The sequence below is a fragment of the Pseudoduganella violacea genome, assembly GCF_014191875.1.
GTDB classification, from domain to species: domain Bacteria; phylum Pseudomonadota; class Gammaproteobacteria; order Burkholderiales; family Burkholderiaceae_D; genus Rugamonas; species Rugamonas violacea_A.
Genome location: NZ_JACHXD010000011.1, coordinates 168,996 through 225,320, shown reverse-complemented (window position 1 = coordinate 225,320; position 56,325 = coordinate 168,996). Strand labels below are relative to the sequence as shown.

54 protein-coding genes and 2 tRNA genes (2 of these 56 running past the window's edge) are annotated in these 56,325 nt (G+C 63.4%); 20 read left to right on the top strand and 36 right to left on the bottom strand.

Translation table 11 applies throughout. The features are described from left to right. The 9 genes from FHS03_RS19670 to FHS03_RS19630 all read right to left on the bottom strand — a co-directional run. Positions 1-4,379 carry the 5' portion of a PilC/PilY family type IV pilus protein gene (locus FHS03_RS19670; RefSeq protein WP_183442630.1) on the bottom strand. 217 nt of this gene lie to the left of the window's left edge, so the window shows 4,379 of its 4,596 coding nt (coding positions 1-4,379); it begins with the start codon at positions 4,377-4,379; its stop codon lies off the left edge, out of view. Between the two features lie 36 nt (positions 4,380-4,415). Further along, positions 4,416-5,003, bottom strand: a complete 588-nt coding sequence (locus FHS03_RS19665) for a hypothetical protein (RefSeq protein WP_183442629.1) — start codon at positions 5,001-5,003, stop codon at positions 4,416-4,418. Beyond that, on the bottom strand, positions 5,000-6,169 hold the full coding sequence (locus tag FHS03_RS19660; RefSeq protein ID WP_183442628.1) for a PilW family protein: 1,170 nt from the start codon (positions 6,167-6,169) through the stop codon (positions 5,000-5,002). The genes FHS03_RS19665 and FHS03_RS19660 overlap by 4 nt, the downstream gene beginning before the upstream one ends. A 1-nt stretch (position 6,170) precedes the next feature. Beyond that, the gene (locus tag FHS03_RS19655) at positions 6,171-6,593 is read right to left on the bottom strand and encodes a type IV pilus modification PilV family protein (RefSeq protein WP_183442627.1); all 423 of its coding nucleotides are present in this window, start codon (positions 6,591-6,593) and stop codon (positions 6,171-6,173) included. Further along, positions 6,590-7,240 carry a GspH/FimT family pseudopilin gene (locus tag FHS03_RS19650; RefSeq protein WP_183442626.1) on the bottom strand — a complete coding sequence of 217 codons (651 nt, stop codon included), beginning with the start codon at positions 7,238-7,240 and terminating at the stop codon, positions 6,590-6,592. The genes FHS03_RS19655 and FHS03_RS19650 overlap by 4 nt, the downstream gene beginning before the upstream one ends. Then, positions 7,228-7,650, bottom strand: coding sequence for a type IV pilin protein (locus tag FHS03_RS19645; RefSeq protein ID WP_183442625.1), 423 nt, complete (start codon positions 7,648-7,650; stop codon positions 7,228-7,230). Before FHS03_RS19645 ends, FHS03_RS19650 begins: the two co-directional genes overlap by 13 nt. A gap of 123 nt (positions 7,651-7,773) precedes the next feature. Then, on the bottom strand, positions 7,774-9,147 hold the full coding sequence (locus tag FHS03_RS19640; RefSeq protein WP_183442624.1) for a sensor histidine kinase: 1,374 nt from the start codon (positions 9,145-9,147) through the stop codon (positions 7,774-7,776). Then, positions 9,140-9,826 carry a response regulator transcription factor gene (locus FHS03_RS19635; protein WP_183442623.1) on the bottom strand — a complete coding sequence of 229 codons (687 nt, stop codon included), beginning with the start codon at positions 9,824-9,826 and terminating at the stop codon, positions 9,140-9,142. Before FHS03_RS19635 ends, FHS03_RS19640 begins: the two co-directional genes overlap by 8 nt. A gap of 151 nt (positions 9,827-9,977) precedes the next feature. Then, the gene (locus FHS03_RS19630) at positions 9,978-10,394 is read right to left on the bottom strand and encodes a GNAT family N-acetyltransferase (protein WP_183442622.1); all 417 of its coding nucleotides are present in this window, start codon (positions 10,392-10,394) and stop codon (positions 9,978-9,980) included. A 161-nt stretch (positions 10,395-10,555) separates the two neighbouring features. Between FHS03_RS19630 and FHS03_RS19625 the strand changes: the two genes are divergently transcribed. Beyond that, on the top strand, positions 10,556-12,622 hold the full coding sequence (locus FHS03_RS19625; RefSeq protein ID WP_183442621.1) for a methyl-accepting chemotaxis protein: 2,067 nt from the start codon (positions 10,556-10,558) through the stop codon (positions 12,620-12,622). 222 nt (positions 12,623-12,844) lie between these two features. Next, a complete protein-coding gene (locus tag FHS03_RS19620; protein ID WP_176347779.1) occupies positions 12,845-13,654 on the top strand; it encodes a Crp/Fnr family transcriptional regulator in 810 nt (269 codons plus the stop codon). Here the strand turns inward: FHS03_RS19620 and FHS03_RS19615 are convergent. The 12 genes from FHS03_RS19615 to FHS03_RS19560 form a co-directional block, all read right to left on the bottom strand. Next, positions 13,551-15,107 carry a sensor histidine kinase gene (locus FHS03_RS19615; protein ID WP_183442620.1) on the bottom strand — a complete coding sequence of 519 codons (1,557 nt, stop codon included), beginning with the start codon at positions 15,105-15,107 and terminating at the stop codon, positions 13,551-13,553. The genes FHS03_RS19620 and FHS03_RS19615 overlap by 104 nt on opposite strands. Before the next feature lie 126 nt (positions 15,108-15,233). Next, positions 15,234-15,866: a response regulator gene (locus tag FHS03_RS19610; protein WP_050407406.1), complete on the bottom strand. Its 633-nt coding sequence runs from the start codon at positions 15,864-15,866 to the stop codon at positions 15,234-15,236. Positions 15,867-16,045: 179 nt separating this feature from the next. After that, on the bottom strand, positions 16,046-16,474 hold the full coding sequence (locus tag FHS03_RS19605) for a MerR family transcriptional regulator (protein ID WP_183442619.1): 429 nt from the start codon (positions 16,472-16,474) through the stop codon (positions 16,046-16,048). Positions 16,475-16,487: 13 nt separating this feature from the next. Continuing rightward, positions 16,488-16,835 (bottom strand): integration host factor subunit alpha, encoded by a 348-nt coding sequence (locus FHS03_RS19600; protein ID WP_050412324.1) that lies wholly within the window; start codon positions 16,833-16,835, stop codon positions 16,488-16,490. A 168-nt stretch (positions 16,836-17,003) separates the two neighbouring features. Next, positions 17,004-19,430: a phenylalanine--tRNA ligase subunit beta gene (pheT, locus tag FHS03_RS19595; protein ID WP_183442618.1), complete on the bottom strand. Its 2,427-nt coding sequence runs from the start codon at positions 19,428-19,430 to the stop codon at positions 17,004-17,006. 53 nt (positions 19,431-19,483) lie between these two features. After that, the gene (gene pheS, locus FHS03_RS19590; protein WP_183442617.1) at positions 19,484-20,500 is read right to left on the bottom strand and encodes a phenylalanine--tRNA ligase subunit alpha; all 1,017 of its coding nucleotides are present in this window, start codon (positions 20,498-20,500) and stop codon (positions 19,484-19,486) included. 105 nt (positions 20,501-20,605) lie between these two features. Next, a complete protein-coding gene (gene rplT, locus FHS03_RS19585; RefSeq protein WP_050407402.1) occupies positions 20,606-20,965 on the bottom strand; it encodes a 50S ribosomal protein L20 in 360 nt (119 codons plus the stop codon). A gap of 25 nt (positions 20,966-20,990) precedes the next feature. Then, complete coding sequence (gene rpmI, locus FHS03_RS19580) at positions 20,991-21,188, bottom strand: 50S ribosomal protein L35 (RefSeq protein WP_050407401.1); 198 nt, start codon at positions 21,186-21,188, stop codon at positions 20,991-20,993. Positions 21,189-21,383: 195 nt separating this feature from the next. Continuing rightward, positions 21,384-21,929, bottom strand: coding sequence for a translation initiation factor IF-3 (infC, locus tag FHS03_RS19575; RefSeq protein WP_255758316.1), 546 nt, complete (start codon positions 21,927-21,929; stop codon positions 21,384-21,386). Between the two features lie 26 nt (positions 21,930-21,955). Further along, entirely contained in the window at positions 21,956-23,863 is a 1,908-nt protein-coding gene (thrS, locus tag FHS03_RS19570) for a threonine--tRNA ligase (protein WP_183442646.1), read from the bottom strand. A 205-nt stretch (positions 23,864-24,068) separates the two neighbouring features. Further along, positions 24,069-24,145: transfer RNA gene (locus FHS03_RS19565), tRNA-Val, on the bottom strand. 33 nt (positions 24,146-24,178) lie between these two features. Further along, positions 24,179-24,255 (bottom strand) — tRNA-Val (locus tag FHS03_RS19560). Between the two features lie 103 nt (positions 24,256-24,358). Between FHS03_RS19560 and FHS03_RS19555 the strand changes: the two genes are divergently transcribed. After that, complete coding sequence (locus FHS03_RS19555) at positions 24,359-25,285, top strand: cation diffusion facilitator family transporter (protein ID WP_183442616.1); 927 nt, start codon at positions 24,359-24,361, stop codon at positions 25,283-25,285. 72 nt (positions 25,286-25,357) lie between these two features. Continuing rightward, entirely contained in the window at positions 25,358-26,533 is a 1,176-nt protein-coding gene (locus FHS03_RS19550; RefSeq protein ID WP_183442615.1) for a YwqG family protein, read from the top strand. A gap of 67 nt (positions 26,534-26,600) precedes the next feature. On the opposite strand, the gene FHS03_RS19545 is transcribed toward FHS03_RS19550, so the two are convergent. From FHS03_RS19545 to FHS03_RS19535, 3 genes are all read right to left on the bottom strand, one after another. Beyond that, positions 26,601-28,847: a RelA/SpoT family protein gene (locus tag FHS03_RS19545; protein ID WP_176347770.1), complete on the bottom strand. Its 2,247-nt coding sequence runs from the start codon at positions 28,845-28,847 to the stop codon at positions 26,601-26,603. Positions 28,848-28,924: 77 nt separating this feature from the next. Continuing rightward, the gene (locus FHS03_RS19540; RefSeq protein ID WP_183442614.1) at positions 28,925-29,275 is read right to left on the bottom strand and encodes a RidA family protein; all 351 of its coding nucleotides are present in this window, start codon (positions 29,273-29,275) and stop codon (positions 28,925-28,927) included. Between the two features lie 10 nt (positions 29,276-29,285). Then, complete coding sequence (locus tag FHS03_RS19535) at positions 29,286-30,167, bottom strand: alpha/beta fold hydrolase (RefSeq protein WP_183442613.1); 882 nt, start codon at positions 30,165-30,167, stop codon at positions 29,286-29,288. 135 nt (positions 30,168-30,302) lie between these two features. Here FHS03_RS19535 and FHS03_RS19530 point away from each other — a divergent pair, with 135 nt between their 5' ends. Continuing rightward, a complete protein-coding gene (locus FHS03_RS19530) occupies positions 30,303-31,097 on the top strand; it encodes a 3-hydroxybutyrate dehydrogenase (protein ID WP_183442612.1) in 795 nt (264 codons plus the stop codon). A 3-nt stretch (positions 31,098-31,100) separates the two neighbouring features. Here FHS03_RS19530 and FHS03_RS19525 read toward each other — a convergent pair whose 3' ends face one another. Beyond that, on the bottom strand, positions 31,101-31,628 hold the full coding sequence (locus tag FHS03_RS19525; protein WP_183442611.1) for a gamma carbonic anhydrase family protein: 528 nt from the start codon (positions 31,626-31,628) through the stop codon (positions 31,101-31,103). Between the two features lie 166 nt (positions 31,629-31,794). Here FHS03_RS19525 and FHS03_RS19520 point away from each other — a divergent pair, with 166 nt between their 5' ends. From FHS03_RS19520 to FHS03_RS19510, 3 genes are all read left to right on the top strand, one after another. Then, on the top strand, positions 31,795-33,102 hold the full coding sequence (locus FHS03_RS19520) for a dicarboxylate/amino acid:cation symporter (RefSeq protein ID WP_183442610.1): 1,308 nt from the start codon (positions 31,795-31,797) through the stop codon (positions 33,100-33,102). A gap of 126 nt (positions 33,103-33,228) precedes the next feature. Then, the gene (locus tag FHS03_RS19515) at positions 33,229-33,429 is read left to right on the top strand and encodes a type II toxin-antitoxin system VapB family antitoxin (protein ID WP_183442609.1); all 201 of its coding nucleotides are present in this window, start codon (positions 33,229-33,231) and stop codon (positions 33,427-33,429) included. Next, positions 33,426-33,800 (top strand): type II toxin-antitoxin system VapC family toxin, encoded by a 375-nt coding sequence (locus FHS03_RS19510; RefSeq protein WP_183442608.1) that lies wholly within the window; start codon positions 33,426-33,428, stop codon positions 33,798-33,800. Before FHS03_RS19515 ends, FHS03_RS19510 begins: the two co-directional genes overlap by 4 nt. Before the next feature lie 99 nt (positions 33,801-33,899). On the opposite strand, the gene FHS03_RS19505 is transcribed toward FHS03_RS19510, so the two are convergent. The 3 genes from FHS03_RS19505 to FHS03_RS19495 all read right to left on the bottom strand — a co-directional run bounded on the left by FHS03_RS19505 (position 33,900) and on the right by FHS03_RS19495 (position 35,579). Continuing rightward, complete coding sequence (locus tag FHS03_RS19505) at positions 33,900-34,088, bottom strand: hypothetical protein (protein WP_183442607.1); 189 nt, start codon at positions 34,086-34,088, stop codon at positions 33,900-33,902. Positions 34,089-34,219: 131 nt separating this feature from the next. Continuing rightward, entirely contained in the window at positions 34,220-34,870 is a 651-nt protein-coding gene (locus FHS03_RS19500; protein WP_183442606.1) for a CoA transferase subunit B, read from the bottom strand. Between the two features lie 10 nt (positions 34,871-34,880). Then, positions 34,881-35,579: a CoA transferase subunit A gene (locus tag FHS03_RS19495; RefSeq protein ID WP_183442605.1), complete on the bottom strand. Its 699-nt coding sequence runs from the start codon at positions 35,577-35,579 to the stop codon at positions 34,881-34,883. Positions 35,580-35,689: 110 nt separating this feature from the next. On the opposite strand from FHS03_RS19495, the gene FHS03_RS19490 reads away from it, so the two are divergent. Beyond that, a complete protein-coding gene (locus FHS03_RS19490; RefSeq protein ID WP_183442604.1) occupies positions 35,690-36,241 on the top strand; it encodes a LuxR C-terminal-related transcriptional regulator in 552 nt (183 codons plus the stop codon). 18 nt (positions 36,242-36,259) lie between these two features. Here the strand turns inward: FHS03_RS19490 and FHS03_RS19485 are convergent, their stop codons facing one another. Beyond that, complete coding sequence (locus FHS03_RS19485; protein WP_183442603.1) at positions 36,260-37,036, bottom strand: SDR family oxidoreductase; 777 nt, start codon at positions 37,034-37,036, stop codon at positions 36,260-36,262. A gap of 230 nt (positions 37,037-37,266) precedes the next feature. Here FHS03_RS19485 and FHS03_RS19480 point away from each other — a divergent pair, with 230 nt between their 5' ends. From FHS03_RS19480 to FHS03_RS19430, 11 genes are all read left to right on the top strand, one after another. Beyond that, the gene (locus FHS03_RS19480) at positions 37,267-38,895 is read left to right on the top strand and encodes an electron transfer flavoprotein-ubiquinone oxidoreductase (RefSeq protein ID WP_371871742.1); all 1,629 of its coding nucleotides are present in this window, start codon (positions 37,267-37,269) and stop codon (positions 38,893-38,895) included. Between the two features lie 200 nt (positions 38,896-39,095). After that, a complete protein-coding gene (locus tag FHS03_RS19475; protein ID WP_183442601.1) occupies positions 39,096-39,794 on the top strand; it encodes a WbqC family protein in 699 nt (232 codons plus the stop codon). Between the two features lie 2 nt (positions 39,795-39,796). Next, the gene (locus tag FHS03_RS19470; RefSeq protein ID WP_183442600.1) at positions 39,797-40,759 is read left to right on the top strand and encodes a glycoside hydrolase family protein; all 963 of its coding nucleotides are present in this window, start codon (positions 39,797-39,799) and stop codon (positions 40,757-40,759) included. A 3-nt stretch (positions 40,760-40,762) separates the two neighbouring features. Beyond that, complete coding sequence (locus FHS03_RS19465; RefSeq protein WP_183442599.1) at positions 40,763-41,725, top strand: glycoside hydrolase family protein; 963 nt, start codon at positions 40,763-40,765, stop codon at positions 41,723-41,725. After that, a complete protein-coding gene (locus FHS03_RS19460) occupies positions 41,722-42,192 on the top strand; it encodes a GNAT family N-acetyltransferase (RefSeq protein WP_183442598.1) in 471 nt (156 codons plus the stop codon). Before FHS03_RS19465 ends, FHS03_RS19460 begins: the two co-directional genes overlap by 4 nt. Continuing rightward, positions 42,182-42,925, top strand: a complete 744-nt coding sequence (locus tag FHS03_RS19455; protein WP_050407383.1) for a class I SAM-dependent methyltransferase — start codon at positions 42,182-42,184, stop codon at positions 42,923-42,925. The genes FHS03_RS19460 and FHS03_RS19455 overlap by 11 nt, the downstream gene beginning before the upstream one ends. A 54-nt stretch (positions 42,926-42,979) precedes the next feature. Continuing rightward, positions 42,980-46,003: a tetratricopeptide repeat protein gene (locus FHS03_RS19450; protein WP_183442597.1), complete on the top strand. Its 3,024-nt coding sequence runs from the start codon at positions 42,980-42,982 to the stop codon at positions 46,001-46,003. Positions 46,004-46,069: 66 nt separating this feature from the next. Next, positions 46,070-47,191, top strand: a complete 1,122-nt coding sequence (locus FHS03_RS19445; protein ID WP_183442596.1) for a DegT/DnrJ/EryC1/StrS family aminotransferase — start codon at positions 46,070-46,072, stop codon at positions 47,189-47,191. Between the two features lie 15 nt (positions 47,192-47,206). After that, on the top strand, positions 47,207-48,292 hold the full coding sequence (locus FHS03_RS19440; protein WP_183442595.1) for a class I SAM-dependent methyltransferase: 1,086 nt from the start codon (positions 47,207-47,209) through the stop codon (positions 48,290-48,292). 133 nt (positions 48,293-48,425) lie between these two features. After that, positions 48,426-49,283 (top strand): flagellin N-terminal helical domain-containing protein, encoded by an 858-nt coding sequence (locus tag FHS03_RS19435; protein WP_183442594.1) that lies wholly within the window; start codon positions 48,426-48,428, stop codon positions 49,281-49,283. Positions 49,284-49,381: 98 nt separating this feature from the next. Then, the gene (locus tag FHS03_RS19430) at positions 49,382-50,341 is read left to right on the top strand and encodes a hypothetical protein (RefSeq protein ID WP_183442593.1); all 960 of its coding nucleotides are present in this window, start codon (positions 49,382-49,384) and stop codon (positions 50,339-50,341) included. 85 nt (positions 50,342-50,426) lie between these two features. Here FHS03_RS19430 and FHS03_RS19425 read toward each other — a convergent pair whose 3' ends face one another. The 7 genes in view from FHS03_RS19425 to FHS03_RS19395 are tightly spaced (at most 10 nt apart) and all read right to left on the bottom strand, a layout consistent with a single transcriptional unit that may run on beyond the window. Next, entirely contained in the window at positions 50,427-52,514 is a 2,088-nt protein-coding gene (locus tag FHS03_RS19425) for a flagellar biosynthesis protein FlhA (protein ID WP_183442592.1), read from the bottom strand. Then, positions 52,511-53,647: a flagellar type III secretion system protein FlhB gene (flhB, locus tag FHS03_RS19420; protein ID WP_183442591.1), complete on the bottom strand. Its 1,137-nt coding sequence runs from the start codon at positions 53,645-53,647 to the stop codon at positions 52,511-52,513. The genes FHS03_RS19425 and flhB overlap by 4 nt, the downstream gene beginning before the upstream one ends. Further along, positions 53,640-54,425 carry a flagellar biosynthetic protein FliR gene (locus FHS03_RS19415; RefSeq protein WP_183442590.1) on the bottom strand — a complete coding sequence of 262 codons (786 nt, stop codon included), beginning with the start codon at positions 54,423-54,425 and terminating at the stop codon, positions 53,640-53,642. The genes flhB and FHS03_RS19415 overlap by 8 nt, the downstream gene beginning before the upstream one ends. A 10-nt stretch (positions 54,426-54,435) precedes the next feature. Further along, the gene (gene fliQ, locus FHS03_RS19410) at positions 54,436-54,708 is read right to left on the bottom strand and encodes a flagellar biosynthesis protein FliQ (protein ID WP_050407374.1); all 273 of its coding nucleotides are present in this window, start codon (positions 54,706-54,708) and stop codon (positions 54,436-54,438) included. A 6-nt stretch (positions 54,709-54,714) separates the two neighbouring features. Then, positions 54,715-55,494: a flagellar type III secretion system pore protein FliP gene (gene fliP, locus FHS03_RS19405; protein ID WP_183442589.1), complete on the bottom strand. Its 780-nt coding sequence runs from the start codon at positions 55,492-55,494 to the stop codon at positions 54,715-54,717. Continuing rightward, positions 55,491-55,862, bottom strand: coding sequence for a FliM/FliN family flagellar motor switch protein (locus FHS03_RS19400; protein WP_221208192.1), 372 nt, complete (start codon positions 55,860-55,862; stop codon positions 55,491-55,493). Before FHS03_RS19400 ends, fliP begins: the two co-directional genes overlap by 4 nt. A 5-nt stretch (positions 55,863-55,867) precedes the next feature. Then, on the bottom strand, positions 55,868-56,325 hold the 3' portion of the coding sequence (locus tag FHS03_RS19395; RefSeq protein ID WP_371871740.1) for a FliM/FliN family flagellar motor switch protein. The gene runs 373 nt beyond the window's last position; 458 of the gene's 831 nt are visible here — the last part of the coding sequence; the start codon falls outside the window, past its right edge; its stop codon occupies positions 55,868-55,870.

Here is a 56,325-nt window from a genome sequence, read left to right as displayed (position 1 = left end):
ACCTGGTAGGCGTTGCTGGTGCCGCCCACCGAGCACGATGAGCTGGAGGTGGGGATATTCGTCACCACATTGCCCGCCCCGCTGACGATCTTGGGGTCGAGGTTCATGCGCTCGCCGGCGTTCAGCTTCCAGTCGAAGAACCAGCCGCTCTTGGTGTTCAGGTCCACCGCGTTCTTGGTGATGTCGTACACCGAGGTGCCGGCCGAGCCGCCGCTGCGCCGGCTCAGGGTCTGCTCCACCATGCCGCTGCCGCGCACATTGATGGTGCTGGTATCGGCATCCACATCCTTGAGCAGATACAGGCTTTGCACATCGGTATTGGTGGTGTCCGGCACGTCGAGCAGGCGCCCGGTGCCGAACAGCACCACGCGCTGCGCCTTCGACGTCTCGATGCCGGACGAATCCTTGACCTTGACTTCGCACAGCGTCACATCGGGCCGCGTGGTGATCGGCTGGGTGATGCCGGTTGATCCCATCTTGCGCACGCCGATGCCGGTGGTCAGGGTCTTGGTCAGGTCGAAGCGCCATAACTGGCCCTGGTTGTCGCCGCCGTAGATATAGGTGGTGACCGGATCGCCCGCCGGATCGTTGGTGATGGCCGTGATGCGCGCCAGGCCGGATGGCGTGGCCACATTGCCCGAGCCGGTAGACTGCTTGGCGAGAATTTCACCCGTCTTCACATCGACGATATAAAGAATGCCTTCGCCGCTGCCGCTATTGATGCCATCCACACCCGGGATATTATTGTAGCCCGCGGTCAGGTAGACCACCCAGCGGTTGTTCCACATGCCGAACTGCGGGTTGCCGAAGGTCAGGCCGATATCCGGATCGTTGCGCGAGCAGATGCTGGCATCGGCGCACAGCTCCCACAGCACTTTCGGCGCCTGGCCATACTTCGCGCCTTTGGGCGCGCCGGCATTGGTCACGTCGAGCGCATAGAAGCCGCGCCCGCCCGCGTTCAGGCCCGCCACCATGATGGTGTGCCAGGCGCCGTCGAAGTAGACATCGCCCAGCTCCGGCGCGCCGTCGGTGGTGAACTGGTGGTTGGTGCCGTAGGTGGTGCTGGCCAGCGCATACAGCTTCTTCATCGTGATGCGCGGCATATAGGCCCACAGCTCGCGGCCATCGGCGGCGTCGAAGGCGTGCAGCATGCCGTCGTTGGCGGCGGTGAACACGGTGGCGGCGCGGTCGGCATAACCGTTCTTGAAACTGTCGTAGTCGTTGACGGTGTAGCTCTTGCGCGGCTCGCGCATATAGGCGGGCTTGGACGAGGCGATATCGCCGAGAACAATGGGAATCGTGGTGCCGCCAACCACCGTGGTGCTATAGGCGCGGAAGACTTCATCGTCGGAATACTGCTGGGCGCCGCGCAGCCAGGCCACCAGATTGCGGCCGTCGTCGACGATGGCGCGCTTGGTGGCGTCGAGCAGGGTGCACTGGCTGAGCGCGGCGCATTTATTGTCGAACCAGCTGCGCTCCGTGGCGTCCAGATTATCGTAGGTGAATTCCTCGGGCGTGGAGCTGGAGCCGTCGTATTTGTAGATCTTGCGCGAATTATCCAGCACCTGGGTGCCCAGGATATTGGTGCTCACCCACACCGTATTGGCCGACACCTCGCCCGTGCTGACGTCGATCTTGCGCTTGGCCAGTTCGCCATACCATTTCACGGTGGTGAAGGTGTCGGAGAAGATGTCGCTGTCCTCCTGCGAGATATTCGGCGTCGATGTCGCCGCAGCCGCCGCGGCGCCGGTGCTTATCTGCATCTTGGCCAGGGCCGCCTGCAAGCCTTCCACCACCTCTTTCGGCTCGTTGGCGCTGAAGTACTTTCCGTGGCCGTTGATGGCGGTGTGCCACAGGTCATCCACCCGTTCCTGCACGGTGTTGGCCGTGCTGGAAGTCTGCGGATCGGGCCACACATAGGCGCCGCCGCCGTTCCATGGACAGCCGCTGCTGGCGGCCGTGATCAGATTGTAGAAATCGCCACCCGCCTTGGCCGCCGTGTCGTAGTTCGGCTCATAGGTCATGATGCCGTCCATGCCCAGGCCCAGCGTATAGGTGTTCATATGCAGGTGGGTGTTTTCGTTCGGTCCGGCCGGCACCTGCCCTTCCTTGCTCATGTCTTCCAGCGAAGGCCGCAGCGATACGGTTGTGGTGCTGGAGCCGCCGTTATACCAGTACAGCGCGACGTCGGCCAGCGAGGGCTGGGTTTGCGCCCGCCCATCGACGCAGCCCTGCTGCGACAGACAGAAGCGCCCGGTCGATTCCACATTATCGTTATTCGCCACGCTGGCGGCGCTGCCGCCGTTCCAGTAGCCGTCCGTGGTCAGGATGGTGAAGTTCTGTTGGCAAGGGAACTGCACCACTTCCTGTCCCGACGCGTAGTTGTAAGGCGCCTGGTTGGCGAACATCTTGCCCACGCTGTCCAACGCGGGCCGGCTGGGGGTTGAGCCGCTGGTGCTGGTGTTGTACAGATTCGAATACCAGGTGCTGCGCGCCGTGCCGGTGAAGTCAGCCGGTTTCTGGTCGATGGCGCCCGCCGCGCCGGCCGAGGAGAGGCGCACATAGCCCACGCGGTAATTGCTGTTGACGGCCGAGAAAGCGATGCCGACCGAGGTCTTCATCATTTGCAGGCGGGTCTTGTAATACGAGTACCAGTTCGCGAAGTTGGTCATCTCTTCGTTATAGGTGCAGACGCCGGCGCTGGCCGTGCAGTCGCTGCGCGCGCTGCCCTTCGGATAGGTGGAGCCGGAAACGATGTTCACCCGCACGAAGGTGCTGGGCGCGGCCGATCCGGCCGACAGCGCCACCACCGTGGTGGGAATATTGTCGGTGCTGGCCACAGTGGGCGTGAAGCTGAAGGCCATCGTGCCCTTATTGCTTTGCGTGCCAGCCGTCAGATTGGAGCCGCTGCTGGTGGAGCCATTGACCACGATGCAGACCGTGCTTGCGCTGGCCGCCTGGCAGGTCGGCGTGATCGTATTGCCGCCGGTGTAGGCGCGGTAGGTGCCGCTGGTGCCGATGGCCGAGACGATGCGGCTGACCGCCGTGGCGGCGTTGGCGTTGCGACCGATGGTGATATTGCTGGCAATCGTGGTGCCGCCCAGCGACAGGCTATTCAGCACCGAGGCCGGATTCACGTCGGCCGTCACGCCGGAAATGGCCATCAGCGCGGTGGATGGGAAGGTCACGCTGCTGACGTTGGCGGTGATGCCCCAGCCGGCACGCGTATTGTCGTTGATGGTCTGGCAGGTGGTCAGCGATTTGCTGCCGGTGCAGGTGACGGGAATCACCGCCACCACATTGTCGGCCGCCAGGGTGATGCCAAAGGTCGAGCAGGCCGGCACGGTGGGCTGGCCCAGCGGCGTGCGCACGCAGGCATAGTAGGCGTTGCTGACGCTGGTGCGCGCCACGATGCTGGCCGCCAGCGCGCTGGCGACAGTCTGCTGCTTCAAGGCGGTATCGGTGCCGGTCGATGCCGTCACGCTGCTATTGGTCACGGTGCGGTTGGTGCCGTTTTCGTTCACCACCACCGAGGTGATGTTCAGCGAGGAGGTGGTTTTCGATACGCCGATGGCGACGGTGCCGTAGGAGGCGATGGCGCCGGTGGCCTGCGAGTAGCGCGGGTAGATGAAGGCGCCCACGCGCTTGGCCTGGCAACTGGTCAGCGCCGTGCTATTGCACCAGCGGACCTTGACCGGCACCGGATACCCCGTCGGCGCCGCGGCGCCGGCCGATGTCGATTTGCAGTTCGTCATCGTATCGTCGGTACAGAATTCGGCCACGCCCACCGTGTAGTAATAAGGGCCGACGCTGATGGCGCTGGCGTTGCGGTAGGTGTTGTCGGGATAGTTGTAGGTGGCGGTATTGCGCTTGCAGTCGCTGGTGTTGGATGGATCGCACCATTGCAGGTCGGGATAGCCGGTCACCAGATTGATCGCAGTATCCGAATTGCCGTATAAATCGGTGTTCAGCACATTGAAGCCGTCGCTGACCACATTGGTCCAGTTGCTGGTATTGCCGGCCGTCTGTTCCTGGTAAAACGTGCCGTCCCATTTGATGGGCGGCTGGTAGCGCAGCGCCGGATTGTAGTACTGGCGGTTGAAATCGGAACTCATGAAAGGCGGATGCCCCACCGTGCAGGCCGTGGTGCCGCTGGAAAGCTGGGCGCGCGAGCGGCACAAGCTGTCGTTGACGTAGTCCGGCGTATAGGACTGCTCCATCGATCCCGAGTTATCGAACAGCAGCATCAGGTTCGGCTTGACGGTGCCGGTGCCGCTGATGTTCAGCAGCGGCACTTGCGCGATATTCGTCGGCGCGGCGCCGGCAGGGGAAGCGGCGGCGCACAGCGCGGCAAAGGCAAGGGCGGTGGAGATTTTCATGGTCGTTCCATTCATGTGTTGCTATCGCTGGCCGCTTCACGGCCCCATCATCACTACGGCCTGGTTCACCACATTGCCGCCGCGCGGACCGAAGATGCGCGAGGTGATCACGTAATGCAGCTCCGGCTTGCCCTGGTAGGCCGGCGCGTCCGAGGACAGGCTGTCGCCCACCATGGTGGCCGCCTTGACCTTGGCCTTGGCCGCCGTCACCGTGCAGCTGTTGGGCGGCACCGTGGAGTTGTAGGCGCCCGCGAAAGTGCACATGCGATGGATCACATACTCGATGCGGTTTTCCTTGGCCGGATCGTCGATGGTCACGGAGCCGTTCCAGAACGCGGGCGTGCTGACGGTGTGGATGGGATTCAGCGTCGACACATAGCCGGATGCTGCGACGTCGGCGTTCAGCTGCGACTTGGCGACGGTGCTGAGCCAGGCGAAGGCCGTGTGGATGCCCAGGTCGGCCGATTTGCTCAGCGCCGAGTCGTAAGCCAGATTGGCCGTGGTGATGGTGGTCGATGTGCTGGAGCGCAGCAGGTAGATGCTGCTGACCAGCATCACGGCCAGCATGATCAGCATGATCGGCATGGCGATGCCGCGCTGCGCGGCGCGCTTGGTGTTCATCATGGCCTCCAGCCAGCGTTGCGGATCGGGACGATGGTTTCGAAGACGCGGTAGCGATAGCATTTCCAGCTGAGCGGATCGCCGGCCAGCGCCAGCGTCACCGTGACTTCCTGCGCCGCCACCGTGGCGGGCGATTTGGTGCTGAAGATTTTCGGCGTTTCCGTGGTGGCGCTGCATTCGCCGGTGGTCGCATTGGCTTTTTCCGGCATTTTGCTGCGCGCCACCACCGCCACGCGGATGGCCGCGATGCGCTGGAAGTCGCCCGCGCTGCCGCTGATGCCATCGCCATCGGCATCCATCATGTCGTTGCTCCAGACACCGACCTGCATGCCGTTGGTGGGAGTAAACAGGTCGCCAACCCGCGTATCGAGTCCGTACTGTGCCTTGATCGCCACCACATGGTCGATCACGGCGCTGGGCGCGGCGGACGTTCCGGCCAGGTCGGTGGCGCGCAACAGCAGCATGCCGTTCTGCACCGACCAGGTGTGAAAGGAGAGCCGCGCCGCCTGGCCCAGGTTGAAGACGCGCGCCTGGCCAGCCTTGTATGTGGTGGGCAGGCCGGCACCGCCGTTGAAGCGGTTGCCGCCGCCCGCGGTAAAGGTGAAGGTCGAGGCGGCGGGCGCCGCCGAAAGCTGGGCGATGGCGCACTGGCCGCCCGCCGGTTCCGGCGTCACCACGATCACGTCGTTCTGATTGAAGCCGAAAGGCGCGGTGTCGGAAACGCCCATGGTATTGCCGGCGTTGTAGTCCTGGCGCAGCTTGACCGAACCGACACCGCTCATCGAACTGCCCGAGTACAGCGTGATCTGGTCCGAGTTCAGGCCATTGCTTTGGATGACGACGGGCGCCAGCGGCGTGATCGGCACGCCGTTGCGCGCACTCTGCGCCAAGACAAAGCCGCTGGCGTCGCTCAGGCGCGTATCGCAGCCGGCGATCAGGGCGTCGTTCAAGCCCCAACCGGCTTGCGAGGCGTCGTTATTGATGGAGAACAGGGCCAACATGCCGTTCTGCATGGTGTCCGAACCGCCGACGGCGGCGGACTTGTTCTGCTCTCCCTGGATGAAGAGCCGGGTGGCGAACATCACGGCCAGCATGCCGATCACCACGCTGACCATCAGCTCGATCATGGAGAAGCCGCCGACGCGGCGCAATGTGGTGGGCGGGCGCATATCAGTTCGTCACATAGGAGGTGATGCGGTGTTCGTTTTCCACGCCGCCGGCCTTGCGCGTCCAGGCAATGCGCAGGTCGACGCGGGTGCGGCGCAGTTCCGGCGTCACCGCCACCGTCACCTTGGCGTTGGGGATGGCGGTGGTGGTTTCGCTCAGCCAGGGTTTCAGCTCGTCCTTGGGCTGGCCGCCGTCGGCCAGCGCGTAGTTGCCGAGATTGGCCTGGTCGTTGCTCATGGTGCCGAGCAGTTTGTCGGCGGCCATGGTGGCCTCGGCGCGCATGCCCGCGTCGGACAGGGCGGAATACGAGCGCGCCTGCAGGCCGACCGCGCCCAAGAGGCCGATCGCCAGGATCACGACCGAAACCAGCACTTCAAGCAGGGCCACGCCTTGCTGGCGGCGCGTTGGGTGGATTGGCGTTTTCATGGCGGACAGGCGCGCGAGTCGTGCGCGTTCACATTGGGATCGCATTTGCCGGGCATCCCGGCCAGCGAAATGGCGAGGGCCGAGGTGGGAATCACGCTGGCGTATTTGCTGGATGGGGTCAGGCGCAGCTGGGTCACGCGGTCGTCCACCGCCGTATCGACCCAGCCCAGGGGCGTGTAATAGATCGAGGTCGCGCCTTCCGGCTGCAGGGTGGGCGCCAGCACATCGTTGTCGGGCAGCGTCTCGGCACTGCGCAGCACGGACTTGAAGCCGTTCGCGCCTTTCGGATCGTTGGCGGCGGGCGCAGCCACGGTGGACCACACGCCGCTGTTCGGGTTGCAGGGCGTGCCCGGCACCGGATAACACACGTCCACCTGCCAATCGAGCTGGCCGTTGGCCGCGTTGGGACTGAACACGATGCGGCTCTCGGCATTGCGCGAAATGGCTTCGCGGCGCGCCAGCGACAGGCCGTCCAGATAGAACTCGGAAGATGCGGCGGCCTTGTTGGTCATCATCCACTCGCTCATGCTGGGAATGCCGACCGCCAGCAGGAACAGCACGATGCCCACCACCACCATGGTTTCGATGATGGTGAAGCCGCCCTGGGCGCGACGCGGCGGCCAAGGCCTGGACTTTAATTGGAACATTTGCCGCCCTTCTTGTCGACCCAGCAGCTGGCATTGGTGCCCCAGTCCGGCGTGGCGGTGGTGGCGTGGGTGCCGTTCTGGTCGACGGTATAGACGAAACCATTCATCTTGTTGCGGCCCGTGGCGGTCACGGTATAGGCCGACGCCGTGCCGACGGTCAGGGCGTAGGTGAAGTTGTCGCTATCCTTGGGGAAGCTGGCCAGGGCATCCATGCCGGCATAGGTGCGGCGATTGGCCCAATGCTGCTCGGCGGCGGTCTGCACGCCGCCAAGGCCGGTGAACACTTCGCTCAGGCGGCCGCGCGTGATGTAGTTGGTGTAGGCTGGCACCGCCACCGACATCAGGATGGCGACGATCGCCACGGTGATCATCACTTCGATCAGGGTGAAGCCGTTTCTGCCCTTGTTCATCTTCCCCTCCTTCGCGCATGGGATGCCATTCGATGAGGCCAGTCTAGTCCCCAAAGCTGTCATTTCCCTGAGGAAATGCTGACAAACCCCTGACAGTGCAACAGAAAGGAAAAATAGGCCGGCCTAAGGCGGGAAGCGCACGCTGATCAAGACGCCCTGCCCGCCCGGCGCGCTGTCGATGGCGACGCTGGCGCCGTGGGCGGTGGCGATGTCGCGCACGATCGCCAGACCCAGGCCGCTGCCGGCCGTTTTCTCGTCCAGCCGCACGAAGCGGTTGAACACCGCCTCACGCTTGGCCGGCGGGATGCCGGGACCGCTGTCTTCCACCGCGAGCACGCCGCCCTCGCCTTCGCGGCGGCAGCTCACCGTGACACGGCCATGCGCCGGCGTGTAGCGGATGGCGTTGTCGATCAGGTTGTCGATCAGGTCGCGCAGCAGGAAGCGGTCGCCCATCACATTCGTGGCGTGCAGGTCGAAGCCCAGGTCGATGTCCTTGCGCGCGGCCTGCTCGACGAAAGGCTGGATCGATTCTTCCACCAGGCGGTCCAGGGCCAGCGCTTCGAGCCGGGTCTTTTCAAAGTGGCTCGGTTCGGCGCGCGCCAGCGCCAGCAGCTGGTTGGTCTGGCGTATCATGCGCTCGGTCGAGGACAGCATCAGGCGCAGCGACTGCGCCACGCCGGGATCGGCCGCCGGGCCGCCTTCGCGCTGGCCCAGCCATTCGAGCTGCGCCTGCAGGCCCGCCAGCGGCGTCCGCAATTGATGCGCCACATTGGCCAGGAAATGCTGCTGCGCCTGCGCGCCCTCGCTGACCCGCTCCAGCAGGCCGTTAAAGGCCGTGACCACCGGCTCCAGTTCATACGGCACATTGGTCGGCGGGATCGCTTCCAGCTCGGCGCCGCCGCGCGCATTCAGTTCGCTGCGCAGCCGGTTCAGGGGCCGCAGGCCGGTGCTGACCGAGAACCAGATCAGGCCCACGGCGCTCAGCGTCAGCAGCGCTTCCAGCAGCATCAGGGCGCGGAAGATGGCTTGCCGCGCCTGCACGCGTTCGCGCAGGGTCTTGGCAACGGCGATGGTGACGCGGCGGCCCTCCACGCTGGCCTGGTGGACGGCGATGCGCACCGGCGCGCCGCGCATATTGCCGTCCTGGGCCTGGGTCTGGGTCGTAGTCAATTCACGCTGCGGCTCGAAGGCGGTCAGCAACAGGTCCGGATCGCCGGCCAGCAAGCCGCCGCCCTGCTGGCGCACGGCGAAATAGACGGCGTCGCTGGCGCCGCTGCGCAAGGCTTTTTCCGCTTGCGGCGGCAAGTCAAGCTGCAAGGCGCCGCCCGTGAACGATAGGCGCGCCGCCAAGGCGCGCGCCGCGTCGGACAAGCCGTCATCGAAGGCGCGCTGGGCCGGCACCCAGGCTAGCGCATAGGTCAGCGCGCCGCCGGCTAGATTGATCAGCAGGATGGGCGCGATCAGCCATTTCAGCAGGCGCAGGCGGATACTAGGCATGGCCGTCCGCCGCTGCCGACGCCTCCAGCATATAACCGAAGCCGCGGATGGTGCGGATGCTGATGCCCGCGTCGGCCGTCTTCTGCCGCACGCGCGAGATATACACCTCGACCGCATTGGTCGTCACGTCCTCGCCCCAGGGCAGGATGGCGTCGATGATCTGCTGTTTGGAGACGACGCGCGCGCTGTGCAGAAATAGATACTCCAGCACCGCCCATTCGCGCACCGACAGGTCGATCACGCGCTCGCCGACGCGGGCGCGCTTGGCCTGCGTATCCAGCGTCAGGCTGCCCAGCCCCAGCACGGCCGGCTGCGGGACGTTGCGGCGCGCCAGCGCCTTCAGACGCGCCACCAGTTCCGGCGTGGCGAAAGGCTTGACCAGATAGTCGTCGGCGCCCAGCTCCAGGCCGCGCACGCGGTCCTCGATGGCGTCGCGCGCCGTCAGCAGCAGCACGGGGACGGCGCCGGCGCGCGCGCGCAGGCGGCGCAGCACTTCCAGGCCATCGAGGCCGGGCAAGCCGATATCCAGCACCACCACCTCGGCCGCGTCGGGCCGCAGCAGCGCCGCATCGGCCTCGCTGCCGCTGCGCAGCAGCTCCACCGCCATGCCGTGGCCGCGCAGCACGCGCGCCAAGCCATCGGCCAGCACGGCATCGTCTTCCACCAGCAGTACGCGCATGGCTGCCTACAATTTGTCCACGGGTGAGCGGGCGCCACCCATGATTGCATTATGCGACAGGCCGAATCGCTTTCACAGCTCCCTGTTGCCTGCACGCATCTCAAACTGTGGCGGAAAAGATGCCGCAGCCAGGCTGCTGGAGGACGGCGCCTTAAGCCGGTTCCGGCCGCCAGCACATGCCGATGGAAGCGGGCGCGGTCGGTACGAAGCCGTATTGGGCGTACAGCTCCTGCGCCTTGCCGTCGGCGATCAGGCTGACATAGCCGCTTTCCGGCACTTCGCGCCACAGCCAGGCGGCGATCTCGCGCATGATGCCCTTGCCCAGCCCGCGGCCCTGGTGCGCGCCCAGCACCGCGATGTCGACCACCTGGAAGGCGGTACCGCCGTCGCCGATCACGCGGCCCATGCCGACCACTTCATCGCCGCACAGCACCTGCACCGCGAACAGGGTATTGGGCAGGCCGCGGCTGGCCGCTGCGGCGCTCTTGGCGCTCAGGCCGGAACCGGTGCGCAGGGCGCGGTAGGTGTCGATCGAGGGCGTTTCCAGCAGATAGGTGTAGGAGCTCATGGCGGACTCGGCTTGAAGGGTCGGCCGATTATAGCTTGATGAACAATCTTCATGTTTTCTTCATCGAAATTGCAGTTTTCCATCAGAAAAATTCATCGGCCTGTCATATTTCATCTATAAAATTTCCATTAAGTAACTTTCATTACCAATAAGGAAATTCCATGATGACCGTCCTGCGGCCCGCCATCGCCCTGATGCAGCGTTTGCGCCTTTTGCCCAAATTCCTGCTGGTATCCCTGGTCTTCCTGCTGCCGTTGCTGCTGGTGTCGACCCTGCTCATGCACGAGCTGAACAAGTCGGTGGCGGCCACCGGGCTAGAGCAGCGCGGCGCGGCCTATGTGCTGCAGATGCAGGATGCGGGCCGCCTGCTGCAGCAGCGCCGCAGCGCCGAGCATCTGCGCCTGTCCGTGCGCCAGCCGGCCGATGACAAGGCGCTGCGCGATCAGATCACGGCCCGCCTGGACCAGCTCGACAGCTTCCAGCGCCAACAGGCCGGCCTGGCCGACCTGCCGGAGTGGCAGGCGGCGCGCAAGAGCTGGGCCGCGCTGCAGGACAAGCAGGCCAGCCTGGACGCCAAGGCCAGCTTTGCCCAGCACACGGCCCTGCTGGGCCAGCTGAGCAAGCTGGCGGCGCTGGTGGCCGACCGCTCCCTGCTCAGCGTCGATCCCGATGTGCAAAGCAAGACCCTGATCGCCACCTTCCTCAAGACCGTGCCCGATATGGCCGACAGCCTGTCCCTGCTTGCCGGACGCGGCGGCGCCTACATCGATACCGGCCTGTTCGAAGGCAATGAAGACCAGATGCTTAACGCCACGGCCATGATCGCGCGCCACGAGCTGGAACGCCTGCCGGCCCAGTTCACTTCCCTGCTGGCGGCCCAGCCCGCGCTAAAAGCGCCGCTGGACAGCCAGCTCGCCGCCATTCCCGCCGCGCTGGCCTTCCTCGAACGCATGAAGAACGAAGTCACCAACTCCTACAACCAGACCACGGGCAAGGAATTTAGCGCCGCCGGCCACGGCGCCGCCGATGCGCTCTACCGTCTTGGCGCGGCTGCGGCCCAGGCGCTCGATGGCCAATTGCAGGAGCGCATGGCGCGCGACGCGCTGCGCCGCAACCTGATGCTGCTGTCGGTGCTGGCCGCCCTGCTGCTGGCCGCCTATCTGTGCGCCGGCTTTTACGCTTCGTTCTCGCGCGATATCGGCATGCTCAACCGCGCCGTCCATGCCGCCGCCGATGGCGACCTGAGCGTGCGTACCGCCTCCCCGGCGCGCGACGAGATCGGCGGCCTGGCGAATGCCTTCGGCGCCATGACCGGGTCGCTGGAAACGCTGCTGCGCGAGATCCGCAGCGGCGCGGCGCGCATCGGCGCGGCGGCCGACCAGCTGGCCGGCGGCAACAGCACCCTGTCCGGCCACACGGCCAGCCAGGCCGAGGCGCTGTCGCAGACGGTGGCCTCGATGGGCGAGCTGGCCGCCGCCGTGCAGCGCAACGCCAGCCATGCCGAAGACAGCCTGGAACTGGTGCAATCGGCCGCCGCCATTGCCGGGCGCGGCGGCGAGAACGTGGCGGCCGTGGTCGACACCATGGCCTCGATCAGCGGCAGCTCGAAACGCATCGCCGACATCATCGGCGTGATCGACGGCATCGCCTTCCAGACCAATATCCTGGCGCTGAACGCCGCCGTGGAAGCGGCGCGCGCCGGCGAACAGGGACGCGGCTTCGCCGTCGTGGCTTCCGAAGTGCGCAACCTGGCCCAGCGCTCGGCCGCCGCCGCGCTGGAAATCAAGGCGCTGATCGTCGATTCGGTGAACAAGGTGGAGACCGGCAGCGGCCTGGTGAACACGGCCGGGGCCACCATGGAACAAGTGGTGCAATCAGTGCACGGCACGGCCGCCATCATCGGCCAGATCAGCGCCGCCGAAGCTGGCCAAAGCCGCGAGATCGCCCGCCTCAACCAAGCCCTGGCCCGCATCGACGATATGACGCGCCAGAATGCCGAGTTGGTGCAGGACGCGGCTGTAGGAGCGGACCGCGTGCACCAGGAAACCGAGCGCCTGAACGCCGCGTTGAGCTGTTTCCGTTTGCAAGAAGAATTGCCACAAAGCAGCACAACAAAACGCCAGGCCAAAGCCCCGAACGCCCTGCAAACCGTGGCCCCGCCTCATTTGTGGAGCGCCAACAAGCCGCGCTTGGCGTCGCGCGGCGAGCGCCGCCAGCGCCATGCCTGAGTGTGGCTTAAGTTTCAGCTAAGTTGCAGTAGGACTACGCTGACAAAGCGCCATGTTGACAGCCTACACAGAGGCGGAAAACCGTCTTATGTTCGTCAGGCACACAAGAAATTAAAGTAACACCAACGCGATCGGCCAAGTGGAAGCGAGAACAGAAGCCCACCCGGTGACGGCAACCGGCGCCGATTGCGACTTGTGTACTTTAAGCTTGTGAGGAATAAAATGAACAACACTCAACTTGGCGCTTCCGTAAAAACCCCGACCTCCCGTCCCCTCCCTATGGGCGAACGCGAGTTCAAAGTTGCGTCCCGGCCTGTTGTCAGCTATAGCGGCGCCCAGCAAAACGAACTGCTGGCGGCCCTGCCTCGTGAAGTTCTGGAAGCCCTGTTTGAGCACCTGGAACTGGTACAGCTGCCGTTTGGCAAGGAATTGTTCGAGTATGGCAGCAAACTGGAAAACGTGTATTTTCCAACGACGGCAATCGTGTCGCTGCTGTACGTGATGGAAGACGGCGCGACCACGGAGATTGCCGTGGTCGGCCATGAAGGCGTGGTGGGCGTGTCGATGTTCGAAGGCGAACGCGCCATGTGCGGCGGCGTGGTGCAAAGCGCCGGCTATGGCTACCGCCTGAAAGCCCAGCACCTGCGCGAAGCGTTCAACCAGGGCGGCGCCCTGCCCCAGCTGCTGATGCGCTACAACACCGCCCTGTTCGCCCAGATGGCGCAGAACGCCGTCGGCGGCCGCCATAGCTCGATCGAGCAGAAGCTATGCCGCTGGTTGCTCGACCGCCTGGACCGCTCGGCCAGCAATGAGCTCAAAGTGACCCAGGAAATGATTTCCATCATGCTCGGCGTGCGCCGCGAAAGCATCACGGCCGCCGCCGGCAAGCTGCAAGAGGAAGGCATGATCACCTACCGCCGCGGCAATATCACTGTACTTGATCGTGCGGGTCTGGAGCGCTATGCGGGTGAGTGCTATAAGGTGGCGAAGACGGAGTATGATCGTCTGCTCGTCGATGTAGCCCGCTGCTGATGCCACCCAGCTTGGCGGCCGCCAAGGCCGCCGCCGCCGGAGACTGGCTTGCAGTCTCCGTCTTGGGGCGCAGCGGAATATGCACCTCGATGCACGTACCCTTATCGCCCCGTCCACGCCGGATATTCAAAGTCCCCCCCAGCAGCAAAGCCCGCTCGCGCATGCCGAGCAAGCCATGCGACATCGGTTTCACCAGGGTGTTGGAGGCGATCCCCACGCCATCGTCGATGATGCGCAAGACCAGCATGCCTTCGCCATTGCGTTTGAGCGTCACCGACACCGTCTCGGCGCGCGCGTATTTGCGGATATTGGTCAGCGATTCCTGCACGATGCGGAACAGCGCGATCGACAGGCTGGTCTCGCCGGCCTTGGCGATGCCGTCGATTTCGGGGCCGATTTCGGTATCGCAGGGAATGCCGGCCAGGCGCGCGAATTCCTCGCAATAGCTGTCGATGGCGGCGCACAGGCCCAGGTTGTCGAGCAGGCTGGGGCGCAGGTTTTCAATGATGCGGCGCTTCAATTCCACCGTTTCGAGCAGGGTGGCGCGCGCGCGCTTGAGCTTGGAAGCCAGTTCGGGATCGGTCTTTTGCAATTGCATGGTGACGGCCGTGATGTCCATGCTGATCGAGGTCAGGTTGGCGCCCATCTCGTCATGCAGCTCGCGCGACAGGCGCACCTTCTCTTCCTCACTGATGCTGATCAGGTGGCGCGACAGCACGGACAACTGCTCGGTACGTTGGGCCACCATCGATTCCAGGTTTTCGTTCGACGCTTGCAGCGCATGCTCGACCGCCGCGCGGTGGCCGAAGCTGCGCCGCACCAGCTGGTAGAACATGATCAACACCACGATGGCGACGGCATTGATGCCGGTGCCCAGCAGCACGGCTTTCTCGTATTCCTGGTAAAAGCTGGCGCTGCGCTGCGCCATCGTCTCGTTCTGTTCCTGCACCATGATGACCACCTGCAGGCGGATCTCGTCCATGCTGCTGCGGCTGTCGCTGACGCGGGCGATATTGACGATCTCGTTAAGGCCGCCATGGCGGTAGACGTCCAGGCCCTGGCTCAGGATGCCGAGCTTGCGGCGCACCAGATTCTTGAGCTGGGCCAGGTTTTTGAGCTGGTTGGGATTGTCCTGGAGCAGTTGCTCCAGTTCGCGGAATTCGGTTTCGCTATCTTTAAGGGCGCCGCGCATCGGACCCAGATAGTTTTCATTACCGGAGATGAAGTAGGCGCGCGTGCTGCTTTCCGCGTCGAGCACCAGCACGTTCAGGTATTGCAGCCGCTCGGCCACGCGCGAACTCTGCGCCAGCTGGGCATTGGCGCCCTTCAGCGAACGCAGATTCTGAAACAGGCTGAGGCCGTTGACGATCAGGATCAGTGCGCAGGTGATGCACAGAACCGTCTTGTACAGCGGTAGTCGGTGTTTGGGCGCCGATTGATCGGTGAAATACATCCTGACAAGCATCCTTCGCTAGGTTTGCATCGGCGGAAAGCCGGGCTGTCCATTATAGACTGGCCCCCAAAATACTTCCCGCCGGAAATCCTACCGTGCGCACCCCTTGCACTCAGGAACTATTTTTCAATCCAGCAGATTATTCTTCATGGCGTAGTAGGTCAGGTCGCTATTCGATTGCAAGCCCATTTTTTCCATGATGCGGGTGCGGTAAGTGCTGACCGTCTTGATGCTCAGCGAGAGCGCCACGCCGATATCGGACACGGTGGCGCCGCGCGCCAGACGCAGGAAGACCTGGAATTCGCGGTCCGACAGCTCGGTATGCAGGGCCGTATTCGGATCGCGGTCGAAGCTTTGCGCCAGCAGCTCGCCCACTTGCGAGCTGACGTAACGGCGGCCCTGGTGCACGGTGCGCACGGCGGTGATCAGTTCCTCGGCCTCGCATTCCTTGTTCAGGTAGCCATTGGCGCCCATCTTGAACAGGTTCAGCGCGTATTGCTGCGCCGGATAGCCCGACAGGATCAGCACCGGCAGATCGGGCTGGCCCTGGCGGATGGTGCGCAGGGTATCGATGCCGCTCTGGTCGGGCATGGCGATATCCAGCAGCAGTACATCGCAAATCTCGCGGCGGGCGATGTCGAGCGCTTCGCGCCCCGTGCTGCCTTCCGCGACCACATTGAACTCGTCCGAGGACGAGAAAATCTGCTTGAAGCCCGCTCTTACTATCTGATGATCGTCACAAATGGCAACGCGTATCATTGTTTTCCCTCGTCTTGTACTTGCATGGGAAAGAAGCCCTGGAGCGAACGCCGCTCCGGATCAGCGTCTGCACTTTCACTAACAAAACTACAATATTGATATTGTATCACTAAAAAACCAAGCCACGCCGGACGAAAAAAAGGCGCTATGTGCGCGCCTTTGTGCCCCTCGCCCCTGCCTTACTTCAGCAAATCCAGGATCGCCAGCAGTTCGCTGCGTATCATGTCGCGGTCCAGCGGTGGCGGCGCGGGCGGCTGCGCACCGGCATCGGGGCCGGGACCGGGACCGGGACCGGAACCTTCATCATACTCTTCCTGCGCGGGATCGTATGCCCGGGTGTCGAGTTTATTGCGGGCGCCGCTGATTGTGAAGCCCTGCTCATACAATAATTCGCGGATGCGCCGGATCAGCAGCACCTCATGGTGCTGGTAATAGCGGCGGTTGCCGCGCCGCTTGACCGGCTTGAGCTGGGTGAATTCCTGTTCCCAGTAGCGCAGCACATGCGGCTTCACGCCGCACAGCTCGCTCACCTCGCCGATGGTGAAGTAGCGCTTGGCGGGAATCGGCGGCAGCACCACCAGTTCCGACTTGCCGAGGCGATCGTTCATGCGGCGTCCTTAATCAGGCGGCCCGCGCCAGCGCGGCGCTGTCTTCCACCATGCTCTTCAGCTTTTGGCTGGCATGGAAGGTGACGACGCGGCGCGCCGTGATAGGGATCTCTTCCCCGGTTTTCGGATTGCGGCCCGGACGCTGCGGCTTGTCGCGCAGCTGGAAATTGCCGAAACCGGACAGTTTCACCGCTTCGCCGCGCTCGAGCGCATTGCGGATCTCGTCGAAGAAGGTTTCGACCATATCCTTGGCCTCGCGCTTGTTCAGGCCGACCTGCTCGAACAGCAGTTCGGCCAGCTCCGCCTTGGTCAGCGTCGGCAAATCTCTTTCAGCTTCCTGGCGTACCTTGGCTACCTGCATCGCGCGGTGCAGGTCGGCATCCAATGCGGATTGGAGTACGGCGGAATCAACGTCGTTGTTATTAATTTTCCTGCCCTGCCTTCTCAAAGAACATGAGTCCGGCATAGCCGGACTCCCTGGTGTTAACTGAATAAAAACCCTTGTTACTGCAAGGAAGCGCGAAACCGCTTAGGCGCGCAGTTTGGCGCCGTGTTTTTGCACGGCAGCCTCGGCCAGCGCGGCCATCAGGGCATCGACCACTTCGTCCTGCAGGGTGTTTTGAGTATCTTGCAAGCTAAAGCGGAAAGCAAGCGATTTTTCGTCCGCTTCCAGCCCTTTGCCGCGATATTCATCAAACAAAACAATGGCTTGCACGATGCGGCCTGCCGCGTGCGCCTGCGCCGCGCCATGGAAAGCGTCGAGCAGATCCTGGGCCGCCACATCCTGCTTGACCAGCACGGCGAGGTCGCGGCTGGCGCCCGGGAACTTCGAAATCTCGGCGTATTGTGGCACAGCACGTTGCTGCAGTGCAACTGCATCGACTTCGAACAGCACCGGCGCTTTCGGCAGATCGTATTTCTGCAGCCAGCGCGGATGCAGCTCGCCGAGGAAACCGATGACCTTGCCGTCCAGCTCGACCGACGCGGCGCGGCCCGGGTGCAGGGCCGGATGGGCCAGCTTGGCGAAACGCAGGGTGGCCGGTGCGAACAGGGCTTCCAGGTCGGCCTTGACGTCGAAGTAATCGATGTCGCGGGTGGTCTGGCCCCACTGCTCGTCCTCGCAAGGACCGTAGGCCATGGCGGCCACGCGCTGCGGCTGGTGGTAGCCGGCCACGGTCAGCGGGCCGTCGGCCACGGACGCGTCGCGCTGGTAGATCGCGCCCACTTCGAACAGGCGCACGCGGCTGGCCTTGCGGTTCAGGTTGTAGCGCACATTGGCGACCAGGCTGCCGATCAGCGAAGTACGCATCACGCTGAGCTGGCTGGCGATCGGGTTCTGCAGCTTGATCGGATTGTCGTTGCCGCTGAAATCCAGTTCCCAGTCCGCTTCGACGAAGCTCATATTCACCACTTCCTGGTAGCCCAGGCCGGCCAGTTGGTGGCGCACGGCGAAGATGGAACGGGTGTCTTCCGGCGCGATCAGCATTTCGCTGGCGGCCACCGGCGGCAGCGTCGGGATGTTCTCGAAGCCGTAGACGCGCGCCACTTCCTCGATCAAGTCTTCCTCGATCTCGATGTCGAAGCGGTAGCTCGGCGCGGTCACCGAGAACACGCCGTCGGCCAGCGTGAACTCCAGGTTCAGGCGCTGGAAGATATCGGCCACCACTTCGTCCGTCAGCGGCACGCCGATCACCTTTTGTGCGCGCGCGGTGCGCATGCTCACGGGCGCGCGCTGCGGCATATTCACTTTCTGGTCATCGATCGGGCCGACCTTGGTCTGCGACGTGCCGCAGATTTCCACGATCAACGAAGTGATGCGCTCGATATGCTCGGCGATGGTTTCGGCATCCACGCCGCGCTCGAAACGGTGGGCGGCATCGGTGCTGAAGTTGTATTTGCGGGCGCGGCCCTGGATGGCGTTGGGCCACCAGAACGCGGCTTCCAGATAGATGTTCTCGGTCTCCAGCGAGACGGCGGTGGCGTCACCGCCCATGATGCCGGCCAGCGATTCGAGTTCCTTCTCGTCGGCGATCACGCCCACCCACTCGTCGACTTCGATGGTGTTGCCGTTCAGGAGTTTCAGGCTCTCGCCCCTCTTACCCCAGCGCACATCGAGGCTGCCGTGGATCTTGTCCATATCGAAGACGTGGGATGGACGGCCCACTTCCAGCATCACGTAGTTCGAGATGTCGACCAGGGCCGACACCGGACGCTGGCCGCTGCGCTCCAGGCGCTGCTTCATCCACTCCGGCGTGCTGGCCTTGGCGTTCAGGCCGCGGATCACGCGGCCGGCGAAACGGCCGCACAGCTCGGGAGCGCTGATCTTCACCGGCAGCTTTTCTTCCATATTCACGGCCACCGGACGGTATTGTGCCAGCGCCAGCGGCGAGCCGGTCAGGGCCGCCACTTCGCGCGCCACGCCCAGCACGGAGAGGCAGTCCGCCTTGTTCGGGGTCAGCTTGACGGTGAACTTCAGATCGTTCAGGGCGAAGTAGTCGCGGAAGTTCTGGCCCACCGGCGCGTCGTCCGGCAGCTCCAGCAGGCCGCCATGGTCTTCCGACAACTTCAGTTCGCGCGCGGAGCACAGCATGCCCTGCGACTCGACGCCGCGCAGCTGGCCCACCTTGATTTCAAACGGCTTGCCGTCGGCGCCAGGCGGCAGCACGGCGCCGGCCATAGCGCACACCACTTTCAGGCCAGGACGCACGTTCGGCGCGCCGCAGACGATGTTGAGCAAAGTGCCGGTGCCCACGTCCACCTGGCAGACGTTCAGGCGGTCGGCGTTCGGGTGCTTGGCCATTTCGCGCACATGGCCTACCACCACGTTGGAAAATGGCGGCGCCACGGGTTCCACTTCTTCCACTTCGAGACCGGACATGGTCAGCAGGTGCGCCAGTTCATCCGAAGTCATCTTCGGATCGACCATGGTACGGAGCCAGTTTTCGGAGAATTGCATAATCAGCCTTCGTATTCTTTTAGTTTCGGTTCACAACGCCGGGTCGGCGGCGCTCAGTTGAACTGCTTCAGGAAGCGCAGGTCGCCTTCGTAGAACAGGCGCAGATCGTTGACGCCATAGCGCAGCATCGTCAGGCGCTCAAGGCCGGAGCCGAACGCGAAGCCGATGTATTTTTCCGGATCGAGGCCGAAGTTGCGCACCACGTTCGGGTGCACCTGGCCGGAGCCCGACACTTCCAGCCAGCGCCCTTTGAGCGGGCCGCTGCCGAAGGCGATGTCGATCTCGGCCGACGGTTCAGTGAACGGGAAGTAGGAAGGACGGAAGCGCACCTGCAGATCGTCGGTTTCGAAGAAGGCTTTGACGAAGTTCAGGTAGACGCCTTTCAGGTCGGCGAAGCTGATGTTCTCGGCGATCCACAGGCCTTCGACCTGGTGGAACATGGGCGAGTGGGTGGCATCGCTGTCGACGCGGTAGGTGCGGCCCGGCGCGATCACCTTGATCGGTGGCTGATGGCTGCGCGCATAGCGCACCTGCATCGGGCTGGTGTGGGTACGCAGCAGCAGCGGCTTGCCGGTGCTGTCGTTGCCTTCGACGTAGAAGGTGTCCTGCATGGAACGGGCCGGATGGTTTTCCGGGCTGTTCAAGGCGGTGAAATTAGTCCAGTCGGTTTCGATCTCGGGGCCGGCTGCCACATCGAAGCCGATCGAGCGGAAGATCGCTTCCACGCGCTCCCAGGTGCGCATCACGGGATGGATGCCGCCCGGCGCGCAGCCGCGGCCCGGCAGGGTCACGTCGATCGCTTCGGCATTCAGGCGCAGCTGCAACTGGGCTTCGGCCAGGGCATCACGGCGCGCGGTCAGCGCGGCTTCGATCTGCACCTTGGCGGCATTGATCAGGGCGCCCTGTGCCTTCTTGGCGTCCGGGTCGAGTTTGCCCAGACCCTTCATCATTTCAGTGATCTGGCCGGTCTTGCCCAGATATTTGGCTTTGGCGTTTTCCAGGGCGGCAGCGTCTGCGGCGGCGATAAAGTCAGCCTGGGCCGCGACGACGAGTTGTTCGAGGGAGTTCATCCGACTGTTTTTCCTGTGGTGGAAATTAAAAACGGGGCATAGGTTCGCACCATGCCCCGCTTCTTTTTATGAGTGCCGCCCGGAAGCGGCGCTCATCACTGGCAATTAAGCAGCGATCTTGGCTTTGACGACGTTGACAATCGCAGCAAACGCTGGCTTGTCCATCACAGCCATATCGGCCAGGACTTTACGGTCCAGTTCAATCGCGGCTTTTTTCAGGCCGTTCATGAATACGCTGTAGGTCAGACCGTGTTCGCGGGAAGCCGCGTTGATACGGGTGATCCACAGGGCGCGGAAGACGCGCTTCTTGTTACGGCGGTCGCGGTATGCGTACTGGCCAGCGCGCATAACTGCTTGCTTGGCAATACGGTAAACCTTGCTGCGACGACCACGGTAACCCTTGGCCAGATTCAGTACTTTCTTATGACGGGCACGCGCAGTAACCCCACGTTTTACTCGAGGCATAGTAGCTCCTTAAATGAGTGTGAGATTAAGCGGTAGGCATCATGCGGTAGACGCTCGTGACGTCGGACGCATTGATGTTACGGGTACCACGCAGTTGACGCTTGTTTTTGGTGGTTTTCTTGGTCAGGATGTGGCGTTTGAAAGCCATGCCCGATTTCACAGTACCACCTGGACGCACGCGAAAACGCTTCTTCGCGGAGCTCTTGGTCTTCATTTTTGGCATAACACATCTAGCTTTTCAGCTAGCTCCAAATTTAACAGGATTGCAGGTGGCAGCCCTACGCCGCACTTAGATGCCTGCTTTCACTTGTTGATGCAGCGGCAGCGGGGCCACTACATTTTGCGGCGCTTGCACGCCGCAAATTCACGCAAAACGGTTCCCCGGCGAAAGATTCGCCCGGGAACCGTCTATTGTATCTTACTTTTTCTTTTTTGGCGCCAGAACCATAATCATCTGGCGGCCTTCCATTTTCGGGAACTGCTCTACCTGGCCATGCGGCTCCAGGTCGCCCTTCAGACGCTCGAGCATGCGCATGCCGATGTCCTGGTGCGCCATTTCGCGGCCGCGGAAACGCAGCGTAATCTTGGTCTTGTCCCCGTCTTCCAGGAACTTGATCAGATTGCGCAGCTTGATGTTGTAATCGCCGTCATCGGTGCCGGGACGGAATTTGACTTCCTTCACCGAGATGACTTTCTGCTTCAATTTCGCTTCGTGGGCTTTTTTCTGCTCCGAATACTTGAACTTGCCGTAGTCCATCAGACGGCAGACCGGTGGAGTCGCGTTCGGCGCGATTTCCACCAGGTCCACGTTCGCTTCTTCCGCCAGACGGAAGGCTTCGGCCAGGCTCACGATACCGAGCGGTTCGTTTTCCACACCGCTCAGACGCATTTCGGGTGCGGTAATTTCGCCATTGATGCGATGCGACTTGTCAGTAGCTATTGTAGTTTCCTTTAAAAATCTGATAAACGGCCGGTATGCGGGTTTCCCCGTCAGGCTTTGGCAGCGACATCCTGCTGGAGTCGCTCCACCAGGGCATCGATGGACATCACGCCCAAATCGACATTGCCCCGTGCGCGCACGGCCACAGTATTGGCATCCCGCTCTTTGTCGCCGATCACCAGAATGTACGGCAGTTTTTGGACGGAATGTTCGCGTATTTTATACGTAATCTTCTCGTTCCGCAAATCAGCCTGCACGCGGAAGCCCAGTTTACGCAGCTTTGCGGCCAGTTCCGTTGCATATTCGGCTTGCGCGTCGGAGATGTTCAGGATCGACACCTGGACCGGCGCCAACCACATCGGCATGGCCCCGGCATAGTTCTCGATCAGGATGCCGATGAAGCGCTCCAGCGAACCGACGATCGCGCGGTGAAGCATGACCGGGGTCTTGCGGGTATTGTCGACGTCGACATATTCCGCGCCCAGACGCTCAGGCATGAAGAAGTCCACCTGCATGGTGCCGACCTGCCATGGGCGGCCCAGACTGTCCTTCAGGTGGTACTCGATTTTCGGGCCGTAGAAGGCGCCCTCGCCCGGCAGCTCGGTCCATTCCACGCCGCAGGCGCGCAGAGCGGAGCGCAACGCTTCCTCGGCCGCATCCCACACCTCGTCGGTACCAATGCGGTTGTCCGGACGCAGGGCCAGCTTGACGTCGATATTGCTGAAGCCGAATTCCTTGTACACCTCCATGGCCTGGCCGTGGAAGGCCGTCACTTCAGCCTCGATCTGCGCTTCCGTACAGAAGATGTGGCCATCGTCCTGGGTGAAGCCGCGCACGCGCATCACGCCATGCAGCGCGCCCGAAGGCTCGTTGCGGTGGCACTGGCCGAACTCGCCGAAGCGCAGCGGCAGGTCGCGGTAGGAATGCAGGCCGGCGTTGTAGATCTGGATGTGGCCAGGGCAGTTCATCGGCTTCAGCGCGTAGGTGCGGCTTTCCGAATCCGTGGTGAACATGTTTTCGCGGTAGTTGCCCCAGTGGCCCGTTTTCTCCCACAGCGTGTGGTCGAGGATCTGCGGCGCCTTCACTTCCTGATAGCCGTTGACGCGGTATTTTTCGCGCATATGCTGCTCCACCTGCTGCCAGATGGCCCAGCCTTTCGGGTGCCAGAAGATCAGGCCTGGCGCCTCGTCCTGGAAGTGGAACAGGTCGAGCTGCTTACCCAGCTTGCGGTGGTCGCGCTTCTCGGCCTCTTCCAGCATGTGCAGGTACTGCTCCTGGTCTTCCTTCTTGGCCCAAGCGGTGCCGTACACGCGCTGCAGCATTTCATTCTTGGAGTCGCCACGCCAGTAAGCGCCGGCCAGCTTCATCAGCTTGAACACTTTCAGCTTGCCGGTCGACGGCACGTGCGGGCCGCGGCACAAGTCGGTGAAGCTGCCTTCGGTATAGAGCGACACATCCTCGTTGGACGGGATGGAGGCGATGATCTCGGCCTTGTAATGCTCGTTGATGGATTTGAAGTAGGCCACGGCTTCGTCGCGCGGCAGCACTTTGCGCGTTACCTGCTCGTCCTTCTTGGCCAGTTCCTGCATCTTCTTCTCGATCGCAGCCAGATCCTCAGGCGTAAAGGGACGCTTGTAGGAGAAGTCATAGTAGAAGCCGTTTTCGATGACCGGGCCGATGGTCACTTGCGCATCCGGATACAGCTCTTTCACGGCATAGGCCAGCAAGTGGGCGGTCGAGTGGCGGATCACATCCAGGCCATCGGCGTCCTTGTCGGTGATGATGGCGATGTCCGAGTCCTTCTCGATCAGGAAGGAGGTATCGACCACCTTGCCATCGACTTTACCGGCCAGCGCGGCCTTGGCCAGGCTGGTGCTGATATTGGAGGCCACCTGGGCCACCGTGACTGGCGCATCGAACTGGCGCACGGAACCATCGGGAAGTCGGACTGATACCATCATGATCTCCAATCGGCACAAGGGCCGGTTAAAAGTAGTACTAAAAATGAAATGCGGGAATTGCGGACGAAAAAAAACGCGGACTAGCCGCGTTTTTCTTCAGATTGACTAAGCAAAAGAAAGCCGGTCGACTAGCGTCACTCACATACCTTGGTGGTAGTTCGCGGTGTCATAACCGGTTTGCCTTTCTCGCTCTTACAGTGTCTGGTGGGCGGTGCAGAATTCGAATCTGCGACCCCTTGGATGTCGACCAAGTATTCTAACCAGCTGAACTAACCGCCCGTTGTCTTTGAATTGCTATCTTACTACATGTTCTGGTGGGCGGTGCAGAATTCGAATCTGCGACCCCTTGGATGTCGACCAAGTATTCTAACCAGCTGAACTAACCGCCCGAGGACTCGCATTATAGGGAGTGCTGCCAGCAATTACAAGTGTTTTCCCAAGAAAACATTGCATGTAGCGCTATGCTATATTCAGCGCACACAACGGAGCACTATGCAAACCAAGACCACACCTACTACAGAGCACCTGCACGCCCACCGCGACGGCGATGCGAAACACGCCCACTTCAGCGAGAAGCGCAGCCAGAGCGCGCTCGCCATCGCCCTTTTCATGACGCTGGGTTTCGCGGTGATCGAAGTGCTGGCCGGCTTCGCATCCAACTCGCTGGCGCTGATCTCCGACGCCGGCCATATGGTGACGGACGCCGCCTCGCTCGGCTTGGCCTTGCTGGCGCAGTTGATCGCCAAGCGCCGCCCTTCTTCCAGCTACTCCTTCGGCTTCGGCCGCGCCGAAGCGCTGGCCGCCTTCGTCAACGGCCTGGCCATGCTGGCCGTGGTGGGCTGGATCGTATTCGAAGCCATACAGCGCTTCTCGCAGCCGCAGCCGGTACAAGGCGGCATGGTGCTGGTGGTGGCCGCCATCGGCCTGGCGATCAACCTGGTGGTCGCCTTTGTGCTGTCGAAGGACAGCGACAATATGAACACCCGCGCCGCCCTGGTACACGTGATGGGCGATATGCTCGGCTCCGTGGCGGCGTTGATTGCGGGCGGCGTCATCATGTATACGGGCTGGATGCAGATCGACCCGCTGCTCTCGATCCTGGTTTCGCTGCTGATCCTGAAATCGACCATCGGCGTGCTGCGCGAATCAGGACACCATCTGATGGAAGGCGTGCCATCCCATATCGACTATCCGCAGCTGGGCCGCGACCTGGAAGCCGTGCCAGGCGTGCTGGCCGTGCACGACCTGCATGTGTGGGATATGTCGCCCGGCCACCCTGCCCTGATCGGTCACATCGAAATCGCCGATCTGCAGCAATGGCCGCAAATCCTGGCCGCCATCAAGACCATGCTGCTGGCCAACCACGATATCGACCACGTCACGCTGCAGGCTGAAATCAGCGGCACTTGCGAGCACTGAACCATGCACCGCTATACCTTAGATGCAATGCTGCGCGCCTTTAGCGCGGACCGCCCAGGCAAGGACGCCTATGTGATGCTGCCGGATTTTCTACGCGGCCCGCCGCAGGAAATCGAAAGCCTGGTGGATGCGATCCTATCCAACGGCTACGACGGCGGCACCATCCTGGATGCGGCGCTGTCGCACCTGACGGAAGCAGCGCTTGATCGCCTGGTGCACAAGTACGTGGCGACGCTGGATGGCGACAATCTCGATGAAAACATCGAAACGCTGATCGCCTACGCCAGCCTGCAAAAGCCGGCCGCGCTGCATCCCTTCCTGGAACGGCTCTTTGAAGTACAGCCCAATCAAGGCAGTTACTACGCAAGCTGGCCCTGGCGCGAGGCGCCCGCATCCGCCATTGCCCATCTTGCAGACCAAGCCGGCGCAGGCGCGGACACTGAGGCGCGCATGCAGGCCTTCGAATGCCTGCTCGAAACGCGGCAGTCCGCAGCATTGGATCTCTGCGCATCGCTGGCGAAAAGCATCCCGGCCAGGCATCCAATGGCCCTCTATCTGGAGAGCATTGGCTTCTCCGAAAGCGGGCATGCGCTCTATGCTGACGAACCCTTGCACCTGATATTCCCACGCAAGCATTTCACGCCACCAAGCCAGAGCTGGAACCTGCCGCGCATTCATCCCACCTGGCAGCTCGAAACGGGAGGCAGCGCGTACCGCTTTGGCGGCACGGGTTCAGGCCAATGCGGGCTTTGCGGCGGTGCGCTGCACCACTTGGTGGCGCTACCGGAGAACCGCATAGGTTTGTCCGAGCGGCCGCAATTGGCGTCGCTTGAAACCTGCCTTTCCTGCCTGGGCATGGAACAGCCGGTGCTGCATTACCGGCATGAAGAGTCCGGGCAAATCACATCGCTCGACAAGGGCGAGGTCACGCCCGAGTTTATCGCCACGCCGCTCAAGCAATGCGAAGTCAGGCTGGCGCCGACTCCCGCCCGTTGGCGCTGGCAGGACTGGGCGCTGTCGAACGGCCGCGAGAACCTGCACCGCATCGGCGGCTTCCCGTCGTGGGTGCAAAGCGCGAACCATCCATCATGTCCATGCTGCGGCGAAAAGATGAAGTTCATGCTGCAGCTCGATTCCGAACTGCCGGACGAAAACGGCGAAGAATGGCTGTGGGGCAGCGGCGGCATCTGCTACGGCTTTAGCTGCGCGCCTTGCCGCACGACCGCCTATATGTGGCAATGCACATGATGCAGTGCTTTGCCAGGACAGAGCGCGCCAGCTGATTCGCTGGCCGCACCTGATCCCAACCAGCACTTTAGGCGCGGCGCGCTTCCAGCACGCCGCTGACTTCACTGATCGCGGCGAGCGCCTTGTTCAGTTGCGCGGTGGAGCCGATTTCGGCGGTGAAGGTCATGCGCGCCTGGCCTTTGGCGCTTTGCGTGTTCACGCCGATCACATTGATCTTCTCGCGCGAGAAGACCTCGGAGATGTCGCGCAGCAGGCCTTGGCGGTCGCCCGACAAAACGAAGAGATCGACCGGGAAGACGGTATCGGAGCGGGTATTGCCCCACTCGGTCACGATCACGCGCTCCGGCGCCTTGCTGCGCATCTCGGCGAAATTCTTGCAGGTGATGCGGTGGATCGACACCCCCTTGCCGCGCGTGACAAAGCCGACAATAGGATCGGGCGGCGCCGGCTTGCAGCACTTGGCCAGCTGCGTCATCAAGCCGTCGGTGCCGACCACCAGCACGCCCGATTTGGCGCCCTGCTCCACGCTCGAAGCGCGGCTCTTGTTGAGGATGACGGCATCCTCGGGTTCGGCCACCTCGCCCGTGTCGTGCAAGGCCTGCTCCACATGGCGCAGGCTGAATTCATCCTTGCCGCAGGCGAGGAAAAGGTCGTCCACCTTGGAGAAGCCCAGCTTCTGCGCCAGCGCTTCCAGATTGACGGCGGTCTTGCCTTCGCGCTGCAGCGATTTCTCCACCAGGCTGCGGCCATGCGACAGGGTTTCCTGCATATCGATGGCATGGAACCAGGCGCGCACCTTGGAGCGCGTGCGGTTGCTGACGGTGTAGCCGGGACTGAGCCAGTCGCGCGATGGCCCGGCCGTGCCGGGCGCGCCTTTGGCGGTGATGATTTCGCAGGTCTGCCCGCTCTTCAAGGCCGTGTTCAGCGGCACCATCGCGCCGTCGACGCGCGCGCCGCGGCAACGGTGGCCCACATCGCTGTGCAGGTGGTAGGCAAAGTCGATCGGCGTGGCGCCGACCGGCAGTTCCAGCACGCGCGCCTGCGGCGTCAGCACGAAGATGCGGTCGTCCAGCGCCGCGGCCTTGAGCTTCTCCACCCATTCGCGCTGTAATTGCTCTTCGCCGACGACGGCGTCGGCCACCTCGGTTTTCCAGGCCAGCAGCTGGCGCAGCCAGGCGATTTTCTCGTCGTACTTCTGGCCGGCGAAGTTGGAACCGCCCTCCTCCTTGTAACGCCAGTGCGCGGCGACGCCATACTCGGCGAAGTTGTGCATTTCCTGGGTGCGGATCTGCACTTCGAGCGGACGGCCGTCTTCCGCCATCACCACCGTGTGCAGCGACTGGTAGCCGTTCGGCTTGGGACGGGAAATGTAATCGTCGAACTCTTTCGGGATCGGGGTCCAGATATTGTGGACCACGCCCAGCACGGTGTAGCAGGTCTTCACATCGGCCACGATGACGCGGAAGGCGCGCACATCGTACAGCTCCGAGAAGTCCAGCTCCTTGCCGCGCATCTTGTTCCAGATGCTGTAGATATGCTTGGGCCGGCCGAATACCTCGGCGCTGATGCCGGCCGATTTCAATTCGCTTTGCAGACGCTCGATGGACGAGGTAACGAAGCTCTCGCGCATCATGCGCTTCTCTTCGAGCATCTTGGCGATGCGCTTGTACGATTCCGGCTCGATCAGGCGGAAAGCCAGATCCTCCAGCTCCCATTTGATCTGCCAGATGCCCAGGCGGTTCGCCAGCGGCGCGTACAAGTCCAGGGTCTCGCGCCCGTAAGCGCGGGTCTTTTCCGTGAAGATCTTGTTGTCGGCGAAGTGGCGCAGCGTGGCGCAGCAGGAAGCCAGGCGCACCAGCACCACGCGCATATCGCTGGCCATGGCCAGCAGCATCTTGCGCAGGGTTTCCACCTGCGACACCGCCAGCTGGGCCGCGTTCTTGCCGCGCCCCGGGCCGGACGATTGCGCCTGCGTCAGCTCGCGCAGGCGGATCAGCTGGCGCACGCCCGTGACCAGCTCATTGACTTCCTTGCCGAAGCGCGGTTCGATGCTGGGCGCCTGATCGGCGTCGAGCAGCGTCAGTTCGAACATCAGGCCGGCGATGCGGGTTTCGGCGTCGGTGCGCAGGAAGGCCAGCGTGCCCGCCACGCCCACGGCGAAATCGAAGGCGTTTTCGCCGCTCAGCGCGGTCTTGCCCGCATATACCTCGCTGGCGTAATCCAGCGCAGCCAGCACGCGGGCGCCGTCATCGGCGGACAAACCCTGCACCAGCTGGTCCGACGTTGCGCTATTGAGCGCCGCGATAGAAACCATATGAAACCCTACCAACCTTGAATACTGTGAACCTTGCTATCTTAGCGCCGATCGAGGCGCCCCGGCTGAAGAGCCGCTTAACGCTGGGCGGCGACCACCACGATCTCGACGCGCCAGGCCGGATTGGCCAGCTTGGCCTGCACGGTGGCGCGCGGCGGGGTATGGCCGCCCGGCACCCAGGCGTCCCACTCTTCGTTCATGCCGGCGAAATCGGCCAGGTCGGCCAGGTAGATCTGGGCCGACAGGATGCAGGTCTTGTCGCTGCCGGCTTCGGCCAGCAGACGGTCGATATGGCCCAGCACTTCGCGGGTCTGGCCCTGGATATCGCTATCGGTGTTTTCGGCGATCTGGCCGGCCAGGTATACGGTGTTGTTGTGGATGGCGACTTCGGACAGTCGTTTGCCTACGTGCAGTCGGGTGATTTCCATTCTTCTCTCTTTAATGGTTTAACAAAAAGTCTTGGGCGATGGCGATCTGGTCGTCGTGGATGAAGGTCGGCGCATGGCCCACGCCGGGAATCTCGACCAATTTCGCCTTCGGTCCGCGTTCGGTCATGCTGCGCGCGGTTTCGCGCGACAGCAGGTCGGATTCGCCGCCGCGCACCAACAAGGTCGGGCAGCGGATCGCGTCATAGGACGCCCACAGCATGGCCTGGTCGGCAGCGGCCGATTCCGGCGTCGCGGAGCGGAAAGGCTGGGCCAAGCCCATATCGTAGTGGCGCACCCAGTTGCCGTCCGGGTCCTGGCGCAGCACATCGGCCGCCAGCTTGCGCCACTCCTCATCGGTATGCGGGCCAAACGGCAGCGAGACATCGCGCACGAATTTGGCGCCCACGTCAAAACTCGGGAAGCGCAGATCCTGGCCGATGTAGTCGCCAATGCGCTGCAAGGCCACCGGATCGAGCACAGGACCGATATCGTTCAGTATCAGCTTGCTCACCGGGCTGTCCGGCAGCGAAGCCAGACCCAGGCCGATCAAGCCGCCCATCGAGGTGCCGAACCAGTCCACGCTCTGGCGTTCGCCTTTGGCCAGCACGCGCGCCAGCAGCGTCACCATATCGCTCACATACTGCGGAATGCGGTAGAGCTGGGGATTGCGCAGGCGGCCGGAGCGGCCACGGCCCACCACGTCGGGACAAACCACGCGGTAGTGGCCGGCCAGGGCGCGCGCCAGATTATCGAAATCGTCCGACACGCGGGTCACGCCATGCACGCAAACGAGCACGTTCGGGTTGTCTTCCTCGCCCCATTCCTTGTAGGCCATGGTATGCAGGCCGGACATGGAAAAACACTGCACCGATTTGATTTTCGCTTCGATCATGCCGCTTCCTTATGGTTTCGGGATGGCCCAGTCTTGGTTTTTGGGCTACATTCTACTTGCGCCGCGCTTAAAAGCCTAACGAAGTGTAGCGTACAGCAGCATGGACCAACAAACCGACTTCCAAAAGAGGACACTATGACCAGCACCCAACTCAAGGGCAAGACCGCACTCGTTACCGGCTCCACTTCCGGCATCGGGCTTGGCATCGCGCGCGCCCTGGCCGCGCAAGGCGCCAACATCCTGTTCAACGGCTTCGGCGACGCGGGCGAGATCGAGAAGCTGCAGGCCGGCGTGGCCGGCGAGTTCGGCGTGCGCACCGCCTACCACAACGCCGATATGTCGAAACCGGCCGAAATCGAAGCCATGATGGCCTTCGCCGCCGAAAAATTCGGCGGCATCGATGTCCTCGTCAACAACGCGGGTATCCAGCACGTGGCCAATGTGGACGAATTCCCGGTCGAGAAATGGGATGCCATCATCGCCATCAACCTGAGTTCCGCCTTCCACACCAGCCGCCTGGCGCTGCCGCGCATGAAGGCGCAGAACTGGGGCCGCATCATCAACCTGGCTTCGGTGCATGGCCTGGTCGGCTCGGCCGGCAAATCGGCCTATGTCGCGGCCAAGCATGGCTTGGTGGGCCTGACCAAGGTGACGGCGCTGGAAACGGCGCAAACCGGCGTCACGGCCAACGCGATCTGCCCCGGCTTCGTGCTGACGCCACTGGTACAGAAACAGGTCGATGCGCGCGCCAGCGCCGATGGCCTGAGCAACGAGGCCGCGAAAAAAGCCCTGCTGTCGGAAAAGCAGCCTTCGGCCGATTTCGTCACGCCCGAGCAGTTGGGCGAACTGGCCGTCTTCCTGTGCAGCGACGCGGCGGCCCAGGTGCGCGGCGCGGCCTGGAATATGGACGGCGGCTGGGCCGCGCAATAACCGTTACTTCATATAGTTGTTCTTGACCCGCACATAGTGCTCGGCCGAATACTTCAGGTAAGCGATTTCTTCGGCCGTCAATTCCCGCACCCGCATCGCCGGCCGTCCCACGTAGAGATGGCCGCTGCGCAGCACCTTGCCCGGCGATACCAGGCTGCCCGCGCCCAGCATCACGCGCGGCTGCACCACCACGTCGTCCATCACAATGGAACCCATGCCGATCAGGCATTCGTCGCCAATCGTACAGCCATGCAGCAGCACCGAATGGCCGACCGTCACGTAATTGCCGATGGTCAGCGGCGAGCCGTCCGGCTTGGACGCGTTCTTGTGCGAGACATGGCCCATGGCGAAGTCCTGCACATTGCTGCATTCGCCGATGACGATGCGGTTCACATCGCCGCGCAGCACGGTATTGCACCAGACCGAGGAATCGCGGCCGATCGTCACGTCGCCGATGATCTGGCCGGTTTCGTGGACGTACACACCGTCCGCCAGTTCGGGGAAAGTATCGAGGTAGCTTTGTAAAGGCATAGGAGGCTCAAAACAGCTTGCGGATTTGCCGGTGGATTATACCGGCATCGACTTGCACTTTGCGCCATTGTGGTTAACCGCAATAGGGATAATCACAATAGTGATGACCATAATTCTCAAGCATGATCACGCCCATTGGAGACCATTGGAGACAAAGAGGGCCGTCATGAAAAAACCTTTTTACAAGATTCTGTATGTCCAGGTGCTGTTCGCGATCGCTTGCGGCGTCCTGCTGGGCATCTACCTGCCGACCGACGCCGTGGCCATGAAGCCGCTGGGCGACGGCTTCATCAAACTGATTAAGATGATCATCGCGCCGGTGATCTTCTGCACCGTGGTCTCGGGCATCGCCGGCATGCAGGACGTGAAGAAGATCGGCCGTGTGGGCGGCAAGGCCCTGCTCTACTTCGAAGTCGTCTCCACGTTCGCGCTGGTGATCGGCCTCTTCGTCGCCAACATCCTGCAGCCTGGCGCCGGCTTCAACGCCGACCCGGCCACCCTCGACACCAAGGCCATCGCGCAATACACCGACAAGGCCAAGCACCAATCCACCATCGACTTCGTGATGAACATCATCCCGAACACGGCGGTCGATGCCTTCGCCAAGGGCGACATCCTGCAAGTGCTGCTGATCTCCGTGCTGTTCGGCTTCGCGCTGTCGCTGTCGGGCGAAAAAGGCCGCCACATCGTCAAGCTGATCGACGACGCTTCGGCCGCAATCTTCAGCATGGTCAACATCATCATGAAGGCCGCCCCGATCGGCGCTTTCGGCGCCATGGCCTTCACCATCGGCAAATACGGCATCGACTCGCTGCTGCCGCTGGCCAAGCTGATGGGTTCCTTCTACCTGACCTGCGGCCTGTTCGTCCTCGTCGTGCTGGGCGCCATCGCCAAATTCACCGGCTTCTCGATCGGCCGCTTCATCCTCTACATCAAAGAAGAACTGCTGATCGTGCTGGGCACCAGCTCCTCCGAGAGCGCCCTGCCCTCGCTGATGAACAAGCTGGAAAAACTCGGCTGCGCCAAGCCCGTGGTGGGCCTGGTGGTCCCGACCGGCTATTCCTTCAATCTGGACGGCACCAATATCTATATGACGATGGCGGCCCTGTTCGTGGCCCAGGCCACCAACACCGACCTGACCCTGACGCAGGAACTGACCATTCTCGGCGTGGCGATGCTGACGTCGAAAGGCGCCTCCGGCATCACCGGCGCCGGCTTCATCACCCTGGCCGCGACGCTGGCCGTGGTACCGACCATTCCGGTGGCGGGCATGGCGCTGATCCTCGGCATCGACCGCTTCATGAGCGAATGCCGCGCCCTGACCAACTTCGTCGGCAACGGCGTGGCGGCGGTGGTGGTCTCGAAATGGGAAAACGAACTCGATCACGCCACCCTGCAGCGCGAACTGGCCCAGCCCAGCCACGCCCACCCGCAGGCCACGGCAACCCCGGCACTGGCGCCACACGGCGATTAAATCCGACATCGCCATCCAGGCAAAGGCTCCGCACAGCAATGTCCGGAGCTTTTTTCATTGCCGCTCATCAATAGTGCAAATGGCACCCACTGCTATATTGAGAAATATAGCGAGAGGAGGTGCGCGATGAGCAAAGTCAACATTCAAATCGATAAGGATTTATTAGACCGGGCGCGCGAGTATTTCGCGTCTGCCAGCGACGAAGAGCTTGCCGAGAAAGCGTTTTCGACGCTTATCCATGTGGAAGCGGGGCGTTGGATATTCGAAAATGGCGGCACCGAGCCTGATATCGAGGACATTCCACGTCGACGCTGGGAGCGGATTTGATTCTTATCGACACATCGGTCTGGATAGATCACCTACGCCGTCCAGAGCACGCCATCGAAACGCTCCGCAAGCGGAATATGGTATTGATGCATCCTTTTGTAGTCGGTGAATTAGCCATGGGCACTTTGAGTCGCCGTCCATATTGGCTCAAAAAGTTTCATGACCTGCCGCAAGCCGACGTTACGCCGCTTCAGCAGGTTCTCGAGTTCATCGACGCACACGTTCTGCACGGTAGCGGCATCGGCTATATCGATGCGCATCTGCTTGCTTCCGCCAATCACCTCCCCGGCACCTTGCTCTGGACGCGCGACAAGCGCTTGCACGCAATTGGCCTACGCCTGAACCTGGCGGCAGAAATTCAAGCGGTCTAACTATGGACCGTGAGCTTAATTGCACCCACATTTGCATATCATTTGCGAAGCACACAACAAACCGGGGAGCGGGCCATGCCTCCCCGTCGCCGTACAGGCTTATCGGCCGCAGCGGGCGTTCGAGTAGGGGCCGCTGAAGCGGGTCCAGTTCCAGCCCGGCGAATTCTGGGCGCAGACCAGGCTACCGTTCAACTTGCTTTGCCACAAATAGAACGGCGCGGGCAAAGCCAGCGCCGAAAGGGATACCACACAAGCCAGCGCCGCCGCGCCGTATTTCAAAGCACGCATGCAAACCTCCTTGAGTATAGTTATGGGGGTAGTACCGCCACTTACTATACAGATAAGAAGTTATTAAACATGCACACTTTGTAACAAAAAAGGCATGCCGCAGCATGCCTTTTTGACGCTTTCGCGGCCGCTTACAGGGCCGAGAAATCCAGCTCCACGCCGGTGGCGGCGGCGATCTCGTCCTGGCTGACGCCTGGCGCCAGTTCGGTCACTTTCAGGCCGCGCTCGCTGACTTCCATCACGCCGAGGTCGGTGATGATCAGATCCACCACGCCGACGCCGGTCAGCGGCAGGTCGCATTTCTTCAGCAGCTTGTGCGAGGTCGAGCCATCCTTGGCGGTGGCAACGTGCTCCATCAGCACCACCACGCGCTTGACGCCGGCCACCAGATCCATCGCGCCGCCCATGCCCTTGACCATTTTGCCGGGGATCATCCAGTTGGCCAGGTCGCCCTGCTCCGACACCTGCATGGCGCCCAGGATGGCCAGATTGATCTTGCCGCCGCGGATCATGCCGAAGGAATCGGCCGAGCTGAAGTAAGCCGCGCCGGGCAAGGCCGTCACGGTCTGCTTGCCGGCGTTGATCAGGTCGGCGTCGACTTCGTCATCGGTCGGGAAGGGACCGATGCCGAGCAGACCGTTTTCCGATTGCAGGAACACTTCGATATCCGAGGGCACATAGTTGGCCACCAGGGTCGGCAGGCCGATGCCCAGGTTCACATAAAAGCCGTCCTGCAGCTCTTTCGCCGCGCGCGCGGCCATTTCATCACGAGTCCAAGCCATGTCTGTCTCCTCAGTTCGAACGCACGGTGCGCTGTTCGATGCGTTTTTCCGGGGTGGCGTTCAGCACGATGCGGTGCACGAAGATGCCGGGGGTGTGGACTTGGTCCGGGTCGATCTCACCGATCTCGACCAGTTGTTCCACTTCCACCACAGTGATCTTGCCGGCGGCGGCCACGTTCGGGTTGAAGTTGCGCGCGGTTTTGCGGTAGATCAGGTTGCCGGCCTTGTCGGCCTTCCAGGCCTTGACCAGGGCCACGTCGGCCACCAGGGCGCGTTCCATCACATACTGCTCGCCGTCGAATTCGCGCACTTCCTTGCCGTCGGCGACGATGGTGCCGACGCCGGTCTTGGTGAAGAAGGCGGGAATGCCGGCGCCGCCGGCGCGCAGCTTCTCGGCCAGCGTGCCTTGCGGCGTGAATTCGAGCTCCAGCTCGCCGGCCAGGTATTGGCGCGCGAATTCCTTGTTCTCGCCGACATAGGATGAGATCATTTTCTTGATCTGGCGCGTTTCCAGCAACTGGCCCAGGCCGAAGCCATCGACGCCGGCGTTGTTGGAAATGGCGGTCAATTGTTTGGCGCCGGTGTCGCGCAAGGCGGCGATCAGCGCTTCCGGAATGCCGCACAGGCCGAAGCCGCCGACGGCGATGGTTTGTCCATCTTCTACGATGCCGGCCAGGGCGGCCGCTGCATCGGGATAAACTTTGTTCATAGCTTCCCCTCTATTTTTGATAAGCTTGCTGTGTGGTCAAGATGGCGTATCAGAATAGAATACGCGAATCAAAAGTACAATACCGTAGAACTACCTGTGCCCGTCCCAAGATGAACGCGATCGACTACGAACATATCTTTTTGCACGCACCCGTCGGCATGTGCATTTCCGAGAACCGCGTGATTCAGTCCTGCAACGAAGCGCTGGCGCGCATGTTCGGCTATACGCGCGCGGAATTGACCGGCACCTCCTTCAAGATCCTCTACCCCACCCTCGACGAATTCCTGCGTACGGGCGACCGCATCATCCCCATCATGAACGCCAAGGGCCGTTATTCGGACGAGCGCATCATGCGCCGCGCCAACCAGGAGCTGTTCTGGTGCCATGTGACGGGCCATGCGCTGAAGCCGAACGAGCCGTTGGGGCCGGGCATCTGGACTTTCGAGGATGTGAGCGAAAAGCGGCCGGTGACGGCCGAGCTGACCCCGCGCGAGCGCGAAATCGCGGCCTTGCTGGTTGAAGGCAAGACCAGCAAGGTCATCGCGCGCCAGATCGACCTCAGTCCGCGCACGGTGGAGATGCACCGCGCCAAGCTGATGCGCAAGTTCGACGCGGCCACCTCGTCGGAACTGGTGCATAAGCTGGTCGGGGTGCAGCTCTGACCGCGCGCCGGCCGCGGCTCAGGTCGCGGTCATGCCGTCGTCGGCCGAGATGATGGCGCCGTTGATGAAGTGGGCTTCCTCGCCGGCCAGCAGCAAGAGCAGGCCGTCCAGGTCTTCCGGCTTGCCGGCGCGTTTGCGCGGCAGCATTTCGATCAGCTTCTTGCCCTGTTCGCTGGCGAAATAATCCTCGTTGATCTCGGTCGAGATATAGCCCGGGCAGATGGCGTTGGTATTGATGCCGTATTTGCCCCATTCCACCGCCATGGCCTTGGTCATCTGCACCACGCCCGCCTTGCTCATGCAATACACGCCGATCTGCGGCAGCACGCGCAAGCCCGCCACCGAAGCGATATTGATGATGCGGTGCTGCTTCTTCGGGTCGCCCTTGGCGCGCGCGATCATGCGTTTGGCCGATTCCTGGGCCACGAAGAAGGCGCCGCGCAGATTGGTATCCATCACGAAGTTGTAGTCTTCCGGCGTCACATCGACCAGGCGTTGCGTGGTCGACACGCCCGAATTATTCACCAGGATATCGATCGGGCCAGCTTCCGTTTCGGCATGGGCGATGGCCGATTTGATGCTCGCATAATCGGTGACGTCGAGCGTGACCACATGGGCGGCGCCGCCGTCGGCCTCGATTTCGGCGCGCAGCTCTTTCAGCCGCTCGATGCGGCGCGAAGCCAGCACCACCTGGGCGCCGGCCCTTGCCAGCACCTTGGCGAAACGCGCGCCCAGCCCGCTCGATGCGCCGGTGATCAAGGCGATCTTGCCCTCAAAATTGACTTCTATACCCACGTGCCGCTCCTGTCAGTGTTCAAATTCCGACAGCGCCTTCGCTGTCTGAACGTAATGATTACACAAAACGCCAGTATTAGATTGCGACATCTAATAATGTCCCTCACAATGGCGCCACCTTGCAATCCGGGGGAAAAAGAAGCACACTCGTGCTAATTTCCTTCAACATTCAGTTTCTTATAAAAATTATCATGACAAACCTCGTTGAACAGTATGGCCCGCGCGATGCGATGGAGTATGACGTCGTTATCGTTGGCGGTGGCCCTGCTGGCCTGTCGGCAGCCATCCGCATCAAGCAACTGGCACAGGAGAAGGGTCAGGAGATCTCGGTCGTGGTGCTGGAAAAAGGCGGTGAGCTCGGCGCCCACATCCTGTCCGGCGCGGTGATGGACCCGAAAGCGCTGACTGAACTCATTCCCAACTGGAAGGAACTGGGCGCCCCGCTGAACACGGAAGTGACGGAAGACCGCGTGCTCTTCCTGACCGAGAACAAGGCCTACAAGACGCCGAACTTCCTGCTGCCGGCCTGCTTCGAGAACCATGGTAATTATGTGATTTCGCTGGGCAATGTGGTGCGCTGGCTGGGCCAGCAAGCCGAAGCGCTGGGCGTGGAAATCTTCCCCGGCTTCGCCGCGGCCGAAGTGCTGTACAACGAGGACGGCTCGGTCAAAGGCATCGCCACCGGCAATATGGGCGTCAAGCGCGATGGCGAAGCCGGTCCCGAATTCCAGCTGGGCATGGAACTGCACGGCAAATACACCCTCTTCGCCGAAGGCGCGCGCGGCCATCTGGGCAAGCAGCTGATGGCCAAGTACGATCTGAACAAGGGCAAAGACCCGCAGGCTTACGGCATCGGCATCAAGGAACTGTGGGAAATCGATCCGGCCAAGCACCAGCCTGGCCTCGTGATCCACACCACCGGCTGGCCGCTCGACACCAAGACCTATGGCGGCTCCTTCCTCTACCACCTGGAAAACAACCAGGTAATGGTGGGTTATGTGGTCGGCCTGAATTACGAGAACCCCTACCTCTCGCCTTACGAGGAATTCCAGCGCTATAAGACGCACCCGGCCATCCGCGGCTTCTTCGAAGGCGGCAAGCGCATTTCCTACGGCGCGCGCGCGATCACGGCCGGCGGCCTGCAATCGCTGCCGAAGCTGGTCTTCCCGGGCGGCGCCCTGCTCGGCTGCGACGCCGGCTTCCTGAATATGAGCCGCATCAAGGGCAGCCACGCCGCGATCAAATCGGGCATGCTGGCCGCCGAAGCCGTGGCCGCCGCGCTGGGCGAAAGCCGCCAGCACGACGAGCTGGCCGCGTACCCGGCAGCGTTCGAAAAATCCTGGTTGCACGAAGAGCTGCACGTGGCGCGCAACGTCAAGCAGTACCTGAACAAGGGCCTGTATTTCGGCTCCATCATGACCGCCGTCGACCAACTGGTCTTCCGCGGCAAGGCGCCGTGGACCCTGCACCACAGCCACGCCGACCATGAGTGCCTGAAGCCGGCCGCCAATTACCAGCCCATCGTCTATCCGAAACCGGACGGCAAGCTGACCTTCGACCGCCTGTCCTCGGTGTTCATCTCGAACACCAACCACGCCGAAGACCAGCCCATCCACCTGACGCTGAAGAACGCCAGCATCCCGGTCGATGTCAACCTGGCCAAGTATGCCGGCCCCGAACAGCGCTACTGCCCGGCCGGCGTGTACGAGTTCATGAAAACGGACGAGGGCCAGGACCGCCTGCAGATCAACGCGCAGAACTGCGTGCACTGTAAGACCTGCGATATCAAGGACCCGACCCAGAACATCGTCTGGATCACGCCGGAAGGCGGCGGCGGACCGAATTATCCGAATATGTAAGCCAAGCTGTAAGCCAGACCAAAAAGCGCAGAAATTCTGCGCTTTTTGCGTATGCGGGCCAGCCGGCTGAAAGAATGTGAAAAAATTCTTTGCGGAAAGTTTCTCCGTGGGCGAGGGAGCAGTTACAATGGATAAATGACCCCTATTTTCAGGCCCTTACAGCCCGCCACCTGTCCGTTGCCGCGCGCGGGAGCGCAGCCATGAGGGTGGCCCTGATGCAGCCCTACTTTCTGCCCTATATCGGTTATTTCCAGCTGATCGGGGCGGTGGATTTGTTTGTTATCTACGACAACATCAAATACACCAAAAAAGGCTGGATCAACCGGAACCGCATGCTGCTCAACGGTTCGGACACCCTGTTTTCCCTGCCGCTGGCGGCCGCTTCCGACAGCCTCGATGTGTGCGAGCGCACCTTGGTCGCGCCGCCCGCCCGCCATAAATGGCTGGCGCAGATGAAGGGGGCCTACCGCCATGCCCCGCATTTCGCGTCCACCGCCCGCCTGCTCGACAGCATCGCCGGCGCCCCGGAGGAGAATCTGTTCGCTTTCCTGCACCAAGCCTTGCTGAAAACCTGCGCGCATCTGGACATCGGCACGCCGATCCGGCTCTCTTCCACCGTGCCGATAGACCATGCGCTGAAGGGGCAGGACAAGGTGCTGGCCATCTGCCAGGCTGTCGGCGCCAGCACCTATATCAACGCCATCGGCGGTACCGAGCTGTATTCGCGCGATCAATTTGCGGCGCGCGGCCTGCAGCTGCAGTTCCTCCGTTCGCTCCCTTTCGACTACCCGCAGTTCGGCGCGCCCTTCGTGCCATGGCTTTCGATTGCCGACGTCATGATGTTCAATCCCGTCGGCACGGTGCGCGAACGTGTCATGACCCACTATGAATTGATCTGAATATGTTCAAATGGAACAAGCTTGGCCGGGCCTTTACGCCGCAGGAAGTCAGTGGACGCCCGTGGTTGAAGGAGTTTGCCCAGGCGCCGGCGACGCTGGTCTTCGACGATTTCGTCCGCGTGTATTTCTCCTGCCGCCCGCCGGCCGATGCCCAGGGCCAGTACGTCAGCTACTCCGCCTTTGTCGATCTGGACCGGAAGAACCTGTTCCAGGTGCGCGCGGTCAGCGCCGAACCCATCCTGCCGCTGGGCGGACTGGGCGAGTTCGATGAGTTCGGCACCTATCCGGTGTCCGTGATCCGCGACGGCGACCAGGTGCGCGCCTATTACGCCGGCTGGACCCGCTGCGAGTCGGTGCCGTTCAACGTCGGCATCGGCATGGCCGTCAGCGAGGACGGCGGCGTCAGCTTCCGCAAGGCCGGCAAGGGGCCGGTCCTGCCCTACTCGCCGGAAGAACCTTTCGTGTTAAGCGGTCCCAAGGTACGCCGTTTTAACGGCACCTGGTATCTCTGGTATATCGCCGGGCGCAAATGGAAGCTGGTCGCAGGACGCGCGGAACCGGTCTACAAGATCCGCATGGCCAGCTCGCAGGACGGCCTCAACTGGGTCAAGCAGAACCGCGACCTGATCGCCAGCCGGGTGGAAGAAGATGAGGCGCAAGCCAGTCCCGACGTGTTCTACGCCAACGGCAAATACCATATGTTCTTTTGCTACCGCTACAGCGGCAACTACCGCGGCAAGGCATTCGGCTACCGCATCGGCTACGCGTCCAGCCACGACCTGCTGCACTGGGAACGCGACGACAGCAAGGCCGGCATCGACGTCGCGGACAGCGGCTGGGACGAGGAAATGATCAGCTATCCGCATGTGTTCGAACTCGATGGCAAAACCTATCTGGCGTATCTGGGCAACCAGGTGGGACGCGAAGGCTTCGGCCTGGCCGTGCTCGATGGGACTTTGGAGTAAACGATGAAGTGGACCAAGTTAGGCAAGATCTTCGATCCAGGCCAGCACCAGCTGCCCAATCACTGCCTCCAGTTTGCGCAATCGCCGCAGGCGCTGGTGTGCGACGATTTCGTGCGCATCTATTTTTCCACCCGGGCCGTCGATCCCGCCAACGGCAAGTACCTGAGCCATATCGCCTACGTCGACATGCGCAAAAACCTGCGCGACGTCATCGGCGTGTCGCAGCAGACCGTCCTGCCTTTGGGCGAATTGGGCTGCTTTGACGAGCACGGCATCTTCCCCATCAATGTGCTGCCGCACGCGGGCTTGGTGTACGCCTACACTTGCGGCTGGAACCGCCGCGTTTCCGTGTCGGTCGATACCGCCATCGGCCTGGCCATCAGCCGCGACGGCGGGCGCACCTTTACGCGCCACGGCAGCGGCCCGGTGCTCGGCCCCTCGCTGCACGAACCCTGCCTGGTGGGCGACGGCTTCGTCAAGGTGATCGATGGCGTCTTCCATATGTGGTACATCTTCGGCACCGGCTGGCGCCGTTACGACGCGGCGGCGGCGCCCGACCGCACCTACAAGATCGGCCACGCCGTGTCGGACGACGGCATCAACTGGCGCAAGGACGAGGCGCGCCAGATCATCGCCGACGTGCTGGGGCCGGACGAAAGCCAGGCGCTGCCGACCGTCACCGAGATCGACGGCCGCTACCATATGTTCTTCTGCTACCGCCAATCCTCGGATTTCCGGCAGAACGCCGCGCGCGGCTACCGCATCGGCCATGCCTGGTCGGACGACCTGTCGCACTGGGTCCGGGACGACCTGTCGCCGGCGCTGCCGCCCGGCGCCGCCGGGCAATGGGACAGCGATATGCAGTGCTACCCGCACGTCTTCCAGTGCGACGGCCAGACTTATCTGCTGTACAACGGCAACCAATTCGGCCGCGACGGCTTTGGCCTGGCCGTGCTGGAAAAATGAGCCCGGCCATCCGCTATGCCCGCAATCTGAGCAGCGCCGCACAGATCGCCGGCCATCTGCAGGAGTGCGACCCGATGTTTCAGCCGCCGCTCAGTTCGCGCGTCGATCTGCCGGCCTATGCCGCCAAACTGGGACGGCAGGCGGTGCGCTTCGAAGCTTGGCGCGGCGATCTGCTGATCGGCCTGGTGGCCGCCTACTGCGACGGCCAGGACGGCAAGCCCGGCTTCATCAGCAATGTCAGCGTGCTGCCCGCCTGGGCGGGGCAAGGCATCGCCTCGCGGCTGCTGGCCGATTGCCTGGCCTATGCGGCCGGCGCCGGCCTGGCGCGGCTCGAACTGGAAGTGGGGCGGGACAACCACGCCGCCCTCGCCCTATACCGCAAACACGGTTTCCATCCCCGCCAGCAGGCCGGGGACAGCATTCTTATGAGCCGGCATCCCGGCAATGGAGCACACAATGAGCAATGAACGCGACTACAACCTTGAAATGCAGGATGTCGAGCAGCGCAAATACGCCTACGGCTTCGATTTCGACGTCATGCATCCGTATATGATCCAGTCGTTTCAGCCCTTCTTCCGCCCGGGCAGCCTGCTGGAACTGGGCAGCTTCAAAGGCGATCTGACGCGCCGTCTGCAAAGCCACTTTGCCGACATCACCTGCGTCGAAGCGTCCGACGCGGCCATTGCCGAGGCGCGCCGCAAATGCGGCGCCGGCGTCGATATCATCCACTCGCGCTTCGAGGACGTCAGCCTGCCGCGGCGCTACGACAATATCGTGCTGACCCATGTGCTGGAGCATCTGGACGATCCGGTCGCGGTGCTGCGCCGGATTAACACGGAATGGCTGGCGCCCGGCGGCCGCTTCTTCCTGGTGTGCCCGAACGCCAACGCGCCCTCGCGCCAGATCGCCGTGAAGATGGGCCTGATCAGCCACAACAGCGCGGTGACGGCGGGCGAGGCCGAGCATGGCCACCGCTGCACCTACACCAGCGACACCCTGGAGCGCGACGCCAGCGCGGCCGGTTTGCGCGTGGTGGTGCGCTCCGGCATCTTCTTCAAGGCGCTGGCGAACTTCCAGTGGGACCGCTTGCTGCAGACCGATATTATTTCCCAGGAATACCTGGACGGCTGCTATAAGCTGGGGCAGCAATATCCCGACCTGTGCGCCAGCATTTTCCTGATGTGCGAAGCCGGCGCCTGAGCCCGGCGTCACACGATCGGCCGCCGCCTCCCCTTCACTCTTTTTCTCTTTTCCATGAGCACTGAAGCCTCCCCCGACATGGCCGACGACGGCGCGCTGCAACTGGCCCTGGCCGAACATCGCGCCGGCCGGCTTGCCGCCGCCGCCGAACACTACCAGCGCCTGCTGGCCGTGCGCCCCTACCACGCCGTGGCCAACCATAATCTGGGCTTGCTGCACGGGCAGCAGGGCGAGCATGGCGCCGCCCTGCCCTATTTCGAGGCCGCCTGGAGCATCAATCCCGACGAGGGCCAGTTCTGGCTGTCCTATGCGAACGGCCTGCTGAACGCCGGCCAGCCGCAGGCGGCGCGGGAACTGATCGAAACGGCCATGCAGCGCGGCCTCGACACGCCGCAGGCGCAACAGATTCTGGCGCAGGCGCGCGCCGCCGCCGGCGCCCTGCCCGCGGACTCGGCCGAGGCGCAGCTGCAGCAGCTCGCGCAGCTGTACCAGAGCGGCCAGTATGCGGCGCTGGAAGCGCGCACGCGCGCCCTGCTGGCCGGCCAGCCCGAATCGGCGCTGCTGTGGGGCGTGCTGGGCACGGCCCTGCAACTGCAGCACAAGGACGAACTGGCGGCGCTGCAAAAATGCGTGGAACTCGCGCCCGACGATGCCGAAGGGCATAGCAACCTGGGCAACGCCTGGCAAAGCCGCGGCCAGTTCGACCAGGCCATCGCCAGTTATGCCAGCGCGCTGCGCCTGCAACCGGAGTTTGCCGAAGCCCATGGCAATCTGGGCAGCGCCTTGTGCGCGCTCGGACGCCTGCCCGAGGCCGCCGCCAGCTTTGAGCGCGCCCTGGCCATCCAGCCGGACTATGGCCTGGTCCGGCGCAAACTGGGCGACACGCTGAGCGCACTGGGCCAGCCGGCGCAAGCGGCGGCCGCCTACCAGGCGGCCCTGCAGCTGGAACCGGACAGCGCCGATCTGCTGTGCAAGCTGGCGCTGGCGCTGCAGGCGCTGGGGCGCTGGGCCGAAGCCGGCACGCTGCTGGCACGGGCGCTGGCGCTGGCGCCCGACGATGTGCCGGCGCTGCGCGCCGCCGGCGACAGCGCCATCAATCTCGAGCAGACGGAGCAGGCCGCCGCGTATTACCGCCGCATCCTGGCACTGGAACCGGACAGCGCCGAGGCGCATATGCTGCTGGGCATCGCCTTGATGGGACTGCAGCAGCACGAGGATGCCCTGCCCCTGCTGCTGCGGGCCAGCGCACTGGCGCCGCAATCCGTGCCCACCCTCAACTGGCTGGGCCAGGTGCAGCACCGGCTGCAGCAGTATGACGCAGCCATCGCCAGTTTCCAGCGCGCCACCGAGCTCGCGCCCGAGGACGGCACGCTGCACAATATGCTGGGCTTGGCCTACCACGGCGCCAAACGCAACCAGGAGGCGGAAGCCTGCCACCGCCAGGCGCTGGCGCTGGCGCCGGACAATGCGCTGTTCCATGGCAATCTGGGCGTGGCCTTGCAAAGCCAGAGCCGCTACCAGGAAGCGGAGCGCTGCCAGCGCGCGGCCGTGGCCTGCGATCCGGACTATGCGCTGGCCTACCTCAACCTGGGCAACTGCCTGCACCATCTGGAACGCCCGCACGAAGCCGTCGACAGCTTCCGCCGCGCGCTGGCGCTGCAACCGGACCTCAGCAACGCGCCGCTGAACCTGGCCTCCACCCTGAGCAATCTGGGCCGGCTGGACGAAGCGGTCCAGGTGTGCCGGGACGCGCTGCAGGTCAACCCCGACTATTGCAGCGTGCATAACAGCATGCTGTTCTGCCTGTCGCACCTGGGCGATATCGAACCGGCCCAGCTGTACGCCGAGCACCGCCGCTTTGCCGAGAAATTCGAAGCGCCGCTGCGCAGCGCCTGGCGCGCCCATGGCAATTCGCGCGAGCCGGAACGCGTGCTGCGCATCGGCTTCGTGTCGGGCGATTTTTACCAGCATGCGGTGGCGAACTTCATTCTGCCGGTGCTCGAGTGTCTGGTCCACTCGCCGCGCGTCAGCCTGTACGGCTATTACAACCATACGGTGCGCGACAGCGCCACCCAGCGCCTGCAAGCCTGCCTGCCCCACTGGCGCGACGTGGCGCCGCTCAGCGACGCGGAACTGGCCGAGCTGATCCGGGAAGACGGCATCGACATCCTGATCGACCTGTCCGGCCACACCGGCCGCAACCGCCTGCTGACCTTTGCCCGCAAGCCGGCGCCGCTGCAAGCGTCCTGGATCGGCTATCCGGGCACCACCGGCATGGATGCGATGGATTACTTCCTGACCGACCGCTACCTGCTGCCGGCCGCATTCGCCAGCCAGTACGCCGAAGCGTTTGCCTACATGCCGGCCTCCGCGCCCTTCCTGCCGTCCGGCGACGCGCCGCCGGTCAACGCGCTGCCGGCGCTGCAAAACGGCTTCATCACGTTCGGCAGCTTTAACCGCTCCAATAAGATCAATGCGCAGACCATTGCGCTGTGGTCCAGCCTGATGCGCGCCGTGCCCAGCTCGCGCCTGCTGCTGGCCGGCATGACGCCCGGCGCCTCCTATGACGAGCTGATCGCCCGCTTCGCCGCCGAAGGCATCGCGCGCGAACGCCTGAGTTTCCAGCCGCGCACCAATATGCGCGGCTACCTCAGCCTGCACCACCAGGTCGATATCGCGCTCGACACGTTCCCGTATACGGGCGGCACCACCACCCTGCACGGCGTGTGGATGGGCGTGCCGATGCTGACGCTGGCCGGCGCCACCATGCCGGCGCGGGTCAGCGCCGCCGTGCTGGAACGGCTCGGCCTGGCGGCCTTCGTTGCCCACACGGCCGACGAGTATCTGGAAAAAGGCCGTTACATTACCGGCCAGCTGGACTTGCTGGCGTCCCTGCGCGCGCGCATGCGCCAGTTGCTGGCGGCGTCGGCCCTGGGCCAGCCCGGCGTCATTGCCGTCGGCCTGGAAGGCGCGGCCCGCGCCATGTGGCACCGCTGGTGCGCCGGCCTGGCGCCCGAAACTTTTGAAGTGGAACTGACGACCGAGGGCGATCCCGCCGCGCCGCCCTCCGACCTGTAACTCCATCCACCGATCCGTGAAAGGAGCGGGCGAGCCGGCCCCCGGCCGGCGCCCGCGCAGACCAGAATGACTTCCGACAAAAAACCCGCCCCCATCTATGTGACCCAGCCCTACCTGCCGCCGCTGCAGGAGTTCCTGCCCTATCTGGAGGAAATCTGGGAAAACAAATTCCTCACCAATTGCGGCCCCTTCCACGCCCAGCTCGAGCGCGCGCTGGCCGACTACCTCGGCGTGCCGCATATCTCGCTGTTCGCCAACGGCACCCTGGCCCTGATTACCGCGCTGCAGTCGCTGCGCATCACCGGCGAGGTGATCACCACGCCCTACTCCTTCGTGGCCACCGCCCATTCGCTGCTGTGGAACGGCATCCGCCCGGTCTTCGTCGACATCGATCCGCACACCTTCAACCTGGACCCGGACCAGATCGAGGCGGCGATCACGCCGCACACCACGGCCATCATGCCGGTGCACTGCTACGGCCAGCCCTGCAATGTCGAGCGCATCGAGGAAATCGCCAGCAATTACGGCCTGAAAGTCATTTACGACGCGGCCCATGCCTTCGGCGTGCGCCACCACGGCGAAAGCGTCCTGCAGCACGGCGACATTTCCGTGCTGAGCTTCCACGCCACCAAGGTCTTCAATACCTTTGAAGGCGGCGCCATCATCTGCCAGGACGCCAAGATGAAGCGCCACATCGACCACCTGAAAAATTTCGGCTTCGTCGATGAGGTCACGGTGGTGGCGCCGGGCATCAACGGCAAGATGAACGAGGTGTCGGCCGCCTTCGGCCTGCTGCAGCTGAAGGGCATCGACGGCGCCCTGGCCCGGCGCGCGCGCATCGATCAGCGCTACCGCGCCGGCCTGCAGGACGTGGCCGGCATCCGCTGCCCGGCCCCGGCCGCGTCCACGCAGCCGAACCATGCCTACTTCCCCATCCTCGTCGGCCCCGACTATCCGCACAGCCGCGACGCCCTGTATCAGCGGCTGCGCGAGGCCGGCATCCATGCGCGCCGCTATTTCTTCCCGCTCATCAGCGACTTCCCCATGTACCGCGGCATGCCGTCGGCCGCGCGCGCGCGCCTGCCGGTGGCCAGCGCGGTGTCCAGCCAGGTGATCTGCCTGCCGATCTTCCCCGACTTGCAGGACGCGCAGGTGGACAGTATTGTCGAGCTGATTCAACGCCCCTGAGCAGGGAGCCGGCCCATGTCCCCCTCCGCGCCCGTCTTGATCTTTCCGGCAGGGATGCCGCGCGCCCTCGCCTACCTCGAGCATTGCCGGCGCCATGGCCTGGCGGCCATCGGCGCCTCCTCGCTGGCCTACGACACGGCCCAGGCGCACTACCCGGCCTGGTTGCACCTGCCCTATATCCACGAGCCGCAATTCGCCGCCGCGCTGCGCGCCCAGATCCAGGCCCACGGCGTGGGCGGCATCTTCACCCCCCATCCGGTGGTCTGGAGCGCGCTGCAGCGTCTGGCGCAGGAAGGCGCGCTGCCGGTGCCGCTGCTCAATCCCTGGCCTCTGGCGGAAGAGCTGGCGCCCTTCCATGCCGCGCAAGTCCAGGCCGACCGCTGCGCCCATTTGCCGCCCGAGCTGGCGTCGAGCGTGGCCGCCCGGCCCGCGCTGGCGCGCGGCGAACTGGTGGCGCTGTTCCGCCACGCCCATGCCATTCCCGGCATGTGCGACAACGACAAGATTGCCGCTCTGGCCAGTATCGCCCGCCACGCCGTGGCCGGCGATGTGGTGGAGATCGGCAGCGCCTACGGCAAGTCCGCCTTCGTGCTGAACCGTCTGGCCCGCCTGTACGGCATCGGCCCCACCCTGTGCGTTGACCCCTGGTCCGGCAGCGCCGCCGTCCAGCATGACGCGGGCGGCCTGGTCGACGCCTGCCTGCCGCACTACGATTACGCGGAAATGCTGCGCGCCTTCGAAGCCCACCTGCTGCCGTACGCCGCCGGCGACCTCAATTATCTGCGCCTGCCCTCGGTCGAGGCCGCTGCCCGGTACCGGCAGCAGCGCACGGTCACCAGCGCGGCGTTCGGCCGCACCGACTACGGCGGCCGCATCGCCCTGCTGCATATCGACGGCAACCATAGCGCCCCGGCCGTGGCCGCCGACGTCGCGGCCTGGACCGGCTACCTGGCCCCGGGCGGCTGGCTCATCCTTGACGATTACCGCTGGCCCTTCGGCGACGGCCCGCGCCAGGCCGGCGACGCCTGGCTGGCCGCGCACGCCGCGCGCGTCGCCGCCGCTTTCGTGATGGGCGGCGCCCTATTTATACAATTGCAATGAAAACCGGTGGCGCAAAAAATTTCAAAAAATTTCCACAAAGAATTTAATAAGCGGGCGCGGGCGGTCGTCTTGTACTTTTGAGAGCGCAAGAACCTGCGGCTCCGAACCGAACCCACACTAACAGGAGTTACAAATGCTGAGCCTTCACACCAACAACGCTGCCCTGTCGGCACAAAACTCGATCTCCAAAACCCAGGCTACCCTGTCGACCTCGATGACCCGCCTGAGCACCGGTTTCCGCGTGAACTCGGCAATGGACGACGCTGCTGGCCTGCAGATCGCAACCCGTCTGAAAGCTCAGACCAGCGGCATGTCCGTGGCGATGCAAAATACCCAGAACAGCACCTCGATGCTGCAAACCGCTGAAGGCGCTTTCAACGAAGTGACCAATATGCTGGTGCGCATGAAGGATCTGGCCACCCAGGCCGCTGACGCCTCCTCGACCACCGCCGACAAGAGCGCCATGCAGTCCGAATTCGACGCGCTGGGCCAAGAACTGGGCAACGTGCTGAAAAACACCACCTTCGGTGGCTCCAAACTGCTGGTGGGCGGTACCATCGCCAGCTCGATGACCTTCCAGATCGGTGCAGCCGCCAGCGAAACCATGGCGATCAACCTGACCACCGACATGAGCCAGATCGTCACCGACGTCAGCGCCGCCACCGCCAACTACACCGGCGCCGCCACCGGCACCGAAATCGCCACCGGCACCGCCGCCAACGGCACCATCACCAAACTGGAAACGGCCATCGCTTCCGTGGGCAAAGTGCAGTCCTCCCTGGGTGCAACCGCCAACCGTCTGGACCACGTGAACAGCAACTTGGCCAACATCTCCACCAACACCAAGGCCGCTACCGGCCGTATCATGGACGTGGACTTCGCGACCGAAAGCTCGAAAATGACGTCGGCCCAGATGCTGCTGCAAGCTGGTACCGCCATGCTGAAACAAAGCAACAGCATGTCCTCGATGGTCATGTCCCTGCTGCAGTAATCGCAGCCGCTTTCCCGGCCGCCTGCGGCCGGGTTGGACAGGAGCCAACCGGACATCCGGTTGGCTTTTTTTCTATTCCGTGCTAGTGTTTTTGTCTTATGGCAATTGACCGCGTTCTTCCCACCAATCCGGCGCTGACCGTCCACGAACAGATGGTGCGCGTGCAGCCGAGCCAGGCCCTGCCCGTGCCGCCGGTGCAGAATGTGCCGGCCAAGGCGCCCGACTTCAATCTGCCGCAACAGGCGCCGGCCGTGCCGGCCGTACTGGCCGAGGCCGCCGACCTGCTGGCGCAGCCGGGCCATGCCGCCGCGGCCGCCGCCGGCGTGGCCAGCGCCCAGTCCCTGCTGGCGGGCGAGTCCGCCGCCATGCTGCCGAACCAGCTGCTGGCGCGCCAGATCGTCTGGCATGCGCCGGACCCGAATATCATGGCCATGACCTGGCAAGTCATGGTGCGCACCTATGGCGAGCAGCGCGCCGCCATGCAGGAGCAGGCCCAGGGCAAGCACCTGCCGGGCAGCCTGTTCCTGGCCGACCCGCGCCAGAACACCCTGCGCGAGCATACCGGCCTGCCCTTCGTCTCGGAAATGGATGCCTGGCGCTTCGCCGTCTATGCCTGGGGAGCGGAAAAACTGGTGCTGCGCGTGGTGGCGCGCGAGCCGGGACCGGCCAGCGAGACCCAGCGCCGGCGCCGCGTGCGCGTGGCCCTGCGCCTGGAGCTGCACCTGCACGAGCTGGGCAAGGTGGTGATCCAGATGGAACCGGCCGGCGCCAGTGTGGTGGTGCTGGAAATCGGCGCCGCGCAAACGGCCGCCATGCAATATATGCGCGAAATGCTGCCGCACATCGCCAGCATCGCCAGCCATTGCGGCCTGTCGATCCTGCGCGCGCGCCTGATGCGCGAGCTGCCGCTGATCGACGCGGCCAATAACAATCCGAACCCGGCCCAGGTCATGCTGCTGACGCCGCCGCTATTCAAGGCCATGGCCGATATCGCCGTCATGCTGTCGCAGCCGCCGCAGCCGGAACTGCACGAAGCGGCCGCCGCGCCGGCCGCCTGAGCGGCCCGCCGCGCACGTCAAAACGGCCGCAGCGCGGCCGTTTTCTTGTCCCGTCCAGCGGCCGCCGCGCCCGCCCGGCCAGCGCTTAACCCACCGTGCCGATGATGCTCACTTCGCGGTTTTCCGGCACTTCGTTATACGACAGCACATGCAGGCCCGGCGCGAACAGGCGCGCATAGCGCGCCAGCAGCGGCCGGATCTGCGGCAGCACCAGCAGCAGCGGCGGCGTGGCCTGCTGCTTCATCTGCTCGCGCGCCACCGGCATATTCACCTGCAGCTGCTGCAGCAGATGCGGATCGATCGGGAAGTTGTCGAGCGCCACCTTGCCGCTCTGGCGCGCCTGGTTGAGCGAGCCGAGCAGCATGTTTTCCAGCTCGCCGCCCAGATTGAAGGCCAGCATCTCGCTCTTCTGGCCGAACAGGCCGGCCACGATCTGGCGCCGCAGCGCGCAGCGCACCTCGGCCGCCAGCAAGATCGGGTCCTTGGTGGTTTCCGAGCTGTCGAGCAAGGTGGTGGCGATCGGCACGATGTCTTTCAGCGAGACGTTTTCGGCCAGCAGCACGCGGAACACGCGCAGCAGCTGGGTATGCGTGAGCGCCTTGTCGAGCGCGCCGCCGAGCTTGGGCGAGAGCGCCGTCAAGCGTTCCATGATGGCGGCCACATCGTCGTGGCGGAACAGCTCGGGCAGGTATTCGCGGATCAGCTTGGACACATGGGTGGCGATCGCGCTCGGCGCCTCCACCACCTGGTAACCCATGCCCAGGGCGTTGGCCTTGGCGTCCGGCTCGATCCAGGTCACGGGCATGCCATAGGCCGGCTCGACGCCGGGAATGCCGTCGATCTGGCCGTACACGGTGGGCGAGGGAATCGCCATCAGCAGCTCGGCGAACACTTCGGCCTGGGCCACGGCCGCGCCGCCCAGCACCACGGTATAGGCCGACGGTTTCAGGCTCAGGTCGTCGCGCACGGCGATCGGCGGCACCACCAGGCCCATGCCTTCGGACACGCTCTGGCGCACGCCGCGCAGGCGCTTGGTCAGCGGCTCGCCATGGCCCTTGTCGATCATGCCCACCAGCTTATAGCCGAGCAGCACCTGCAGCGGCTGCACCGCCGGCAAGTTCTGCCATTCGAGTTCCGGCACCTTCTCTTCGCGCAGCGCCGCTTCGATCGCCGCGATATTCGAGGGCGCGGGCGCGGCCTTGCGCAAGCTCATGCGCCAAGCCACGTAGCCGACCACGGCCGCGAAGCTCATGAACATCATCCACGGCATGCCCGGCACGATGGACAGCACCACCATCACGGCCGCGGCGCTGCCCAGCACGCTTGGCGAGGCCAGCAGCTGGCTGCTGACCTGCTGCTCGAAGTCGCCCGCGTCGCTGACGCGGGTCACGATGATGGCGGCGGCGGCCGACAGCAGCAGGGCCGGCACCTGGGCCACCAGGCCGTCGCCGATGGTCAGCAGGGCGTACTGGCGGAAGGCGTCGCCGAAGGACATGTTCTGCATCAGGGCGCCGATGGCCACGCCGCCGACGATATTGATGATCAGGATCAGTATCGAGGCGATGGCGTCGCCGCGCACGAATTTCGAGGCGCCGTCCATGGCGCCGTAGAAGTCCGCTTCCATCGCCACTTCGCGGCGGCGCTGCTGGGCGCGTTCCTGGTTGATCAAGCCGGCATTGAGGTCGGCGTCGATGGCCATCTGCTTGCCCGGCAAGGCGTCCAGGGTGAAGCGGGCCGACACTTCGGAAATGCGCTCGGCGCCCTTGGTCACGACGACGAAGTTAATGATCATCAAGATCACGAACACCACCAGGCCGACCACGAAATTGCCGCCCACCACCACATTGCCGAAGGCTTCGATCACCTTACCGGCCGCGTGCGTGCCCTCGTGGCCGCGCAGCAGCACGACCCGGGTCGAGGCCACGTTCAAGGTCAGGCGCATCAGCGTGGTGGCCAGGATCACGGTCGGGAAGACCGAGAAGTCGAGCGGGCGCTTGGCGCTGACGCTGACCAGGATCACGATCAGGGCCAGCACGATATTGAAGGTAAACAGCACATCCAGCAGGATGGCCGGCAGCGGCAGGATGATCATCGCCAGCAGCATCACCACAAAGAGCGGGGTGGCGACTTTGTGGCGACGCAATTCGGCAACCAGCCGGTTCAGGAAATTCATGACGGCGAAACCTCACTCATGGATGTTGGTACGGGAACTTGACTCGGGAACAGCGGTTCGCCCTGGCGCTGGCCAGAGCGGAAGGCCTTCAGCTGCAGCACATAGTGCAGCACCTGCGATACCGCCTGGTAGAGGGGCACCGGTATCTGCTGGTTAACCTGGCTGGTATTGTAGATGGCGCGGGCCAGGGGCGGCAATGGCAGCACCTCGATTTGGAATTCGGCGGCGATCTGGCGGATGTACAGCGCCATTTCGTCGACGCCCTTGGCCACCACGAACGGCGCTTCGGCGCGCTGCTCGTCGTACTTCAAGGCCACCGCGTAGTGTTCCGGATTGACGATCACCACGTCGGCCGTGGGCACGGTCTTGCGCGCGCTGCGCTGGGCCAGGGCGCGCTGCAGCTGGCGGATGCGCTGGCGCACTTCGGGCCGCCCTTCATTGCTCTTGTATTCTTCCTTGAGCTCCTGCTTGCTCATGCGCTGGCCCTGGGTGAAGAAGAAGGCCTGGGCCGGCACATCGACCACGGCGAACAGGATGAAGATCACCACCAGCGACATCAGGCCGTCGAGCATCAGGCTGGAACCTTGCAGCATGGCCTCGTTGAGCGGCATGCCCTGCAGGCGCGCATAGTCGCTGACGCTGGCGCGCGCCACATGGGACAGCACCCACAGCAGCACGCCGGCCTTGGCGATCGAGATCAGCAGCTCGAAGCCATGTTTGCCGGAAAAAGTGCGGCCCAGATTGGCCATCGGGCTCAGGCGTTCGAACTTGGGCATCCAGTTCTTGAAGGACATGGTCCAACCGCCCGGCACCAGGCTGCCCAGCACAACGAACAGGGGCACCACAAACAGCGGCAAGATCATCTTGAGCAGCAGCACGATGGCGCTCAGGAAGACCCGGCTCAGGGTGTTGTCGATGGCGCCCTCGCTGTCCAGCGTGGCGAAGCTTTGCAGGAAGATGTCGCGAAACTCGAGCAGATACATGGGCAGCAGCCAGACGAACAGCTTCAGGCTGACCAGGATGCCGATCGCCGTCGCCAGGTCGCGCGAGCGCACCACCTGGCCTTCGTCGCGCGCCTTTTTCAGCTTCTGCGCTGAGGGCTTTTCGGTTTTATCGCCGCCGGAATCAGCCATGGCCCGCCGCCCGCATCTGCACCTGGATCATGTCCAGGATCTGGTTCGCCATGCGCACATAGTGGTTGGGAATGGAACGCACCACCTGGCCCAGCATCAGCAAGCCGAACATCGTGATCACCGCGAAGCCGAGCGAGAACAGGTTCAGGGTCGGCGCCACGCGGTTGAGGAAGCCGAAGCCCAGCTGCACCACCACGGTGGCGAACACGATGGGAATGGCCAGCAGCATGGCGGCCGAGAAGATCCAGGCCACATTGAAGGCCACGGTCTGCAGCAGCAAGGGGCCGGGCCAGCCGGCGCCCACCGGCCAGGCCTGGAAGCTGGCCCCGATCACGCCGGCCAGCACCAGGTGGCCGTCGACGCTGAAGAAGATGATGATGGTCATCATCAGCAACAGGGACGAGACCACGTCCGAGGACTGGCCGTTGAGCGGGTCGTTCATCACCGCCAGCGACAAGCCCATCTGGCTCGACACGACAAAGCCGAGCAGCAGGATGACCGACATGGTGAAATGGAAGGCCAGGCCCAGCACGCCGCCGATGACGGCCTGTTCCAGCGTGGCCGCCACGGCCTGCAGCGACAGCGGGTCGACGCTCAGCGCGCCCTGGGTCAGCGGCAGCATCACCACGGCCAGCACCAGGGACACCAGGATGCGCACCGTGACCGGCACCATGGCCTCGCCCAGCACCGGCGCGGCCGAGAGGAAGGCCAGCACGCGCACGAACGGCCACCACAGGGCGTTCAGCCAAGGCAGTAACTGGGCCAGGAGGGCTTCCATCGCGGGCAGGCTAGCCGACCAGGGTGGCGGCGCGGGTGAAGATGGACACGCAGTAGTCCATCAGATAGCCGGCCATCCAGCGCCCCGTCAGGATGATGGCGAGCAAGGTCACGATCAGGCGCGGCAGGAAGCTCAGCGTCTGCTCATTGATCTGGGTGGCGGCCTGCACCAGCGACACCAGCAAGCCGGTGATCAGGCCCGGCACCACCAGCACCATGACCATGATCATCACCATATGCAGCGCTTCGATGATCAGGTCGACCGCGATTTCAGGCGTCAGCATGGCGTCTCAGTAAGCCTGGATGCTCGTCACGAGCGTGTTCACGGTCAGGGTCCAGCCGTCGACCAGCACGAACAGCAAGAGCTTGAACGGCAGCGAGATCACCAGCGGCGAGAGCATCATCATGCCCATGGCCATCAGCACCGAGGACACCACGAGGTCGATGATGAGGAAGGGAATGAACAGCATGCAGCCGATCTGGAAGGCGGTCTTGAGCTCGGACAGCACGAAGGCGGCCAGCTTGACGGTAAAGCCGTGTTCGGCCGGCGTGGCCACCTGGTCTTCGCCGGCCAGGTGGGCGATCTGCTTCAGCGAAGCCTTGCTGGTCTGGGCCAGCATGAAGCGCGAAATGGGTTGTTCGGCCAGCTTCAGCGCTTCCTGCAGGCCGATCTTATCCTGGTCGTAAGGCAGGAAGGCGTCGCGCCAGACCTGGTCGCCGATCGGCTTCATCACCAGCAGGGTGAGAATCAGGGCAACGCCGGTCACGACGCGGCTGGGCAAGCCCTGCTGCAGGCCCAAGGCCTGGCGCAGCAAGGACAGCACGATGACGAAACGGGTAAAGCTGGTCATCATCATGATCAGGATGGGCAGCAAGCCCAGCAAGGTCATGATGACCAGGATCTGCATCTTCACCGACAGGTCGGTCTTGGCGCCCGGCACCACATTGGCCAGCAGATCCTGAGCCTGCGCACTGGCGCAGACACCCAACAACAAGAAGGCGCCCGCGACGGCGCCTACAGCAAGGCCCAGCCGCGAACGGGCCAGGCCAGGAAGGCGGCGCACGGTCATGGCGCCATCATGTCCAGATTGAGGCCGTCCAGATCCACCACCTTCAAACCATAGTTCTCGCCCGCCACCACCACTTCGGCGCGGCCGATGGCCGTGCCGTTGACCTTGATCACCAGCGGTTCGCCAGCCAGCACGTCGAGTTCGACCACGCTGTCGGGGCCGATCTGCATCAGCTCTTCGAGCGAGATGCGGGCCGAGCCCACTTCCAGGGTCAGGGTCACGGGAATCTTGCGCATCATGGCCGGCAGATCGCGCTTGGGCGCGGCCAGCGGCGCCTCGGCCAGTTCATGGCTGACCTGGTCGATGATCATCTCTTCCGACATATCATCCAGCAAGGCGTCGCTGGCGCTATTGGGATTTACATTCATCATGTTCATTCGATATCTTCAAAAGAGGTTAGGCAGAGTTTTCCCTTGTGCTCGGTCACGGCGGCCGTGAACAGGCGCGATTCTTCCAGCAGGACATCAGCACGGTGCAGGCTGACCGGAATCACATCGCCCACGCTCAGGTCGAACAGGGCGCCCAGCGTGATTTCCTTGCTCACCAGGCGGCCGTTCAAGCCCACCTGCAGGCGGCTCGCCAGCGGTGGCGCGCTCTTGCCGCCGCGCTTGCTTTCGCGCTCGGGCAGCAAGCCGCGCAACACATCCGACATCATGGTCTTGTCCAGCGCAAACCAGACGCTGCCGCTCAAACCGCTGGCCGCTTCGCTGACGCTGACGGTGATGATCCAGCTGCCGCGCGGCGGCTGCACCGAGGGCAGCGGCTTGATCTCGTCGGCCGCCGGCTTGTCGCTGGGCGGCAGGTTGACCTCGATGCGGCCAGCCAGGGTGC

Coding starts and splice junctions, on each gene's coding strand:
- FHS03_RS19665 (WP_183442629.1), bottom strand. CDS start 5,003: ATGATGAACACCAAGCGCGCCGCGCAGCGCGGCATCGCCATGCCGATC.
- FHS03_RS19660 (WP_183442628.1), bottom strand. CDS start 6,169: ATGCGCCCGCCCACCACATTGCGCCGCGTCGGCGGCTTCTCCATGATC.
- FHS03_RS19655 (WP_183442627.1), bottom strand. CDS start 6,593: ATGAAAACGCCAATCCACCCAACGCGCCGCCAGCAAGGCGTGGCCCTG.
- FHS03_RS19650 (WP_183442626.1), bottom strand. CDS start 7,240: ATGTTCCAATTAAAGTCCAGGCCTTGGCCGCCGCGTCGCGCCCAGGGC.
- FHS03_RS19645 (WP_183442625.1), bottom strand. CDS start 7,650: ATGAACAAGGGCAGAAACGGCTTCACCCTGATCGAAGTGATGATCACC.
- FHS03_RS19640 (WP_183442624.1), bottom strand. CDS start 9,147: ATGCCTAGTATCCGCCTGCGCCTGCTGAAATGGCTGATCGCGCCCATC.
- FHS03_RS19635 (WP_183442623.1), bottom strand. CDS start 9,826: ATGCGCGTACTGCTGGTGGAAGACGATGCCGTGCTGGCCGATGGCTTG.
- FHS03_RS19630 (WP_183442622.1), bottom strand. CDS start 10,394: ATGAGCTCCTACACCTATCTGCTGGAAACGCCCTCGATCGACACCTAC.
- FHS03_RS19625 (WP_183442621.1), top strand. CDS start 10,556: ATGATGACCGTCCTGCGGCCCGCCATCGCCCTGATGCAGCGTTTGCGC.
- FHS03_RS19620 (WP_176347779.1), top strand. CDS start 12,845: ATGAACAACACTCAACTTGGCGCTTCCGTAAAAACCCCGACCTCCCGT.
- FHS03_RS19615 (WP_183442620.1), bottom strand. CDS start 15,107: ATGTATTTCACCGATCAATCGGCGCCCAAACACCGACTACCGCTGTAC.
- FHS03_RS19610 (WP_050407406.1), bottom strand. CDS start 15,866: ATGATACGCGTTGCCATTTGTGACGATCATCAGATAGTAAGAGCGGGC.
- FHS03_RS19605 (WP_183442619.1), bottom strand. CDS start 16,474: ATGAACGATCGCCTCGGCAAGTCGGAACTGGTGGTGCTGCCGCCGATT.
- FHS03_RS19600 (WP_050412324.1), bottom strand. CDS start 16,835: ATGCAGGTAGCCAAGGTACGCCAGGAAGCTGAAAGAGATTTGCCGACG.
- pheT (WP_183442618.1), bottom strand. CDS start 19,430: ATGCAATTCTCCGAAAACTGGCTCCGTACCATGGTCGATCCGAAGATG.
- pheS (WP_183442617.1), bottom strand. CDS start 20,500: ATGAACTCCCTCGAACAACTCGTCGTCGCGGCCCAGGCTGACTTTATC.
- rplT (WP_050407402.1), bottom strand. CDS start 20,965: ATGCCTCGAGTAAAACGTGGGGTTACTGCGCGTGCCCGTCATAAGAAA.
- rpmI (WP_050407401.1), bottom strand. CDS start 21,188: ATGCCAAAAATGAAGACCAAGAGCTCCGCGAAGAAGCGTTTTCGCGTG.
- thrS (WP_183442646.1), bottom strand. CDS start 23,863: ATGGTATCAGTCCGACTTCCCGATGGTTCCGTGCGCCAGTTCGATGCG.
- FHS03_RS19555 (WP_183442616.1), top strand. CDS start 24,359: ATGCAAACCAAGACCACACCTACTACAGAGCACCTGCACGCCCACCGC.
- FHS03_RS19545 (WP_176347770.1), bottom strand. CDS start 28,847: ATGGTTTCTATCGCGGCGCTCAATAGCGCAACGTCGGACCAGCTGGTG.
- FHS03_RS19540 (WP_183442614.1), bottom strand. CDS start 29,275: ATGGAAATCACCCGACTGCACGTAGGCAAACGACTGTCCGAAGTCGCC.
- FHS03_RS19535 (WP_183442613.1), bottom strand. CDS start 30,167: ATGATCGAAGCGAAAATCAAATCGGTGCAGTGTTTTTCCATGTCCGGC.
- FHS03_RS19530 (WP_183442612.1), top strand. CDS start 30,303: ATGACCAGCACCCAACTCAAGGGCAAGACCGCACTCGTTACCGGCTCC.
- FHS03_RS19525 (WP_183442611.1), bottom strand. CDS start 31,628: ATGCCTTTACAAAGCTACCTCGATACTTTCCCCGAACTGGCGGACGGT.
- FHS03_RS19520 (WP_183442610.1), top strand. CDS start 31,795: ATGAAAAAACCTTTTTACAAGATTCTGTATGTCCAGGTGCTGTTCGCG.
- FHS03_RS19515 (WP_183442609.1), top strand. CDS start 33,229: ATGAGCAAAGTCAACATTCAAATCGATAAGGATTTATTAGACCGGGCG.
- FHS03_RS19505 (WP_183442607.1), bottom strand. CDS start 34,088: ATGCGTGCTTTGAAATACGGCGCGGCGGCGCTGGCTTGTGTGGTATCC.
- FHS03_RS19500 (WP_183442606.1), bottom strand. CDS start 34,870: ATGGCTTGGACTCGTGATGAAATGGCCGCGCGCGCGGCGAAAGAGCTG.
- FHS03_RS19495 (WP_183442605.1), bottom strand. CDS start 35,579: ATGAACAAAGTTTATCCCGATGCAGCGGCCGCCCTGGCCGGCATCGTA.
- FHS03_RS19490 (WP_183442604.1), top strand. CDS start 35,690: ATGAACGCGATCGACTACGAACATATCTTTTTGCACGCACCCGTCGGC.
- FHS03_RS19480 (WP_371871742.1), top strand. CDS start 37,267: ATGGAGTATGACGTCGTTATCGTTGGCGGTGGCCCTGCTGGCCTGTCG.
- FHS03_RS19475 (WP_183442601.1), top strand. CDS start 39,096: ATGAGGGTGGCCCTGATGCAGCCCTACTTTCTGCCCTATATCGGTTAT.
- FHS03_RS19470 (WP_183442600.1), top strand. CDS start 39,797: ATGTTCAAATGGAACAAGCTTGGCCGGGCCTTTACGCCGCAGGAAGTC.
- FHS03_RS19465 (WP_183442599.1), top strand. CDS start 40,763: ATGAAGTGGACCAAGTTAGGCAAGATCTTCGATCCAGGCCAGCACCAG.
- FHS03_RS19460 (WP_183442598.1), top strand. CDS start 41,722: ATGAGCCCGGCCATCCGCTATGCCCGCAATCTGAGCAGCGCCGCACAG.
- FHS03_RS19455 (WP_050407383.1), top strand. CDS start 42,182: ATGAGCAATGAACGCGACTACAACCTTGAAATGCAGGATGTCGAGCAG.
- FHS03_RS19450 (WP_183442597.1), top strand. CDS start 42,980: ATGAGCACTGAAGCCTCCCCCGACATGGCCGACGACGGCGCGCTGCAA.
- FHS03_RS19445 (WP_183442596.1), top strand. CDS start 46,070: ATGACTTCCGACAAAAAACCCGCCCCCATCTATGTGACCCAGCCCTAC.
- FHS03_RS19440 (WP_183442595.1), top strand. CDS start 47,207: ATGTCCCCCTCCGCGCCCGTCTTGATCTTTCCGGCAGGGATGCCGCGC.
- FHS03_RS19435 (WP_183442594.1), top strand. CDS start 48,426: ATGCTGAGCCTTCACACCAACAACGCTGCCCTGTCGGCACAAAACTCG.
- FHS03_RS19430 (WP_183442593.1), top strand. CDS start 49,382: ATGGCAATTGACCGCGTTCTTCCCACCAATCCGGCGCTGACCGTCCAC.
- FHS03_RS19425 (WP_183442592.1), bottom strand. CDS start 52,514: ATGAATTTCCTGAACCGGCTGGTTGCCGAATTGCGTCGCCACAAAGTC.
- flhB (WP_183442591.1), bottom strand. CDS start 53,647: ATGGCTGATTCCGGCGGCGATAAAACCGAAAAGCCCTCAGCGCAGAAG.
- FHS03_RS19415 (WP_183442590.1), bottom strand. CDS start 54,425: ATGGAAGCCCTCCTGGCCCAGTTACTGCCTTGGCTGAACGCCCTGTGG.
- fliQ (WP_050407374.1), bottom strand. CDS start 54,708: ATGCTGACGCCTGAAATCGCGGTCGACCTGATCATCGAAGCGCTGCAT.
- fliP (WP_183442589.1), bottom strand. CDS start 55,494: ATGACCGTGCGCCGCCTTCCTGGCCTGGCCCGTTCGCGGCTGGGCCTT.
- FHS03_RS19400 (WP_221208192.1), bottom strand. CDS start 55,862: ATGAATGTAAATCCCAATAGCGCCAGCGACGCCTTGCTGGATGATATG.